Source organism: Streptomyces sp. NC-S4 (assembly GCF_054353315.1).
Window position 1 is genome coordinate 2,265,001 of sequence record NZ_CM135937.1, and the last position, 54,959, is coordinate 2,319,959.

Annotated in this window: 59 protein-coding genes (2 of these 59 only partly in view); 24 read left to right on the top strand and 35 right to left on the bottom strand. The window is 71.8% G+C overall.

Annotation, left to right across the window (positions count from 1 at the left end):
* Positions 1-460, top strand: partial view of a YbhB/YbcL family Raf kinase inhibitor-like protein gene (locus ACXNSR_RS09715; RefSeq protein WP_458641695.1) — the 3' portion only. It extends 77 nt beyond the left edge of the window; the window shows 460 of its 537 coding nt (coding positions 78-537); its start codon lies beyond the left edge, outside the window; the stop codon is at positions 458-460.
* 149 nt (positions 461-609) lie between these two features.
* Positions 610-1,113: an HNH endonuclease gene (locus tag ACXNSR_RS09720; RefSeq protein ID WP_458641696.1), complete on the top strand. Its 504-nt coding sequence runs from the start codon at positions 610-612 to the stop codon at positions 1,111-1,113.
* A gap of 61 nt (positions 1,114-1,174) precedes the next feature.
* Here the strand turns inward: ACXNSR_RS09720 and ACXNSR_RS09725 are convergent, their stop codons facing one another.
* The 4 genes from ACXNSR_RS09725 to ACXNSR_RS09740 form a co-directional block, all read right to left on the bottom strand.
* Positions 1,175-1,945, bottom strand: a complete 771-nt coding sequence (locus ACXNSR_RS09725) for a sulfite exporter TauE/SafE family protein (RefSeq protein ID WP_266598102.1) — start codon at positions 1,943-1,945, stop codon at positions 1,175-1,177.
* Positions 1,946-2,034: 89 nt separating this feature from the next.
* A complete protein-coding gene (locus ACXNSR_RS09730; RefSeq protein ID WP_458641697.1) occupies positions 2,035-3,021 on the bottom strand; it encodes an SPFH domain-containing protein in 987 nt (328 codons plus the stop codon).
* 85 nt (positions 3,022-3,106) lie between these two features.
* Positions 3,107-3,535: an NfeD family protein gene (locus tag ACXNSR_RS09735; protein ID WP_458641698.1), complete on the bottom strand. Its 429-nt coding sequence runs from the start codon at positions 3,533-3,535 to the stop codon at positions 3,107-3,109.
* Between the two features lie 63 nt (positions 3,536-3,598).
* Positions 3,599-4,393, bottom strand: a complete 795-nt coding sequence (locus tag ACXNSR_RS09740) for an ABC transporter ATP-binding protein (protein ID WP_030010491.1) — start codon at positions 4,391-4,393, stop codon at positions 3,599-3,601.
* A 133-nt stretch (positions 4,394-4,526) separates the two neighbouring features.
* On the opposite strand from ACXNSR_RS09740, the gene ACXNSR_RS09745 reads away from it, so the two are divergent.
* Positions 4,527-5,309 carry a hypothetical protein gene (locus tag ACXNSR_RS09745; protein ID WP_458641699.1) on the top strand — a complete coding sequence of 261 codons (783 nt, stop codon included), beginning with the start codon at positions 4,527-4,529 and terminating at the stop codon, positions 5,307-5,309.
* 151 nt (positions 5,310-5,460) lie between these two features.
* On the opposite strand, the gene ACXNSR_RS09750 is transcribed toward ACXNSR_RS09745, so the two are convergent.
* The 4 genes from ACXNSR_RS09750 to ACXNSR_RS09765 all read right to left on the bottom strand — a co-directional run bounded on the left by ACXNSR_RS09750 (position 5,461) and on the right by ACXNSR_RS09765 (position 8,801).
* Entirely contained in the window at positions 5,461-6,474 is a 1,014-nt protein-coding gene (locus ACXNSR_RS09750; protein ID WP_458641700.1) for a YVTN family beta-propeller repeat protein, read from the bottom strand.
* Between the two features lie 128 nt (positions 6,475-6,602).
* On the bottom strand, positions 6,603-6,848 hold the full coding sequence (locus ACXNSR_RS09755) for a chaplin (protein ID WP_329108064.1): 246 nt from the start codon (positions 6,846-6,848) through the stop codon (positions 6,603-6,605).
* A gap of 149 nt (positions 6,849-6,997) precedes the next feature.
* Positions 6,998-7,660: a response regulator gene (locus ACXNSR_RS09760; RefSeq protein ID WP_458641701.1), complete on the bottom strand. Its 663-nt coding sequence runs from the start codon at positions 7,658-7,660 to the stop codon at positions 6,998-7,000.
* Complete coding sequence (locus tag ACXNSR_RS09765; RefSeq protein ID WP_458641702.1) at positions 7,653-8,801, bottom strand: GAF domain-containing sensor histidine kinase; 1,149 nt, start codon at positions 8,799-8,801, stop codon at positions 7,653-7,655. Before ACXNSR_RS09765 ends, ACXNSR_RS09760 begins: the two co-directional genes overlap by 8 nt.
* A gap of 157 nt (positions 8,802-8,958) precedes the next feature.
* Between ACXNSR_RS09765 and ACXNSR_RS09770 the strand changes: the two genes are divergently transcribed.
* From ACXNSR_RS09770 to ACXNSR_RS09780, 3 genes are all read left to right on the top strand, one after another.
* Positions 8,959-9,765 carry an SDR family NAD(P)-dependent oxidoreductase gene (locus tag ACXNSR_RS09770; RefSeq protein ID WP_458641703.1) on the top strand — a complete coding sequence of 269 codons (807 nt, stop codon included), beginning with the start codon at positions 8,959-8,961 and terminating at the stop codon, positions 9,763-9,765.
* A 59-nt stretch (positions 9,766-9,824) separates the two neighbouring features.
* Entirely contained in the window at positions 9,825-10,886 is a 1,062-nt protein-coding gene (locus ACXNSR_RS09775; RefSeq protein ID WP_458641704.1) for an S-adenosylmethionine:tRNA ribosyltransferase-isomerase, read from the top strand.
* 282 nt (positions 10,887-11,168) lie between these two features.
* Positions 11,169-11,849, top strand: coding sequence for a transglycosylase SLT domain-containing protein (locus ACXNSR_RS09780; RefSeq protein WP_458641705.1), 681 nt, complete (start codon positions 11,169-11,171; stop codon positions 11,847-11,849).
* Between the two features lie 93 nt (positions 11,850-11,942).
* On the opposite strand, the gene ACXNSR_RS09785 is transcribed toward ACXNSR_RS09780, so the two are convergent.
* Entirely contained in the window at positions 11,943-14,477 is a 2,535-nt protein-coding gene (locus tag ACXNSR_RS09785) for an ABC transporter ATP-binding protein/permease (protein WP_458641706.1), read from the bottom strand.
* 232 nt (positions 14,478-14,709) lie between these two features.
* On the opposite strand from ACXNSR_RS09785, the gene ACXNSR_RS09790 reads away from it, so the two are divergent.
* Positions 14,710-16,269 carry a streptophobe family protein gene (locus ACXNSR_RS09790; protein ID WP_458641707.1) on the top strand — a complete coding sequence of 520 codons (1,560 nt, stop codon included), beginning with the start codon at positions 14,710-14,712 and terminating at the stop codon, positions 16,267-16,269.
* A 105-nt stretch (positions 16,270-16,374) separates the two neighbouring features.
* Entirely contained in the window at positions 16,375-17,574 is a 1,200-nt protein-coding gene (gene serB, locus ACXNSR_RS09795; protein ID WP_458641708.1) for a phosphoserine phosphatase SerB, read from the top strand.
* A 96-nt stretch (positions 17,575-17,670) separates the two neighbouring features.
* On the opposite strand, the gene ACXNSR_RS09800 is transcribed toward serB, so the two are convergent.
* The 4 genes from ACXNSR_RS09800 to ACXNSR_RS09815 all read right to left on the bottom strand — a co-directional run bounded on the left by ACXNSR_RS09800 (position 17,671) and on the right by ACXNSR_RS09815 (position 20,081).
* Positions 17,671-18,192: a SixA phosphatase family protein gene (locus ACXNSR_RS09800; protein ID WP_030720119.1), complete on the bottom strand. Its 522-nt coding sequence runs from the start codon at positions 18,190-18,192 to the stop codon at positions 17,671-17,673.
* An 80-nt stretch (positions 18,193-18,272) separates the two neighbouring features.
* A complete protein-coding gene (locus ACXNSR_RS09805) occupies positions 18,273-18,506 on the bottom strand; it encodes a hypothetical protein (protein WP_458641709.1) in 234 nt (77 codons plus the stop codon).
* 157 nt (positions 18,507-18,663) lie between these two features.
* A complete protein-coding gene (locus ACXNSR_RS09810; RefSeq protein ID WP_266598082.1) occupies positions 18,664-18,783 on the bottom strand; it encodes an SGM_5486 family transporter-associated protein in 120 nt (39 codons plus the stop codon).
* A gap of 5 nt (positions 18,784-18,788) precedes the next feature.
* The gene (locus ACXNSR_RS09815) at positions 18,789-20,081 is read right to left on the bottom strand and encodes a CynX/NimT family MFS transporter (RefSeq protein WP_458641710.1); all 1,293 of its coding nucleotides are present in this window, start codon (positions 20,079-20,081) and stop codon (positions 18,789-18,791) included.
* Between the two features lie 73 nt (positions 20,082-20,154).
* Between ACXNSR_RS09815 and ACXNSR_RS09820 the strand changes: the two genes are divergently transcribed.
* Complete coding sequence (locus tag ACXNSR_RS09820) at positions 20,155-20,859, top strand: FadR/GntR family transcriptional regulator (protein WP_458641711.1); 705 nt, start codon at positions 20,155-20,157, stop codon at positions 20,857-20,859.
* On the opposite strand, the gene ACXNSR_RS09825 is transcribed toward ACXNSR_RS09820, so the two are convergent.
* The 3 genes from ACXNSR_RS09825 to fabG form a co-directional block, all read right to left on the bottom strand.
* Positions 20,840-21,241, bottom strand: coding sequence for a hypothetical protein (locus ACXNSR_RS09825; protein WP_458641712.1), 402 nt, complete (start codon positions 21,239-21,241; stop codon positions 20,840-20,842). The genes ACXNSR_RS09820 and ACXNSR_RS09825 overlap by 20 nt on opposite strands.
* Positions 21,242-21,477: 236 nt before the next feature.
* Complete coding sequence (gene fabI, locus ACXNSR_RS09830) at positions 21,478-22,248, bottom strand: enoyl-ACP reductase FabI (RefSeq protein ID WP_458641713.1); 771 nt, start codon at positions 22,246-22,248, stop codon at positions 21,478-21,480.
* Positions 22,249-22,253: 5 nt separating this feature from the next.
* Entirely contained in the window at positions 22,254-22,973 is a 720-nt protein-coding gene (gene fabG, locus ACXNSR_RS09835; protein WP_458641714.1) for a 3-oxoacyl-[acyl-carrier-protein] reductase, read from the bottom strand.
* 145 nt (positions 22,974-23,118) lie between these two features.
* On the opposite strand from fabG, the gene ACXNSR_RS09840 reads away from it, so the two are divergent.
* The 3 genes from ACXNSR_RS09840 to tyrS all read left to right on the top strand — a co-directional run bounded on the left by ACXNSR_RS09840 (position 23,119) and on the right by tyrS (position 27,419).
* Positions 23,119-24,681: a TldD/PmbA family protein gene (locus ACXNSR_RS09840; protein WP_458641715.1), complete on the top strand. Its 1,563-nt coding sequence runs from the start codon at positions 23,119-23,121 to the stop codon at positions 24,679-24,681.
* Positions 24,678-26,078 carry a metallopeptidase TldD-related protein gene (locus tag ACXNSR_RS09845; RefSeq protein ID WP_458641716.1) on the top strand — a complete coding sequence of 467 codons (1,401 nt, stop codon included), beginning with the start codon at positions 24,678-24,680 and terminating at the stop codon, positions 26,076-26,078. Before ACXNSR_RS09840 ends, ACXNSR_RS09845 begins: the two co-directional genes overlap by 4 nt.
* 72 nt (positions 26,079-26,150) lie before the next feature.
* Positions 26,151-27,419 carry a tyrosine--tRNA ligase gene (gene tyrS, locus ACXNSR_RS09850; protein WP_458641717.1) on the top strand — a complete coding sequence of 423 codons (1,269 nt, stop codon included), beginning with the start codon at positions 26,151-26,153 and terminating at the stop codon, positions 27,417-27,419.
* 107 nt (positions 27,420-27,526) lie between these two features.
* On the opposite strand, the gene ACXNSR_RS09855 is transcribed toward tyrS, so the two are convergent.
* Entirely contained in the window at positions 27,527-27,802 is a 276-nt protein-coding gene (locus ACXNSR_RS09855; protein ID WP_329103439.1) for a GlsB/YeaQ/YmgE family stress response membrane protein, read from the bottom strand.
* 238 nt (positions 27,803-28,040) lie between these two features.
* On the opposite strand from ACXNSR_RS09855, the gene ACXNSR_RS09860 reads away from it, so the two are divergent.
* Positions 28,041-28,319: a DUF3099 domain-containing protein gene (locus tag ACXNSR_RS09860; RefSeq protein ID WP_458643251.1), complete on the top strand. Its 279-nt coding sequence runs from the start codon at positions 28,041-28,043 to the stop codon at positions 28,317-28,319.
* Between the two features lie 136 nt (positions 28,320-28,455).
* Positions 28,456-28,707 (top strand): hypothetical protein, encoded by a 252-nt coding sequence (locus ACXNSR_RS09865; protein ID WP_458641718.1) that lies wholly within the window; start codon positions 28,456-28,458, stop codon positions 28,705-28,707.
* Between the two features lie 18 nt (positions 28,708-28,725).
* Here the strand turns inward: ACXNSR_RS09865 and moaA are convergent, their stop codons facing one another.
* The 3 genes from moaA to ACXNSR_RS09880 form a co-directional block, all read right to left on the bottom strand.
* Positions 28,726-29,715 carry a GTP 3',8-cyclase MoaA gene (gene moaA, locus ACXNSR_RS09870; RefSeq protein WP_458641719.1) on the bottom strand — a complete coding sequence of 330 codons (990 nt, stop codon included), beginning with the start codon at positions 29,713-29,715 and terminating at the stop codon, positions 28,726-28,728.
* A 178-nt stretch (positions 29,716-29,893) separates the two neighbouring features.
* Entirely contained in the window at positions 29,894-31,522 is a 1,629-nt protein-coding gene (locus tag ACXNSR_RS09875) for a solute symporter family protein (protein ID WP_458641720.1), read from the bottom strand.
* Entirely contained in the window at positions 31,519-31,884 is a 366-nt protein-coding gene (locus tag ACXNSR_RS09880) for a DUF485 domain-containing protein (RefSeq protein ID WP_458641721.1), read from the bottom strand. The genes ACXNSR_RS09875 and ACXNSR_RS09880 overlap by 4 nt, the downstream gene beginning before the upstream one ends.
* 258 nt (positions 31,885-32,142) lie before the next feature.
* Here ACXNSR_RS09880 and ACXNSR_RS09885 point away from each other — a divergent pair, with 258 nt between their 5' ends.
* On the top strand, positions 32,143-33,699 hold the full coding sequence (locus ACXNSR_RS09885; protein ID WP_458641722.1) for a S8 family serine peptidase: 1,557 nt from the start codon (positions 32,143-32,145) through the stop codon (positions 33,697-33,699).
* Between the two features lie 75 nt (positions 33,700-33,774).
* Here the strand turns inward: ACXNSR_RS09885 and ACXNSR_RS09890 are convergent, their stop codons facing one another.
* Genes ACXNSR_RS09890 through ACXNSR_RS09900 form a run of 3 tightly spaced genes read right to left on the bottom strand, consistent with a single transcriptional unit; the run spans position 33,775 to position 36,481 of the window.
* Entirely contained in the window at positions 33,775-34,818 is a 1,044-nt protein-coding gene (locus ACXNSR_RS09890) for a zinc-dependent alcohol dehydrogenase family protein (protein WP_458641723.1), read from the bottom strand.
* A 56-nt stretch (positions 34,819-34,874) separates the two neighbouring features.
* On the bottom strand, positions 34,875-35,561 hold the full coding sequence (locus ACXNSR_RS09895; RefSeq protein WP_458641724.1) for a lysoplasmalogenase: 687 nt from the start codon (positions 35,559-35,561) through the stop codon (positions 34,875-34,877).
* Positions 35,558-36,481 carry a sterol desaturase family protein gene (locus ACXNSR_RS09900; RefSeq protein WP_458641725.1) on the bottom strand — a complete coding sequence of 308 codons (924 nt, stop codon included), beginning with the start codon at positions 36,479-36,481 and terminating at the stop codon, positions 35,558-35,560. Before ACXNSR_RS09900 ends, ACXNSR_RS09895 begins: the two co-directional genes overlap by 4 nt.
* Positions 36,482-36,596: 115 nt before the next feature.
* Here ACXNSR_RS09900 and ACXNSR_RS09905 point away from each other — a divergent pair, with 115 nt between their 5' ends.
* On the top strand, positions 36,597-39,665 hold the full coding sequence (locus ACXNSR_RS09905) for an NACHT domain-containing protein (RefSeq protein ID WP_458641726.1): 3,069 nt from the start codon (positions 36,597-36,599) through the stop codon (positions 39,663-39,665).
* A gap of 22 nt (positions 39,666-39,687) precedes the next feature.
* Here ACXNSR_RS09905 and ACXNSR_RS09910 read toward each other — a convergent pair whose 3' ends face one another.
* The 4 genes from ACXNSR_RS09910 to ACXNSR_RS09925 are packed head-to-tail and all read right to left on the bottom strand — an operon-like array spanning position 39,688 to position 43,935.
* The gene (locus tag ACXNSR_RS09910) at positions 39,688-40,908 is read right to left on the bottom strand and encodes an amidohydrolase family protein (protein WP_458641727.1); all 1,221 of its coding nucleotides are present in this window, start codon (positions 40,906-40,908) and stop codon (positions 39,688-39,690) included.
* Positions 40,905-42,200, bottom strand: coding sequence for an amidohydrolase family protein (locus ACXNSR_RS09915; protein ID WP_458643252.1), 1,296 nt, complete (start codon positions 42,198-42,200; stop codon positions 40,905-40,907). The genes ACXNSR_RS09910 and ACXNSR_RS09915 overlap by 4 nt, the downstream gene beginning before the upstream one ends.
* A 51-nt stretch (positions 42,201-42,251) precedes the next feature.
* On the bottom strand, positions 42,252-43,136 hold the full coding sequence (locus ACXNSR_RS09920) for an SDR family NAD(P)-dependent oxidoreductase (RefSeq protein ID WP_458641728.1): 885 nt from the start codon (positions 43,134-43,136) through the stop codon (positions 42,252-42,254).
* Position 43,137: 1 nt separating this feature from the next.
* Entirely contained in the window at positions 43,138-43,935 is a 798-nt protein-coding gene (locus tag ACXNSR_RS09925) for an acetoacetate decarboxylase family protein (protein WP_458641729.1), read from the bottom strand.
* Between the two features lie 124 nt (positions 43,936-44,059).
* On the opposite strand from ACXNSR_RS09925, the gene ACXNSR_RS09930 reads away from it, so the two are divergent.
* From ACXNSR_RS09930 to ACXNSR_RS09955, 6 genes are all read left to right on the top strand, one after another.
* The gene (locus ACXNSR_RS09930; RefSeq protein ID WP_458641730.1) at positions 44,060-44,716 is read left to right on the top strand and encodes a TetR/AcrR family transcriptional regulator; all 657 of its coding nucleotides are present in this window, start codon (positions 44,060-44,062) and stop codon (positions 44,714-44,716) included.
* A gap of 5 nt (positions 44,717-44,721) precedes the next feature.
* Positions 44,722-45,138, top strand: coding sequence for a hypothetical protein (locus ACXNSR_RS09935; protein WP_458641731.1), 417 nt, complete (start codon positions 44,722-44,724; stop codon positions 45,136-45,138).
* Between the two features lie 53 nt (positions 45,139-45,191).
* Positions 45,192-46,169: a DEDDh family exonuclease gene (locus ACXNSR_RS09940; protein ID WP_458641732.1), complete on the top strand. Its 978-nt coding sequence runs from the start codon at positions 45,192-45,194 to the stop codon at positions 46,167-46,169.
* A gap of 96 nt (positions 46,170-46,265) precedes the next feature.
* Complete coding sequence (locus ACXNSR_RS09945) at positions 46,266-46,499, top strand: hypothetical protein (RefSeq protein WP_030009585.1); 234 nt, start codon at positions 46,266-46,268, stop codon at positions 46,497-46,499.
* Between the two features lie 106 nt (positions 46,500-46,605).
* On the top strand, positions 46,606-47,397 hold the full coding sequence (locus ACXNSR_RS09950) for an SURF1 family cytochrome oxidase biogenesis protein (protein ID WP_458641733.1): 792 nt from the start codon (positions 46,606-46,608) through the stop codon (positions 47,395-47,397).
* 9 nt (positions 47,398-47,406) lie between these two features.
* Entirely contained in the window at positions 47,407-48,162 is a 756-nt protein-coding gene (locus ACXNSR_RS09955) for an SDR family oxidoreductase (protein ID WP_458641734.1), read from the top strand.
* 43 nt (positions 48,163-48,205) lie between these two features.
* On the opposite strand, the gene amaP is transcribed toward ACXNSR_RS09955, so the two are convergent.
* The 8 genes from amaP to ACXNSR_RS09995 form a co-directional block, all read right to left on the bottom strand.
* Complete coding sequence (amaP, locus tag ACXNSR_RS09960; protein WP_458641735.1) at positions 48,206-48,763, bottom strand: alkaline shock response membrane anchor protein AmaP; 558 nt, start codon at positions 48,761-48,763, stop codon at positions 48,206-48,208.
* Positions 48,764-48,767: 4 nt separating this feature from the next.
* Positions 48,768-49,424, bottom strand: coding sequence for a DUF6286 domain-containing protein (locus ACXNSR_RS09965; RefSeq protein WP_458641736.1), 657 nt, complete (start codon positions 49,422-49,424; stop codon positions 48,768-48,770).
* Positions 49,325-49,690, bottom strand: coding sequence for an Asp23/Gls24 family envelope stress response protein (locus ACXNSR_RS09970; RefSeq protein WP_458641737.1), 366 nt, complete (start codon positions 49,688-49,690; stop codon positions 49,325-49,327). Before ACXNSR_RS09970 ends, ACXNSR_RS09965 begins: the two co-directional genes overlap by 100 nt.
* Positions 49,691-49,697: 7 nt before the next feature.
* Entirely contained in the window at positions 49,698-49,883 is a 186-nt protein-coding gene (locus ACXNSR_RS09975) for a hypothetical protein (RefSeq protein ID WP_458641738.1), read from the bottom strand.
* A 15-nt stretch (positions 49,884-49,898) separates the two neighbouring features.
* The gene (locus ACXNSR_RS09980) at positions 49,899-50,330 is read right to left on the bottom strand and encodes an Asp23/Gls24 family envelope stress response protein (RefSeq protein WP_458641739.1); all 432 of its coding nucleotides are present in this window, start codon (positions 50,328-50,330) and stop codon (positions 49,899-49,901) included.
* Between the two features lie 126 nt (positions 50,331-50,456).
* Positions 50,457-51,236, bottom strand: coding sequence for an enoyl-CoA hydratase/isomerase family protein (locus ACXNSR_RS09985; protein ID WP_458641740.1), 780 nt, complete (start codon positions 51,234-51,236; stop codon positions 50,457-50,459).
* A 159-nt stretch (positions 51,237-51,395) separates the two neighbouring features.
* Positions 51,396-51,617 carry a helix-turn-helix domain-containing protein gene (locus tag ACXNSR_RS09990; protein WP_458641741.1) on the bottom strand — a complete coding sequence of 74 codons (222 nt, stop codon included), beginning with the start codon at positions 51,615-51,617 and terminating at the stop codon, positions 51,396-51,398.
* Between the two features lie 364 nt (positions 51,618-51,981).
* Positions 51,982-53,580, bottom strand: coding sequence for an ABC-F family ATP-binding cassette domain-containing protein (locus ACXNSR_RS09995; protein ID WP_458641742.1), 1,599 nt, complete (start codon positions 53,578-53,580; stop codon positions 51,982-51,984).
* A gap of 290 nt (positions 53,581-53,870) precedes the next feature.
* Here ACXNSR_RS09995 and ypfJ point away from each other — a divergent pair, with 290 nt between their 5' ends.
* Both ypfJ and ACXNSR_RS10005 read left to right on the top strand, forming a co-directional pair.
* Positions 53,871-54,764: a KPN_02809 family neutral zinc metallopeptidase gene (gene ypfJ / locus ACXNSR_RS10000; protein ID WP_458641743.1), complete on the top strand. Its 894-nt coding sequence runs from the start codon at positions 53,871-53,873 to the stop codon at positions 54,762-54,764.
* Between the two features lie 63 nt (positions 54,765-54,827).
* Positions 54,828-54,959, top strand: partial view of a VOC family protein gene (locus tag ACXNSR_RS10005; protein WP_189735839.1) — the 5' portion only. Its footprint extends 264 nt past the window's final position; the window shows 132 of its 396 coding nt (coding positions 1-132); its start codon is at positions 54,828-54,830; the stop codon falls past the right edge of the window.

A 54,959-nucleotide genomic window follows, 5' to 3' on the forward strand; every position in this document is an offset into this window, starting at 1 on the left:
CGTCGCCCACGGAGCCGATCTGCACGCGGCCCAGGTCCTGACGGGGAAGAACCTCTCGCCGCAGCTGCGCTGGGAGGGGTTCCCCGAGGGGACGAAGAGCTTCGCCGTCACCTGCTTCGACCCTGACGCGCCCACGGGCAGCGGGTTCTGGCACTGGGTCCTCTTCGACCTGCCCGCTTCGGTGACGGAGCTGTCGGCCGGAGCGGGCACCGGGGACTTCACCGGACTGCCGGAGGGGGCCGTGCACGCACGGAACGACTACGGCACGCGGGACTTCGGCGGCGCGGCCCCGCCGCGCGGGGAGCGGCACCGCTACGTGTTCACCGTGTACGCGGTGGACCGGGAGCAGCTCGGCCCCGACGAGGACTCGTCGCCGGCCGTCGTCGGCTTCCATCTGCGGTTCCACGCCCTCGGGCGTGCGCAGCTCGTTGCGGAGTACGAGGCGCCGCTCGCGCGCTGATCGTTTCCCGAGCGTTCGCCCGGTCCTGGTCTAAAGAAGGCCAGGACCGGGCATTTTTATTGCGTTGTCCCGCGTGGCGCGCGCGGCCAGAGTGGTTGCGGGCCCTGCCGCCAGGGTGGTCGCGGGCCTGCACACGGGAGGTGGGCGAGATGCGGGACACGCTGGTGCTGAATGCGAGCTTCGAGCCGCTGTCGACAGTGACGTTGAACCGGGCCGTGGTTCTGGTGCTCCAGGACAAGGCCGTCGTCGAACAGTCGCACCCCGAGCTGCGTGTGCGCGGGGCCACCATGGATCTTCCGATGCCCCGGGTGATCAGGCTCTGCAGGTATGTCCGGGTGCCCTTCCGAAGACATGCTCCCTGGTCGCGGAGGGGGGTGCTGGTCCGGGACCAGCACCGTTGCGCGTACTGCGGGAAGCGCGCGACGACCGTGGACCACGTACTGCCGCGTGCCCAGGGGGGTGGGGACACCTGGCTGAACACGGTGGCGTCCTGCGCCGAGGACAACCACCGCAAGGCGGCCCGGACTCCGGAGGAGGCGGGGATGCCGCTCCTCCGGAAGCCCTACGTGCCGTCGCCGGCGGACGCGATGCTGCTGGCCCTGGGGGTGGCCGGGCGGGAGTCGCTCCCGGAGTGGCTGGAGCGTTCCGCCTGAGCGGATCTCGCGCTTTCGGTGGAGGCAGGTCTCGCTGAGCGGCGTAGTTCTTCTACGTCGCTCAGCTGACGAGCAGTTGGACGATGGCGAGGATGCCGACCGTCACGATGACCGCGCGCAGGACGGTCGGTGAGAGGCGGCGGCCGACCTTGGCGCCGATCTGGCCGCCGATCGTGGACCCCACGGCGATGAGGACGACGGCCGTCCAGTCGAACTCGGCGACGAAGAGGAAGACGACGGCCGCGATGCCGTTCACCAGAGCGGCGATGACGTTCTTGACGGCGTTGATGCGTTGCAGGTCCTCGCGGAGCAGCAGGCCCATCAGGCCGAGGTAGAGCACGCCCTGGGCGGCACCGAAGTAGCCTCCGTACGCGCTGGAGAGCAGCATGCCGCCGAGCAGGGCCGGTCCGCCGTCGGGGTGGCCGGTGTCGCCTCCGGCGGCTTCCTGGCGTCGGCGCAGCGCGGCGGCGAGCCGGGGCTGGAGGACGACGAGGACCAGGGCCAGCGCGATCAGGACGGGCACGATCGTGTCGAAGGACTCGGACGGCAGGGTGAGGAGCAGGAGCGCGCCCGCGAGTCCGCCGATGAGGGACACGGAGCCGAGGCGCAGGATGCGGGCGCGCTGGCCCTGGAGCTCCTTGCGGTAGCCGATGGCTCCGCTGATCGAACCGGGCACCAGGCCGAGCGTGTTGGACACGTTGGCGGTGACCGGGGGCAGTCCGGTGGCGAGCAGCACCGGGAAGGTGATCAGGGTGCCGGAGCCGACGATGGTGTTGATCGTGCCCGCGCCGATGCCGGCGGCGAAGACAGCGAGTGATTCCCAGATGGACATGGACGGTGCCATCCCCTTTGCATGAGTGAGTCGCCTCCCCGCCATGAAGGTCGAGGGGCCTCACTGATCATGCAGGAAGCGACGGCGGGTCAGTCGATGGGGGGCTGCTCCCGGCGTTCCGCGCCGTCCTTGTCCCGCGCGGCCGGGATGCCGCCGCCGTCCTTGCCGGTGCCGCTCGGGTTGAAGCCCGTACCGCCGCCCATGGGGCCGAAGTTGCCCATGGCGCCGGAGAGGCCCTTGAGGGCGTCGCCGATCTCGCTCGGCACGATCCAGAGCTTGTTGGCGTCGCCTTCGGCGATCTTCGGGAGCATCTGGAGGTACTGGTAGGCGAGGAGCTTCTGGTCGGCGTCGCCGGCGTGGATGGACTCGAAGACCGTACGGATGGCCTGGGCCTCACCCTCGGCGCGCAGCGCGGCGGCCTTGGCGTCACCTTCGGCGCGCAGGATGGAGGACTGCTTCTCACCCTCGGCGCGCAGGATCTCGGACTGCCGGACACCTTCGGCCTGGAGGATCGCGGCGCGCTTGTCGCGGTCGGCGCGCATCTGCTTCTCCATCGAGTCCTGGATGGAGGTCGGCGGCTCGATGGCCTTGAGTTCGACGCGGTTGACGCGGATGCCCCACTTGCCGGTGGCCTCGTCGAGGACTCCGCGCAGGGCCGCGTTGATCTCCTCGCGGGAGGTGAGGGTCCGCTCCAGGTCCATGCCGCCGATGATGTTGCGGAGCGTGGTGACGGTGAGCTGCTCGATGGCCTGGATGTAGCTGGCGACCTCGTAGGTCGCGGCCCGTGCGTCGGTCACCTGGTAGTAGATGACGGTGTCGATGTTGACGACCAGGTTGTCCTGGGTGATGACGGGCTGCGGCGGGAACGGAACGACCTGTTCGCGGAGGTCGATCCGGTTGCGGATCGAGTCGATGAACGGGACGACGATGTTGAGGCCCGCGTTGAGGGTGCGGGTGTAGCGGCCGAACCGCTCGACGATGGCGGCGCTGGCCTGCGGGATCACCTGGATCGTCTTGACCAGTGCGATGAAGACCAGAACCACCAGAATGATCAGGACGATGATGATCGGTTGCATGCGGTTCCCCGTGCCCTTCCGGCTGTCTGTGCTGCCCCGTTGATCGGAGTCTCGCAGACCTGGGGGCCGCGAGCAGGCTGCTTCTTCACATCACGACGGCGGTCGCCCCGTCGATCTCCACCACGTCGACGGACTGGCCGGGTTCGAAGCTGGTGTCCGCGTCGAGGGTGCGCGCGGACCAGACCTCGCCGGCGAGCTTGATGCGGCCGCCGCTGCCGTCGACCCGTTCCAGGACGACGGCGGATCTGCCCTTCAACGCGTCGATGCCGCTGCGGTGTTGGGGGCGCTGGGTGCGGTGCCGGTTGGCGATGGGGCGGACGACGGCGATGAGCGCGACCGACACGGTCACGAAGACCAGGACCTGCGCCACCACTCCCCCGCCGACGGCGGCCGTGACGGCGGCCGCGACCGCGCCGACCGCGAACATGCCGAACTCCGGCATGGCGGTCAGGACGAGGGGGATGCCCAGTCCGACCGCGCCGATGAGCCACCACACCCACGCGTCGATGTCCACATGGTCATGGTAGGTCGGGTGGGCGCGGTCGGGACAGGGTGCGGGGACCCGTAAGAGGCGTCCCTAGCCGAGCGGAAGGCCCTGGGCGGTCCAGCGGTCGGTCCCGTTGCGCTCGACGACCAGCGGCAGGCCGAAGCAGAGGGAGAGGTTGCGGGAAGTCAGTTCGAGGTCGATCGGGCCCGCGGTGACGACCTTGCCCTGACGGATCATCAGGACGTGGGTGAAGCCGGGGGCGATCTCCTCGACGTGGTGCGTGACCATGACCATCGACGGTGCGAGCGGGTCGCGGGCCAGGCGACCGAGGCGGCGCACGAGGTCCTCGCGGCCTCCGAGGTCCAGACCGGCGGCGGGCTCGTCGAGGAGCAGCAGCTCGGGGTCGGTCATCAGGGCGCGGGCGATCAGCGTGCGCTTGCGCTCGCCCTCGGAGAGGGTGCCGAACTTGCGGTCGAGGTACTCGGTCATGCCGAGGCGGTCGAGGAAGGCGCGGGCGCGCTGCTCGTCGACGTCCTCGTACTCCTCCTGCCAGGTCGCCGTCATGCCGTAGGCGGCGGTGAGGACGGTCTGCAGGACGGTCTGCCGCTTGGGCAGCTTGTCGGCCATCGCGATGCCGGCGACACCGATGCGGGGGCGCAGCTCGAAGACGTCCACCTTGCCGAGGGTGCTGCCGAGGATGGTGGCAGTGCCCTTGGTGGGGAAGAGGTAGCTGGAGGCGAGGTTCAGCAGTGTGGTCTTGCCGGCGCCGTTGGGGCCGAGGATCACCCAGCGCTCGCCCTCCTTCACCGACCAGGAGACCTGGTCCACCAGAGCCCGGCCCTCGCGGACCACGGATACGTCCACCAGCTCCAGAACATCGCTCATGAGCGTGTTGTCACCCCTTGCAGTCACGGTTCTCTGTGCGCCGGTAGACGCAGCCCCAGAGGAAAACCTACGCCACTCGGAGAGCGGTCCGGGGCCGGGGCCCGGTGCCGGGGCCGATCCGTAAAGTGGGGGGATGCTTTTCGAACCACGTTCAGGGCGCTTGGCCGCCTGGGGGAACGCACTGCTGGCCGGTCTGGTCTCGCCCGACGAGGCCGTGTTGTCGATCGTGGGCGAGGACGCCGTGCACCGGGTGGAGGGGCTGCCGGGTGAGACGGGCCCCGTCGGGCTCACCCTGGCGCTCGGCCGGCTGCGGGCCCTGGGGGTGACCGGGCTGCGGGTGGCGCTGCCCGCGCCGGGGCATCCGCTGGGGCTGAGCGGGCCGCCGGAGTTCAATGCGCGGGCGCTGGAGGCGGAGGAAGCGGTCGTCGCGGTGGGGGCGGCACTGGGTCTGGTGCCGGAGGTGTCCGAGGCCGGGCCGGCCGGGGACGTCCACGTCTCGGTGACCTGGCACGTGCTGCCGGTACGGGAGGCCCCGCCGGCGGACGTGCCCTCGCTGGGCGAGGCGGAACGGGAGCTGGCGGAGGCACTGCGCGAGGCGACCGAGGTGCTCACCCGGCTGGACGTGGCGGGGTCCGGGCCGGTCGCGGAGGCCGCGCTGTCGGCGTACCGGGCACGGGCGGACGCCGGGCGGGACGCGCTGGCGCCGGGATATCCGCCGCGGGCTGTGCGGGTGCTGGCGCTGGCGCAGCGGGTGGACCTGATGGTGTCGCTGGCGTACGAGAACGGGCACGGGGGTGCGGTGGCCGCCTCGGAGATGGCGGCGCGGGCAGAGGCGCTGCGGCCGGTCGAGCGGGTCGCTCGGCGGGCGCTGGTGGCGGCGTACAACGCGGCCGTCGAGGCGCGCGAGCGGGGGTGATCCCCCGGGCGGGTGGATCGGGGGCGGCGCCGCTGCGCGGGCGGCCCCGGCTGCGCCGGGCTTCGTGGGGCTCCGCCCCGCACCCCGTGCCCCGAACGCCCCCGGCCGCCGGTGTGAGGTGCCTTCCTGGCGGGGCTGGGACGGGGGCGGATCAGTGCGGGGGCGTTTGCGTCGTCACGCCGGTCGGGCCGTCGCCGACCGGGACGGTGGACGTCCTGCCCGTTCTGGTGTCGATCACCGACAGGGTGTCCGAGTCGAAGTTGCTGACGTGGACGCTGCAGCCGTCCGGGCCGACGGCGAGGCCGTTGGGGCCGTCGCCCACGGCCACGGTTGCCGTCACGGTGAGGCTGCGGGTGCTGATCACCGACACGTCGTCCGACCCGAGGTCGGCGACGTAGACGCGGCTGCCGTCCGGCAGGATTCCGATGCCCGTGGGCTGGTCCCCGACCGGGACGCGGTCGGTCTCCGTTCGGGCCCGGGTGTCGACCACCGACACGTCGTCCGAGCTCAGGTTGGAGACGTAGAGGTGACGGCCGTCGGGGGCGAGGGCGAGGGCGGTGGGTCCGCCGCCGACGGGGATCGCGGCGGTGACCGCGCCGCTGTCGGTGCGGATCACCGAGACGCTGTCGGAGCCGGCGTTGGCGACGTACAGCGTGCGGGCGTCCGGTGTCACCGCCAGGCCCAGGGGTGCGTCGCCCACGGCGATGGTGTCCGTGACGGTGAGGGTGCGGGGGCTGATCACCGACACGGTGCCCGCGCCGACGTTGGCCACGTAGACGTTCCTGTTGTCCGGGGAGACCGTCACCCGGCTCGGTTCGTGCCCGACCGCGACGGTTTCGACGACCGTCCTGGTGCCGGTGTCGACCACGGACACGGTGTCCGCCGCGGAGTCGGTGACGTAGAGGCGGGAGCCGTCGGGGCTGAGAGCGACGCTGTCGGGCCCGTCCCCCACGGCAATGGTGTCCACGACGGTGCCGGAGCGGGTCTCGACGACCGAGACCGTGTCGGAGTGGAGGTTCGCCACATAGACGTGGCCGGCGGCGTGATCGGGCCTCGCCGGAGGCGTCGCCGCCCGCACCCCGGTCGGGTGCGGCAGTCCCGTCAGGCCCAGTGCCGCGGCGAGCACGACGGCGGCGTATCGGCAGATGTCCCGGTTCCTCGTCATGCGGGCAAAGCTAGGACCGCCGACGGTGCTGCGGGGTGAGGCTCGCGCGCGGGTGCACCGGAACGGCGCCGCTTCCTGGGGAGAGGGGAGGAAGCGGCGCCGCGTGCGGGGTCAGGCCGTGCGGGGGGTCAGGCGTTCACGCCGGTGTTGCCGAAGGCGGGGTTGAGCAGACCGATCACGTTGACCGAGTTGCCGACCACGTTCACGGGGACGTGGACGGGGACCTGGAGCAGGTTCCCGGAGGCCACGCCCGGCGAGTTCAGGGCCTCGCCCTCCGCCGACGCACCGCCGTGCGCCGAGGAGACACCGGCGCCGGCGGCGAGGAGGCCGCCCGCGATCATGGTGACGGCTGCGGCCTTCTTGAAGTTCTTCACGTTCTCGTCCTCCAGTACGTCTGCCGCGACCAGCCGTCGCGGCACGTCCTGGAGAACGGCCGGCCCCCGATCGGGATACGCCATGTGGGCTACATACACCCGACCGTATGAATCTCAGTCCGGAGCGAGACGATCTGATTTTCCTCCGATCAGTCGGCGATTCCGTGCCTGACCGCCCACAATGCGGCCTGGGTCCGATCGGAAAGGTCCAACTTCATCAGGATGTTCGAGACGTGCGTCTTGACCGTCTTCTCGGACAGGACCAGGGCGCGGGCGATCTCGCGGTTGGAGCGGCCGTCGGCGATCAGACCCAGGACCTCGCGTTCGCGGTCGGTCAGCGAGCCGGGCCGGCCCGCCGGGGAGCCCTGCTCTTCCTGGGACAGCAGGGCGAGCGCCACCTCCGGCTGGAGGAGCACGTGGCCCGCGTGGACGGAGCGGATGGCTCCGGCCAGCGCGTCCGGGTCGATGTCCTTGTAGACGTATCCGGCCGCGCCGGCCCGCAGGGCGGGGACCACGGTCCGCTGCTCGGTGAAGCTGGTGACGATCAGCACCCGGGCCGGGTTCGCCAGCTCGCGCAGCCTGCGCAGCGCCTCGATGCCATCGGTGCCCGGCATCTTGATGTCCATCAGGATCACATCGGGCCCCAGCTCCTCGGCGCGGGCGATGCCCTCCTCGCCGTCGGACGCCTCGCCGACCACCTCGATGTCCTCCTGGACCTCCAGGAAGGTGCGCAGGCCCCGCCGGACCACCTGGTGGTCGTCGACCAGCAGTACTCGAATGCCGCTGCCGCTGCGGCCGGTGCTGTCAGCCACCGGGCACCTCCATCTCGATCGTGGTGCCCCGACCGGGCTCCGAGTGCACGGTGAGCCGGCCGCCGACGCCGCTCGCGCGGTCCCGCATGGAGACCAGGCCCAGGTGCCGGCCCGCCCGGCGGACGGTCCGGGGGTCGAAGCCCTTGCCGGTGTCGAGGACCTCGAGGACCGCGCCCCCGGAGGGCGTCCGGGCCAGGGTGACGTCGACGCGGTCGGCTTCGGAGTGGCGCAGGGCGTTGTGCAGGGCCTCCTGGGCGACGCGGAGCAGCGCTTCCTCCTGGGTCGCCGGCAGGGCCCGTACGCCGTCGCAGGTGAAGGTGACGTGCGCGGTGTGGGCGCGGTCGAGTACGTGGACGTGCGTACGGAGGGTGGCGACCAGTCCGTCCTCGTCCAGGGCGGCCGGGCGCAGCTCGGTCACGGCGGCGCGCAGTTCGTCGGCGGCCTCGGCCGCCAGGGCGGCGACCTGCTGGAGCTCGTCCTTGGCCCGGGCGGGGTCGCGGTCGACGAGGGCGGCGGCGGCCTGGGCGGTGAGGCGGAGCGAGAAGAGCTTCTGGCTGACGGCGTCGTGCAGCTCGTGGGCGAGCCGGGAGCGCTCCTCGGCGATGGTGAGCTCGCGGCTTCGTTCGTAGAGATGGGCGTTGGTGAGGGCGATCGCCGCGTGCTGGGCGAGGAGGGACAGGAGTTCCTGGTCCGCGTCGGTGAACCCGTGCGGGCCGCGTTTGTTCGCCAGGAAGAGGGCGCCGAGGGTCTCCTCGCCGTCGCGTACGGGCATGCCGAGGAAGTCGGACATCTCCGGATGGGCGGCCGGCCAGCCCTCGAAGCGCGGGTCCTTGCGTACGTCGGCCAGGCGCTCGGGGCCTCCTTCGTGGAGCATCGCGGCGAGGATGCCGTGCTGGCGGGGCAGCGGGCCGATGAGGCGCCACTGCTCCGCGCTGATGCCGTCCACGACGAACTGGGCGAAGCCGCCGTGGTCGTCCGGGACGCCCAGGGCCGCGTACTCGGCGTCCAGGAGTTCGCGGGCGGACACGACGATCGTGCGCAGGACGTCGCGGACCTCGAGGCGGCGGCTCATGGCGAGCAGTGCGGTGCTCACGGCGGCCAGGCCGCTGGGGGGCCCGCCGTGCGGGGGGCTGGCGGTCATGGGCTCACCGTACCCGCGGCCGTGACCTGCGGGATCGGGCCGTGGACGTAGGTCGAAGGGACCCGTGGGGGTGGGGCCGGTGGCCGACGCGGTGGGGGGTGGGCCGTTCCTAGGTTGGGGGCATCTGCTGATCGGGACGGAAGGCGAGGGTGTTGTCATGTCGGTGGCGATCGTGACGGGGGCGTCCAGGGGACTGGGCCGGGCGCTGGCCGGGGAGCTGGCGGCGCGGGGCTGGGACCTGGTGCTGAGCGCGCGGGGTGCGGCGGCGCTGGCGGAGGCCGCGGCGGGGACGGCGCGGGCGGCGGCCGGGGCGAGGGTGGTGGCGGTGGCCGGGGACGTGTCCTCGGCGGCGCACCGGGCGGCGCTGGTGGCGGCGGCGCGGGAGCTGGGCGGGCTGGATCTGCTGGTGAACAACGCGGGGGTGCTCGGGGCCGAGCCATTGGTGCCGCTGGCGGAGCACGCGCTGGACGGGCTGCGGGAGGCCTTCGAGGTCAACGTGGTGGCCCCGCTGGGGCTGGTCCAGGAGGGGCTGCCGCTGTTGCGGGCGGCGCCGGCCGGGGCGGTGCTGAACATCAGCTCGGACGCGGCGGTGGTGGCGTACGCGACGTGGGGGGCGTACGGGGCGACCAAGGCGGCGGGGGACCTGGTGTCGGCCGTGCTGGCGGTGGAGGAGCCGGAGCTGCGGGTGTGGTGGGCGGATCCGGGGTCGATGCGGACGCGGATGATGGCGGCGGCCGAGCCGGGCGAGGACCTGGCCGGGCTGCCGACGCCGGAGGAGGTGGCTCCGGCGCTGCTGCGGCTGGTGGAGCGGGCGCTGCCGAGCGGGCGGTACACGGCGGGTGAGCTGGGGTTGGATGCGGGCCCGGACACGGCCGAAGGAGCGGGCCCGGAAGCGGCCTCAGGGGCGGGCGCGGACACGGCCTCAGGGGCGGGCGCGGAGGCGGGCGCCGGGGGCGGGCGGTGAGCGGGCATCGGGCCCTGCGGGAGGAGGGTCTATATATAACGGACATACCGCCGCAATTCTTGGCCCGGATTCCGGCCGAGCAACGGGGGCCGGGGCTGGGGCGGGACGCCGTGCGGCTGCTGGTGTCCCAGGGCAGCGATCGGGTGTCGCTGCACGCCTTCCGGGAGCTGCCGGGGCTGCTGCGGGCCGGGGACGTACTGGTGGTGAACACCTCGGCCACGCTGGCGGCCGCCGTGGACGCCCGGCTGGGCAGCGAGGACCTGGTGGTGCACTTCTCGACCCGCGGCGACGACAGCCGCTGGGCGGTGGAGCTGCGCGCCCCGGCCGGAGGTGGGACGACCCGGCCGCGCGCTGGGGGGCCGGCCGGGGCGGTACTGGAACTGCCGGGCGGGTACCGCCTGGCCCTGGAGGAGCCCCTGGCGGCGGGCGCGGACCGGCTGTGGTGGGCGCGCGCCTCCCCCGCGCCGGACGGGGTGCCGGCGCTGCTGCGGACGTACGGGCGGCCGATCCGGTACGCGTACACGGAGCGGGACCAGCCGCTCTCGGCCTACCAGACGGTGTTCGCGGTGCCGGCCGCCGACGGGACGGGCTCGGCGGAGATGCCGAGCGCGGGCCGGCCCTTCACGGCGGAGCTGGTGGCGCGGCTGGTGAGCCGGGGGGTGCAGTTCGCCCCGCTGGTCCTGCACACGGGGGTGGCCTCGCAGGAGGTGCACGAGCCCCCGTACCCGGAGCGGTTCGCGGTGTCCGCCACGACGGCGGGTCTGGTGAACGCCGCCAGGGCCGCCGGAGGGCGGGTCATCGCGGTGGGGACCACGGCGGTACGGGCCTTGGAGTCGGCCGCGGACGCGCGGGGGCGGGTGCGTCCGGCCGCCGGGTGGACCGATCTGGTGGTGACTCCGGAGCGCGGGGTGCGGGTGGTGGACGGACTGCTGACCGGCCTGCACGAGCCGGAGGCGTCCCATCTGCTGATGCTGGAGGCGGTCGCGGGGCGGGCCGCCGTACGGCTCGGGTATGCCGAGGCACTGGCCCGGCACTGCCTCTGGCACGAGTTCGGGGACGTCCATCTGCTACTCAAGGATGAGAGACGTGACCATATGCATTGCGACAGCAACGCACGGTGAAATCGCCACATGTCCGATGTGACCCCGCACATAGGACCCACATCACTTACGAAGCTCCGTAGTGGATGGATAAAGACCCTGTCAGTGCTGTCCCACCTAGCGCCGAGGCCCGAAATCGGGCCTCGGCGCCCGCGCGTGATCCACTAAGCGGGATCGTACGTCACACCTTTGCCACAGGATTTTGCCGCCGCTAAGAATTGCTCCCGTCGCACAGCACCGCGGATCCCCGGATCCACAAAGCGCCTTCCTGCGACTCCCGCTATTCGAAGAGGTTGCCCCGCCATGTCTGCTTCCCGCACTCCCGGTCACAGTCGTCTGACGAAGGCACACAAGCTGTCCATCGCCGGTGTCGCCACGCTGAGCGCCGCCGCCGTCGCCTTCTCCCTCGTCCCGGCCGACGCCGCCGAGGCCCAGACGGTCGCCGCCGCCCCCGTCGCCTGGACCCAGGCCGTCAACGGCGCGCAGACGAAGACGCTGCAGGGCCACCTCTCCGCACAGCAGGTCATCTCCCAGGCGAACGCCAAGGCCGCGGCCAAGATCAAGGCCGACGCCGACGCCAAGGCCAAGGCCGAGGCCGCCGCGAAGAAGGCCCGCGAGACCAAGGCTGCCGCGAGCCGCTCCGCCGCCCGCACCCCGGTCTTCGCGAACAACCTCGACGGCTGGATCAAGGAAGCCCTCTTCATCATGAAGCGGGAGGGCATTCCGGGCACCTACGCCGGAATCCACAAGAACATCATGCGCGAGTCCAGCGGTAACCCGATGGCGATCAACAACTGGGACATCAACGCCCAGAACGGCATCCCCAGCAAGGGTCTGCTCCAGGTCATCTACCCGACCTTCAAGGCGTACCACGTCAAGGGCACCAAGTTCGACCAGTACGACCCGGTCGCCAACATCGTCGCCGCCTGCAACTACGCGGCCGACCGCTACGGCTCCATGGACAACGTCAACAGCGCCTACTAGGCCTCGGCGGATCCACGCTCCCATGCGCCTCAGGGCGGCACCCGGACTTCCGGATGCCGCCCTGAGGCGTTTTGCCGTACCCCTGCGTCCTGCTTACTTGCCCGCGCGCATGACCTCGGGCTCGTGGCGGCGCAGCAGGCGCTGCACCGCGAAGCCGCAGGCGACGCCGAGGAGCACCAGGATGGTGATGTTCAGGCTCCACTGGCCGATCGTGGCGTCCCAGAGCGGGTCGGTGTTGGTCGGGTTCTCCGCGTCCCACGGCGGCATGAGCTTGCCGAGGTTCAGCGTGGTGCCGGCGGCGGCGATGGCCCAGCGGGACGGCATCAGCCAGGCGAACTGCTCCAGGCCCGGGGAGTCGTAGACCTGGAAGAGGATGCCGGTGAAGACGACCTGGACGATCGCGAACATGACCAGCAGCGGCATGGTCTTCTCGGCCGTCTTCACCAGCGAGGAGATCACCAGGCCGAACATCATCGAGGTGAAGCCGAGCGCGATGACCGACAGGCAGATCTCGACGGCCGGCGGCATGATCAGGCCCTCGGCGGGCAGGTCGCGCGGGAAGAAGCCGATCGCGCAGATGATCACGCCCTGGATGGCCGTGATGACGCCGAGGACGATCACCTTCGACATGAGGTACGCGGACCGGTACAGGCCGGTCGCGCGTTCCCGCTCGTAGATGACCCGTTCCTTGATCAGCTCACGGACCGAGTTGGCGGCGCCCGAGAAGCACATGCCGACCGCGAGGATCAGCATGATCGTGCCGGCGTCGCCGTTGAAGCGGGACGGCGCGACGGGCGGCGCGAGGCCGAACTTCGCGGGGATCACCGTGGAGACCACGCCCAGGACCGCGGGCAGGAGCACCATCAGGGCCAGGAAGCCCATGTCGGAGGCGATCACCGAGACGTAGCGGCGGATCAGCGTCCACAGCTGCGAGCCCCAGCCCTGCGGCTTGGTCGGGTGCAGCTGCTGGACCGGGGGCATCGCGACGGACTGCGGGGCGACCGCGTCGATGTCGGCGGCGTACAGCTGGTAGTGCTGGGAGCCCTTCCAGCGGCCGGCCCAGTCGTAGTCCCGGTAGTTCTCGAAGGCCGAGAACACGTCCGCCCACGTGGTGTAGCCGAAGAAGTTCAGCGCCTCGTCCGGCGGGCCGAAGTACGCGACCGAACCGCCCGGGGCCATGACCAGCAGCTTGTCGCAGATGGCCAGCTCGGCGACCGAGTGGGTGACGACCAGGACCGTGCGGCCGTCGTCGGCGAGGCCGCGCAGCAGCTGCATGACGTCGCGGTCCATGCCCGGGTCGAGGCCCGAGGTCGGCTCGTCGAGGAAGATCAGCGAGGGCTTGGTGAGCAGCTCCAGGGCCACGGACACGCGCTTGCGCTGACCACCCGAGAGCGCGGTGATCTTCTTGTCCTTGTGGATGTCGAGCTTGAGCTCGCGCAGCACCTCGTCGATGCGGGCGGCACGCTCGGACTCGGCGGTGTCGCCGGGGAAGCGGAGCTTGGCCGCGTACTTGAGGGCCGTGCTGACCTTCAGCTCCTTGTGCAGGATGTCGTCCTGCGGGACCAGGCCGATGCGCTGGCGGAGCTCCGCGAACTGCTTGTACAGGTTGCGGTTGTCGTAGAGGACGTCGCCCTGGTCGGCGGGCCGGTAGCCGGTCAGCGCCTTGAGCAGGGTGGACTTGCCGGAGCCCGAGGGTCCGATGACGCCGATCAGCGACTTCTCCGGGACGCCGAAGGTGACGTCCTTGAGGATCTGCTTGCCGCCGTCGACGGTGACCGTGAGGTGGCGGGCCGAGAAGGAGACCTCGCCGGTGTCGACGAACTCCTCGAGGCGGTCGCCGACGATCCGGAACGTCGAGTGGCCGACGCCGACGATGTCGTTGGGACCGAGCATCGCGCTGCCGGACTTCGGCAGCGGCTGGCCGTTGACGTAGGTGCCGTTGTGGCTGCCGAGGTCGTGGATCTCGAAGCGGCCACCGGGCATCGAGCGGAACTCGGCGTGGTGGCGGGAGACCTGGAGGTCGGAGACGACCAGCTCGTTCTCCAGCGCACGGCCGATCCGCATGACGTGGCCCAGCGAGAGCTGGTGGAACGTCGTCGGGCTGCGGTCTCCGTAGGCCGGGGCCCCGCCCTGCGCCGGGCGGGGAGCGGCGGCGCCCTGCTGGTGCGGGAGGTGGACCTGCGGCTGCTGCTGCTGCGCGTGCTGCTGCTGTTCCCAGGCCTGGTGCTGGGGCTGCTGCTGCGGGGCCTGATAGGCCGGGGCCTGCGGCTGGGCGTACGCCTGCGCCGGCGCCTGCTGTGCCTGCTGCGCCACGGCCGGCTGCGGCGCGGCCGCGCCGACGGCGCTCAGATTCAGCCGCGGGCCGTCCGTCGCGTTGCCCAGGTGGACCGGCGTGCCGGGCACGAGCTCGGTCTGCTGGACCCTGGCCCCGTGCACATAGGTGCCGTTGGTGCTGCCGTGGTCCTCGATGCCCCAACCCCGGCCGTTCCAGGTGATGGTGGCGTGCCGCCACGACACCCGGGCATCATCGATCACCACGTCTCCCTGGGGGTCGCGCCCCAGCGAGTACGACCTGGACGGATCGAGCGTCCAGGTCCTTCCATTCAATTCCAGTACGAGTTCCGGCACTCCAGCCCCACTTAAGTCCCCCGAGAATCCCCCATGACGTCAGGGAGTCTAGGGATGGCGAACATCCGGGGGAACTATTTCAGGCCTACAGCCGTATGTGGAATCCGGGCCTTGCCGGGGCGTCTACGCCTGCCCGTTGACGGGGGCGAAAGTCACCCGGAGAGTGAGATACGGGACTTCTCGCCCGGTGGTCCCGTCGCGTACCGCTCGGTAGGCATCGGGGGTTCAGCGTATGCGCCGCATCCGTTGGGGGGACGTGCTGCTGTCCGCCGTCGCCACCGTGGGCTGGTCCCTGATCGTGATGGCGGGGGTGGCCGGACTCGGGCTGCACCTGCTGGGCGCCGACGCCCCCGGCGCCGCGGAGGGCTCCCTCGGGCCGATGACGGCCGCCACGGTGGTCCTCGCGGTCGGTGGAACCGTGACCCCCTCGGGCGACGTCTCGGTCCTCGGAGCCACCGGCGCGGGCGCCGAAAGCTCCCTGGACGTCATGCCCTTGGGGGTGTCGCTGGCCGGGGCGCTGGTCCTGGCGTCGTTGTTCCTGCGTACCCTCCGGGCCGGGGCGGGGCACGGGGAGACGGCGGCCAGGGTGACGGTCCTCGGGACGCTGTTCGTCGCGACGGCGGGCGCGCTGGCGTGGGCCGGGCACGACGTGGTCACCCTCGACGGGACGCTGCCGCTGCCGAAGACTCCCGCGAAGGTCGAGATCCCGGGGATCGGGGACATCGGCGGGCTGCTCCCGGACCGCATCGGGGACCTGATCGGGACCCGGACGCGGGTGGGGTTCTCGGTGGAGCCAGCGCCGACCCTGCTGGGCGCGGGGGTGTGGGTGCTCGCGGTACTGGCGCTGGCGCTGCTGGTCTCGCGGCGCGGGCCGGCCGGGGCGGCCCGGCTGCGCCCGGCGGCCTCGGCGGTGGTGGCGATGGCGCTGGTCGCGGTGGCGGCCGGGTGGGCCGCGGCCGGATGGGCGGCGCTGGGCGACGAACAGCCGCGGCGGGTGCTGGGCGGAGCGCTGCTGGGGGCGCCGAACGGGAGCTGGCTGGGGGTGCTGCTGGGACTGTTCGTGCCGGTGCGCGGCCGGGTCACTGGGGCTCCGGCCCGGCTGCTGCCCGATCCGCTGGACGACCTGCTGGCGGTGTCCGCGCGGGAGCCGGTGACGGTGGCCCGCCTCGGGGAGTACGACGAGCGGGTCTGGCTGCTGGTCGCGGGGGCCGCCCTGCTGCTGCTCTACGCGGGCGTGCTGGCGGCCGTACGGACACCGGGGCGCGGGATCCTGGGGTGCGCGGCACGGCTGTCGGCGTGCACCGGGGTGGCCCTGGCGGTACTGGTGTGGCTGACGGGTTTCTCGGCGGACGCCTCGCTCGCGGTGCTGGGTGTGGACGCGGTGGACGCGGGGGTGGAGCTGCGGGGGGACGCCGGGTACGCGCTGCTGCTGGGCGCGCTCTGGGGGGCGGTGGCCGGAGCGGCGGGTGCGCTGCTGACCCGTCGGCGCCGGGCTGCCCTGCCGGGTCACCCCGGCGCGCCGGGGCCCGTGCCGGGGTGGCCCGACCCCCGGGCGCCGACGGCGGCGTACCCCGGGGCCGTGCCGTACGGCGGGCCCGTGCGCGGCCCGCGGCCCGGAGCGGGCGGGGAGGTGGACGGCTCCTGGGACGTGACCGTGACCGGCGTACCGCCCTGGGCGCCCGGGCCACCGAGAGCGCCCCGCCGGGAGCCCTTCACTCCCCCTCCCCCGCCGGGAGCCCCGCCCCCGCCGAAGCCGCCGAGGCCGCCGGCGCCACCGGCGCCTCCGCGGTGAGGCCCCGCGACCGCCGCGCCGGGGAGGCCGCCGGGTCGGCGCGACCGTTCAAGAGGTGGGACGGGGGTCCTGGGGTCCGGGTCGGGAAGATACGGTGAGGGCACCATGAGCGCATCGCAGACCTCCGACGTCCCCACCCTCCTCGTCAAGATCTTCGGCAAGGACCGTCCCGGGATCACCGCCGGGCTGTTCGACACCCTCGCCGCCTACTCCGTCGACGTCGTCGACATCGAGCAGGTCGTCACCCGTGGCCGCATCGTCCTGTGCGCCCTCGTCACCAAGCCCGCCGGCGGAGCCGAGGGCGACCTGCGGGCCACCGTCCACAGCTGGGCCGAATCCCTCAGGATGCAGGCCGAGATCCTCTCCGGTACCGGTGACAACCGGCCGCGCGGCAGCGGCCGCTCGCACGTCACCGTGCTCGGGCACCCGCTCACCGCCGAGTCCACCGCCGCGATCGCCGCGGAGATCACCGGGGCCGGCGCCAACATCGACCGTATCTTCCGACTCGCCAAGTACCCGGTGACGGCGGTGGAGTTCGCCGTCTCCGGGGTCGAGACGGAGCCGCTGCGCACCGCACTGGCCACCGCCTCCTCGCACATCGGCGTGGACGTGGCCGTGGTCTCGGCCGGACTGCACCGCCGGGCCCAGCGCCTGGTCGTCATGGACGTGGACTCGACCCTCATCCAGGACGAGGTCATCGAGCTGTTCGCGGCGCACGCGGGCTGCGAGGCCGAGGTCGCCGAGGTCACCGAGCGGGCCATGCGCGGCGAGCTGGACTTCGAGCAGTCGCTGCACGCCCGGGTGGCGCTGCTCGCGGGCCTGGACGCGTCCGTCGTGGACAAGGTCCGCGCGGAGGTGCAGCTGACCCCGGGCGCGCGGACGCTGATCCGCACGCTCAAGCGGCTCGGCTACCAGGTGGGTGTGGTCTCCGGCGGCTTCACCCAGGTGACGGACGATCTGCGGGAGCGGCTGGGGCTGGACTTCGCCTCCGCCAACACCCTGGAGATCGTCGACGGGAAGCTGACGGGCAAGGTCACCGGGGAGATCGTGGACCGGGCGGGCAAGGCCCGGCTGCTGCGACGCTTCGCCGCGGAGGCCGACGTACCGCTGTCCCAGACGGTGGCCATCGGCGACGGTGCCAACGACCTGGACATGCTGAACGCCGCCGGGCTGGGTGTGGCCTTCAACGCCAAGCCGGTGGTCCGCGAGGCCGCGCACACCGCGGTGAACGTGCCCTTCCTCGACGCGGTGCTGTATCTGCTCGGCATCACCCGCGAGGAGATCGAGGCCGCCGACCTGGCCTGACTCCCGGCCCCGACGGAAGCGAACGGGCCCCGGCAGCCGATGCGGCTGCCGGGGCCCTTCGGTTGCCGGGGCCGTTCGGTGTCCTGGGACCGCGGGTCAGAGGCCCTTGGGGGTCCAGTAGTCGAGCAGGGTGCCCACGCCGTGTTCCACGGACTTCCACGATCCGGTGAAGGAGACCACGGCGAGCGCAGCGGTCGGGAAACCCGTACGGGTCATGCGCGTGAGGGTGTCGCCCTCCGCGCGCCCCGAGAGGGCGTCGGCGAGGGCGTGCATGCCGGGGTTGTGCCCGATGACGAGGAGGTCGGAGACCTCGTCGGAGGTCTCGTTGAGCAGGGCGATGAGCTCGCCCAGGGAGGCGTCGTAGAGCCTCTCCTCGTAGTGGGTCTTCGGCCGGTGCGGCATTTCCTGGACGGCGAGCTTCCAGGTCTCGCGGGTCCGGGCGGCGGTGGAGCACAGGGCCAGGTCGAAGACGATGCCGGTTTCGGCGAGCTTCAGACCGACGGCCGGCGCGTCCTTGCGGCCTCGTTCCGCGAGCGGACGATCGTGGTCGGACACCTCGGGCCAGTCGGCCTTGGCGTGCCGGAGGAGGGCGATCCTGCGGGGTGTGTCGGCGCTCATGACTCCCAGCTTCGCATGAAACGAGGCACGGGGCGCAGGGCGTTGAGGGGCTCACCCCGGGGGAAGGGGCGCGCGGGAGGTCAGCCGACGGCGCGCAGGAGCTGCTCGGCGACCTGGACGAGGCCCGAGACCTCCCCGGTGGCCGCGTGGGCCTCACCGGAGCCCGCGAGGAGCAGCAGCAGGAGCCCGAAGGCGAGGGCGGGCAGGGCCAGTGCCCACCAGTGCAGCCGGGTGCTCGGCGCGGTGGCGCGGGGGCGGGGACGGGGACGGGAGGGGCCCGGCGGAAGGGGGCCGATGTGCGTGGGGGCCGACATGGCCGCCTCCGTGGGTGTGGACCGGACTGACTCGCTGCCTACGAATCTATGGATCCGGGGCGGTGGTTCCCATCCGGGGCACACCCCACTTCACCCTGAGGCCGACCCCCTAGGGGGTGGTGGGGCCAGCCCTACCTTGCGCCCCGGAGGGCCGGGCTCACGGGGAGGCGATCGTGGCGATGACGGAGATGATCACGGTGACGGCGAGGAACGCGCCGAGCACGAGGCCGAGCTTCTTGCGGCCGTTCTGCGGGTTCGGTTCAAGTACGGGCGTCATGCCGGTCAGTCTCCCATGCCGCATTCGTCCTCGATCGTGCGGTCCCGTCCGGCGAGGACGCCCAGCGCGATCTGCGGTACGAGCAGTCCGGCCATCAGGGCGAGCGGCAGGTCCCAGCCGCCGCTGTGCTGGTAGAGGGTGCCGATGAGGAGGGGGCCGGGGATGGAGATGAGGTAGCCGGTGCTCTGGGCGAAGGCGGAGAGCCTGACCACGCCGGCCGGGGACTTGGCGCGCAGCCCGATGAGGGTGATGACGAGGGGGAAGGCGCAGTTGGAGATGCCGAGCAGGAGTGCCCAGGCCCAGGCTCCGGCGGCGGGGGCGAAGTAGAGGCCGAGGTAGCCGGTGAGGCCGAAGACGCCGAGGGTGACGGCGATGGCGCCCTGGTTCTTCATCCGGGCGGCGAGGCCGGGTATGACGAAGGCGAGCGGGACGCCCATGACCATGGTGACGGCGAGGAGCAGGCCGGCCGTGGAGGCGGAGACCCCGGCGTCGCGGAAGATCTGCGGGAGCCAGCCCATGGTGATGTACGCGCCGGTGGCCTGGAGGCCGAAGTAGCAGGCGAGGGCCCAGGCGGTACGGCTGCGCACGACGCGGGGGCCGGCCGCGGAGGCGACGGGGCCGGTGGCGGCACCGGCCCGCTCGGCGCGCCGGGAGGCGCGGGCGACGGGCAGCCAGGGCAGTACGGCGAGCAGGGCGAGCACGGCCCAGATCAGCAGGCCGGTGCGCCAGCTGCCGCCGAGGGCGCCGGTCAGGGGGACGGTCGCGGCGGCGGCGAGCGAGGTGCCGGCGGCCAGGGACATGGAGTACAGGCCGGTCATGGTGCCGACCCGGTCCGGGAAGTAGCGCTTGACGATCACCGGGAGCAGCACGTTGGTGAGGGCTATGCCGGCGAGCGACAGGGCGCTGGCGGCGAGGAAGCCGGCGGCGCCGGTCGCGAAGGGGCGTATCAGCAGGCCGGTGGCGACCGCGGCCATGCCGGCGCAGACGACGGCGGCCGGGCCGAAGCGGCGGGAGAGCCGGGGTGCGGTGACGCCGAAGACGGCGAAGCAGAGGGCGGGGACGGAGGTGATCAGTCCGGCGACGGTGCCGCTCATGCCGAGGCCCGTCCGGGTCTCCTCGAAGAGGGCCCCGAGGCTGGTGATGGCGGGCCGCAGGTTGAGGGCGGCCAGCACGATTCCGACGATGAGCACCGGGCCGAGCCAGGTCGGGGCGGCCTGGTCGGGAGCGGGAAGGTGCTGGTCAGGGGCGGTGCGCACGACCGGCGGGCGGTTCATGGTCCGGATTTCTTCGTCGGGCATTCAACCATCATAGAATCATGGGATGATTGGTTGTCCAATCGCTCGCTCTTGAATTCGCCCCCGAGAGGAACCCATGCCGCTGACCTCGCCCCGGCGCTCCGCGCTCGTCGATCAGGTGATCGCCCAGCTGCGGAACCAGATCACCTCCGGCGAGTGGCCGGTCGGGGCCCGCATCCCGACCGAGCCGGAGCTCGTCGAGCTGCTCGGCGTCGCCCGCAACACGGTGCGCGAGGCGGTACGGGCGCTGGCGCACAACGGGCTCCTCGACATCCGGCAGGGGTCGGGGACGTACGTCATCGCCACCAGCGAGCTGGCCGGCGTGATGCACCGCCGCTTCGCCGGGGCCGAGCCGCGGCACATCGCCGAGCTGCGTTCGACGCTGGAGTCCTCGGCGGCCCGGCTGGCGGCGGAGCGGCGGACCGACCGGGACCTCGTACAGCTGGACGCCCTGCTGGCGCGCCGCGAGGAGGCCTGGGCGGGCGGGGACGCGGAGGTCTTCGTGGCGGCGGACGTGAGTCTGCACATGGCGGTGGTGACCGCCTCGCACAACGACGTGCTGATCGAGCTGTACGCGGACCTCGGCGACCTGGTGGCCGACTGGCTGCGGGCGGACGTGGGGACCGAGCTGCACCCTTCCGCCCATCTGGACCACGCCCGGCTGATCGAGGCGATCCGGCGGGGCGACGGGGACGCGGCGGCCTCGGAGGCCGCGGGCTACCCCTTCGCCTGCCTCGGCAGGAACGCGCAGGAGGCCCCGCTCACGGGCGCCGGTGGCTGACCCAGGCCGAGCGGACCTCTTTCCAGCAGCGGCCGACCAGCTCGGTCCGGCCGGCCGGGCCGAGCGGCACGGCGACGCCGTCGCCGTCCACGTCCCACCAGCGGTCGCACTCGACGTGCAGCTGTACGAGGTCGGTCTGCGGGTAGGAGTTGTGGCAGTGCGCCGACACCTGCGAGCCGTGGATCACGGTGTCGCAGTCGGCCCCGAAGAGCTCGCCCCCGGCGGGCCGTGCGGGCTGCGCCGGAGGTTCGGCGGGGATGTCGGCGAGCTCCACCGCGGCAGGGGCCACCGCCTCGGGGCCGGGTGCGGGCTCTTCCCCCACGGGCTGCGAGGCGGCTCCGGGGACCAGGAGTCCGGTCAGGATCACGGTCGTGACCAGCACTGATACGACTCGGCTCGGCCTCGCGCGCACTCCTACCTCCTCCCCGCAGGAGCCGAGAAGATCCCGGCCAGGTCAGTTTGCAGGCATCTGTCCCGGTTTTCGAGTCGGGAAGATCCGGTCGGCCGGTGAACATGCGATCGAGCGCGCCGCCCCGGAACACGGAAACGGCGGCGGCCGCACCTCCCGGAAGGGAAGCGCGGCCGCCGCCGTACGGACGCAGGGGATCCGATCGGGGATCAGGCACCCATCGCGTGCAGGCCGCCGTCCACGTGGACGATCTCGCCGGTGGTCTTCGGGAACCAGTCCGACAGCAGGGCGACGACGCCGCGGCCGGTGGGCTCCGGGTCGCTCATGTCCCACGAAAGCATGGAGCGGTGGTTCCAGGTGTCCGCGAGGTCCGAGAAGCCCGGGATGGACTTCGCGGCCATCGAGCCGAGCGGACCGGCCGAGACCAGGTTGCAGCGGATGTTCTCCTTGCCCAGGTCGCGGGCGAGGTAACGGCTGGTGGCCTCCAGGGCAGCCTTGGCCGGGCCCATCCAGTCGTACTGCGGCCAGGCGAACTGCGCGTCGAAGGTGAGGCCGACGACGGCCGCGCCCTCCGCCGGGAACAGCGGCTTGCAGGCCATGGTCAGCGACTTCAGCGAGAACGCCGAGACGTGCATGGCGGTGGCCACCGACTCGAACGGGGTGTTCAGGAAGTTGCCGCCGAGGGCGTCCTGCGGGGCGAAGCCGATGGAGTGGACGACGCCGTCGAGGCCGCCGAGCTCGTCACGGACGAGGCCCTCCAGTCGGGCCAGGTGCTCGTCGTTGGTGACGTCGAGCTCGATCACCTTGACCGGCTTCGGCAGCTTCTTCGCGATGCGCTCGGTCAGCGAAGGACGCGGCCACGCCGTGAGGATGACCTCGGCGCCCTGCTCCTGGGCCAGCCGGGCCGTGTGGAAGGCGATGGACGACTCCATCAGCACACCCGTGATGAGGATGCGCTTGCCCTCGAGAATTCCGCTCATGGTGATCAGTGACCCATGCCCAATCCGCCGTCAACGGGAATGACGGCTCCGGTGATGTACGCGGCGTCGTCGGACGCCAGGAAGCGGACGGCTGCCGCGATCTCCTCGGGCTGCGCGTAACGGCCGAGCGGCACCTGGCCCACGATGCCCGCGCGCTGCTCGTCGGTGAGCACCTTCGTCATGTCGGTGTCCACGAAACCGGGGGCGACGACGTTGAAGGTGATGTTGCGGGAACCCAGCTCGCGGGCGAGGGAGCGGGCGAAGCCCACCAGCGCGGCCTTGGAGGCAGCGTAGTTGGCCTGGCCGGCCGAGCCCAGGAGCCCGACGACCGAGGAGATCAGGACGACGCGGCCCTTCTTGGCCCGGAGCATGCCCCGGTTCGCGCGCTTGACCACCCGGAACGTGCCCGTGAGGTTGGTGTCGAGGACCGACGTGAAGTCCTCCTCGGACATGCGCATCAGCAGCGTGTCCTTGGTGATGCCGGCGTTGGCCACGAGGACCTCGACCGCGCCGTGCGCGCCCTCGATCTCCTTGTAGGCCTGCTCCACCTGCTCGGAGTCGGTGATGTCGCACCGCACCGCCAGGACACCGAGCGAAGTGAGCGCCTCCGGCGGCTCACCCGACCGGTACGTGATCGCGACCTTGTCGCCGGCCTCCGCGAAGGCTTGGGCGATGGCGAGGCCGATGCCCCGGTTTCCTCCGGTGACGAGAACCGAGCGGCTCAACGGATCACCCTTTCGCTAGCGGTCTGAATACCAAAAACCTATAGGTCGCGTCGCTCGTACGGAGAATCGACCCCCGACAGGGCCTTGCGACCGGCTCTGTCGAATCCCTACAGAAAGATGTAGGCACAAGGGCCCCGATCGCGACATGATCGGGGCGACCGGCCCCGACCACGGGAGGACTTCCGTGCCCCATTCCATCGACGCGGCCTTCACCGCGCTGCCCCTGCGGGCGCTCGCCGACGCGGCGCTCGCCCGGGCCCGCGCGCTGGGCGCCGAGCATGCCGACTTCCGGCTGGAGCGGATCCGCAGCGCCTCCTGGCGCCTGCGGGACGCCAAGCCGTCCGGTGGGTCCGACACCACCGATCTCGGGTACGCGGTCCGGGTCGTGCACGGGGGCAGCTGGGGATTCGCCTCCGGTGTGGACCTGACCATGGACGCCGCCGCCAAGGTGGCCTCGCAGGCCGTGGCCATGGCCAAGCTGTCCGCCCAGGTGATCAAGGCCGCCGGTTCGGACGAACGGGTGGAGCTCGCCGACGAGCCGGTGCACGCCGACCGGACGTGGATCTCCGCGTACGACGTCAACCCCTTCGAGGTGCCGGACGCCGAAAAGGCGGCGCTGCTCGCCGACTGGAGCTCGCGCCTGCTGGCGGCCGACGGGGTGGCCCACGTGGACGCCTCGCTGCTCGCCGTCCACGAGAACAAGTTCTACGCCGACACCGCGGGCACCTCGACCACGCAGCAGCGGGTCCGGATCCACCCGCAGCTCACCGCGGTCGCCGTGAACGGCTCGACCGGCGAGTTCGACTCGATGCGCACCATCGCCCCGCCGGCGGGGCGCGGCTGGGAGTACCTGACCGGCACCGGCTGGGACTGGAACTCCGAGCTGGAGGAGATCCCCGGCCTGCTCGCCGAGAAGATGCGGGCGCCGAGCGTCGAGGCCGGCCGCTACGACCTGGTGGTGGACCCGTCCAACCTGTGGCTCACCATCCACGAGTCCATCGGCCACGCCACCGAGCTGGACCGGGCGCTGGGCTACGAGGCGGCGTACGCGGGGACCTCCTTCGCCACCTTCGACCAGCTGGGCAAGCTCCGGTACGGCTCCCCGATCATGAACGTGACGGGTGACCGCACGGCCGAGCACGGGCTGGCCACCGTCGGCTTCGACGACGAGGGCGTCCAGGCGCAGAGCTGGGACCTGGTCAAGGACGGCACCCTGGTCGGCTACCAGCTGGACCGGCGGATCGCGAAGCTGACCGGCCTCGGGCGCTCCAACGGCTGCGCCTTCGCCGACTCCCCCGGGCACGTGCCGGTCCAGCGGATGGCGAACGTCTCCCTCCAGCCGGATCCGGGCGGGCTCTCGACGGAGGACCTGATCGGCGGGGTGGAGCGCGGGATCTACGTGGTCGGCGACCGCTCCTGGTCGATCGACATGCAGCGCTACAACTTCCAGTTCACCGGGCAGCGGTTCTTCCGGATCGAGAACGGCAGGCTGGCCGGGCAGCTGCGCGACGTCGCGTACCAGGCCACCACCACCGACTTCTGGGGCTCGATGGAGAAGGTCGGCGGTCCGCAGACCTACGTCCTGGGCGGTGCCTTCAACTGCGGCAAGGCCCAGCCGGGCCAGGTGGCGGCGGTCTCGCACGGCTGCCCGTCCGCGCTGTTCCGCGACGTGAACATCCTGAACACCACGCAGGAGGCCGGGCGATGAGCTCGTCGATTCGCATCACCAAGCCCCACGAGATCGTCGAGCGGGCCCTGGAGCTGTCCACCGCCGACGGCTGCGTCGTCATCGCCGACGAGGGATCGAGCGCCAATCTGCGCTGGGCGGGCAACGCCCTGACGACGAACGGCGTGACCCGCGGCCGGACCCTGACGGTCATCGCCACGGTCGACGGCAAGGAGGGCACGGCCTCGGGGGTCGTCTCGCGCTCCGCCGTGACCGCGGACGACCTGGAGCCGCTGGTCCGGGCCGCCGAGGCGGCCGCCCGCGGGGCGGGCCCGGCCGAGGACGCCCAGCCACTGGTCACCGGGACCCCGGTGTCGCCGGACTTCACCGACGCCCCGGCCGAGACCACCTCCGCCGTCTTCGCGGACTTCGCGCCGGCCCTCGGCGAGGCCTTCGCCCGGGCCCGCGAGGGCGGCCGGGAGCTGTACGGCTTCGCCAACCACGAGCTGGTGTCCACGTACGTCGGCACCTCGACGGGCCTGCGGCTGCGCCACGACCAGCCGAACGGCACCCTGGAGCTGAACGCGAAGTCCCCCGACCGGCAGCGCTCCGCCTGGGCGGGCCGCTCCACCCGGGACTTCAAGGACGTGGACCCGACCGTGCTGGACGCGGAGCTCGCCGTGCGCCTCGGCTGGGCGGAGCGGAAGATCGACCTGCCCGCGGGCCGGTACGAGACCCTGCTGCCGCCGACCGCCGTGGCCGACCTGCTGATCTACCAGATGTGGTCGGCGGCGGCCCGGGACGCGGTGGAAGGCCGTACGGTCTTCTCCAAGCCCGGCGGCGGCACCCGGCTGGGCGAGAAGCTGTCCGGACTGCCGCTCTCCCTGCGCAGCGACCCGAACGCGCCGGGCCTGGAGTCCGCGCCGTTCGTGATCGCGCACAGCTCCGGCGACGACGCCTCGGTGTTCGACAACGGCCTGCCGGTCCCGGCGACCGAGTGGATCTCGGACGGTCACCTGAACCGGCTGAGCACGACCCGGCACACGGCGGGCCTGACCGGAATGGAGCTCTCCCCCGGCTTCGGGAACCTGATCCTGGACGCGGGCGGCGAGAAGTCGCTGGAGGAGATGGTCGCGGCCACCGAGCGGGGGCTGCTGCTGACCTGCCTCTGGTACATCCGCGAGGTGGACCCGGCGACGCTGCTGCTCACGGGCCTGACCCGGGACGGCGTCTACCTGGTGGAGAACGGGCAGGTGGTCGGCGAGGTCAACAACTTCCGGTTCAACGAGTCCCCCGTGGACCTGCTGTCGCGGGCCTCGGAGGCCGGCCGGACCGAGAAGACCCTGCCGCGCGAGTGGAGCGACTGGTTCACGCGTGCCGCGATGCCGGCCCTGCGTATCCCGGACTTCAACATGAGCTCGGTGAGCAAGGGCGTCTGACCACCTAGGATGTGCGGGTAGACCCCTCATCCACGCCCCTACTCACTCCATCTCTCAAGGAGAGTCACGACCGTGACTGACATCGTCGACGAACTGAAGTGGCGCGGGCTCTTCGCCCAGTCCACCGACGAAGAAGCGCTGCGCAAGGCCTTCGCGGACGGTCCGGTCACCTTCTATTGCGGTTTCGACCCGACCGCGGCCTCGCTGCACGTCGGGCACCTGGTCCAGGTGCTCACCGTGCGCCGGCTCCAGCAGGCCGGTAACCGGCCGCTGGCGCTGGTCGGCGGGGCCACGGGGCAGATCGGCGACCCGCGACCGACGGCCGAGCGGACCCTGAACGACCCGGAGACCGTCGCGAACTGGGTGACCCGGCTGCGCACCCAGATCGAACCGTTCCTGTCCTTCGAGGGCGAGAACGCGGCGCTCATGGTGAACAACCTGGACTGGACGGCGGGCATGTCCGCCATCGAGTTCCTGCGGGACATCGGCAAGCACTTCCGCGTCAACAAGATGCTGACGAAGGACTCGGTCGCCAAGCGGCTCGACTCCGACCAGGGCATCAGCTACACCGAGTTCAGCTACCAGCTGCTCCAGGGCATGGACTTCCTGGAGCTGTACCGGCGCTACGGCTGCGTGCTCCAGCAGGGCGGCTCCGACCAGTGGGGCAACCTGACGGCCGGGCTCGACCTGATCCACCGGGTCGAGCCGGGCGCGGTCGTGCACGCGCTGGCGACGCCGCTGATGGTCAAGGCGGACGGCACCAAGTTCGGCAAGTCCGAGAGCGGCGCCGTGTGGCTCGACCCGGAGATGACCACGCCGTACGCGTTCTACCAGTTCTGGCTGAACGTGGACGACCGGGACATCTCCACCTACATGCGGATCCTGTCCTTCAAGTCCCGTGAGGAGCTGGAGGAGCTGGAGGCGCAGACCGCCGAGCGGCCGCAGGCGCGCGCCGCCCAGCGGGCGCTGGCCGAGGAGCTGACCGCGCTCGTGCACGGCGCCGACCAGTGCGCCGCCGTGATCGCCGCGTCGAAGGCCCTGTTCGGTCAGGGCGACCTGGCGGAGCTGGACGAGGCCACGCTGGCCGCGGCCCTGTCCGAGCTGCCGCACGTCCGGGTGGCGGAGCCCGGCCTCGTGGTGGACCTGCTCGCGGAGACCGGCCTGGTCGCGAGCAAGTCGGCCGGCCGCCGGACCGTGAAGGAGGGCGGCGCCTACGTGAACAACGCGAAGGTCACCGCCGAGGACGCGGTCCCGGCCAAGGAGGACCTGCTCCACGGACGCTGGCTGGTGCTGCGCCGGGGCAAGAAGAACCTGGCCGCGGTGGAGGTCACGGGCGCCTGACGCGCCCGGCGTGCCGCAGGGCGCGAGTGAGCACGGCGGAGGGGCCGGTTTCGGATCCCCAGGTACTCCTGGGTCCGGCCGGCCCCTTCGTCATGCCCCGCACCGCGTCACGTCGTCTGCCGCTTGCCCTTGATCGCTCCGTACGCCATCTCGCCGAGCGCGACCACGAGGACGGCTCCCGCGATCTGCAGCAGGTGCCGGGTCCAGTCGATGCCCGCGGTCTCACCGACACCGATCCAGGTGGCCACCGCGTTGCCGATGACGGCACCGACGATGCCGAAGAGGGTGGTCAGCCACAGTGGCTGGTGCTGCTTGCCCGGCAGGATGGCCTTGGCTATCAGCCCCAGCACGAAACCGACGATGATCGCCCACAACCAACCCATGTCGAGCCTCCTCCCGGCGCGTTGTGCGCACGTGCGCCCAGTGTCGACCCATCCGGCGTACGGCGCATTTCGGACAGTGCCGTAAGGGGTCCCCCCTCTCCCCCCGGCCCGGGGGCGGGCGTACCGTGGGAGGGACCGGGCCGGGAGCGTCCGGAGGGCGATCGGGTGGTGGAGCGTGGAGCGGACGAAGCGGCAGAAGCGGAACGGGGCCGAGGTCTTCCGGATCACGGGCGCGCGGATGGGTCTCGCCGAGGACGTGCGGGGCCGCCAGCGCCGGTACGTGATCTCGATGACGATCAGGACCCTGTCGGTCATCGCGACCGTGCTGCTGTGGAACGTGCAGCGCCCGGTGGCCATCGTGACGCTCGTCGCCGGAGCCCTGCTCCCCTACGTGGCCGTGGTCATCGCCAACGCCGGGCGCGAGTCGACACCCTCGCTGCCCTCGCACTTCGTCCCGGCCCCGGTGCGGCCGGCGCTCGACGCGGGAAACCTCAATAAAAGCTCAGATCAATCATGAAGTTCCGGTGCACTCCACCGGGTCCTGCGTGACATACTGCTCACGCGCTCCGCATCCCCCGTCGGAGCGACGGACCGACGCCGGGCAGCTCCCCCCGTGGCTGCTCGGCGTCGCCATTCCGTTCTAATGTGGGCCTGTGACTTCCTCCAACACCACCGGCTCCGACGAGACCCCCACCTGCTCCGCCAAGGGCTGCCGCGACGCGGCCGTGTGGGTCCTGGCGTGGAACAACCCGACGCTGCACACGCCGGAGCGGCGCAAGACCTGGCTGGCGTGCGAGGAGCACCGCGAACACCTCTCCCAGTTCCTGGGGGTCCGCGGTTTCCTCAAGGACGTCGTGAAGCTGGACGAGTGGGTGCAGCCGGAGGGCTCGGAACGCCCCCGCTGACCGCACCCGCGTCCCGGGTCAGCCGCCGATGGCGGACATCGGGCGGTCGGGCTGCAGGAAGGACGGGTCGTCGAGACCGGACCCGGCCTTCTTGCCCCACATCGCGACCTTCCACAGCCGGGCGATCTCCTCGTCCGGGGCGCCCGAGCGCAGGGCCGCGCGCAGATCCGACTCCTCCGTCGCGAACAGGCACGTGCGCACCTGGCCGTCGGCCGTGAGCCGGGTCCGGTCGCAGGCGCCGCAGAACGGGCGGGTGACGGAGGCGATGACGCCGACGGTGGCCGGGCCCCCGTCGACCAGCCAGCGCTCGGCCGGGGCGGAGCCGCGCTCGACGGCGCCTTCCTCGGTGAGCGCGAAGCGGGTGCGCAGGGACTCCAGGATGTCCCCCGCGGTGATCATGCCGTCGCGCTTCCAGCCGTGCTGGGCGTCGAGCGGCATCTGCTCGATGAAGCGGAGCTCGTACTCGTTCTCCACGGCCCAGGCCAGCAGGTCGGGGGCCTCGTCGTCGTTGAGGCCGGGCATGAGCACGGCATTGACCTTGACGGGGGTGAGGCCGGCCTCGCGGGCCGCGGCCATGCCCTCGATGACGTCCTTGTGCCGGTCGCGGCGGGTGAGGGTCTTGAAGACCTCGGGCCGCAGGGTGTCCAGGGAGACGTTCACCCGGTCCAGGCCGGCGGCCTTCAGGGCCTGCGCGGTGCGCTTGAGACCGATGCCGTTGGTGGTCAGGGACATCTTGGGGCGGGGCTCCAGGGCCGCGCACCGCTCGACGATGCCGACCAGGCCGGGCCGCAGCAGCGGTTCGCCGCCGGTGAACCGGACCTCGGTGATCCCCAGCTGCGTGACCGCGATGCGGATCAGCCGGACGATCTCGTCATCGCTGAGCAGGTCCGACTTGCCGAGCCACTGCAGCCCTTCCTCGGGCATGCAGTAGGTGCAGCGCAGATTGCACCGGTCGGTCAGTGAGACGCGCAGGTCAGTGGCCACGCGGCCGTAGGTATCGAGAAGCACTGTGGGCCCCCTCCCCTGTCCGGAAGTAGAGGTACGCGCGGGCATTCGATCTACTTCACGCGTTCTATTTCGAGACTACGTGACGCCTGTGTCATCCAGAGGTGCCCAAATGAACGAGACGTGACGTGGCCGCGTCGTAGGGATCTACGACACGGCCACGCCCGGTGTTCGGACGATCTCAGTGCGCCCCGGTTCCGGTGAGGGAGCGCACCTCCAGCTCGGCGAACTTCTGCGGGTCGGCCTCCTCCTTGGAGAGGACCGTTCCCAGCCAGCCCAGCAGGAAGCCGAGGGGGATCGAGATGATCCCCGGGTTCTCCAGCGGGAACCAGAAGAAGTCCGCGTCCTTGAACATCGAGGTGGGCTTTCCGGACACGACCGGGGAGAACAGCACCAGGCCGACCGCCGCGATCAGCCCGCCGTAGATGGACCACAGTGCGCCCTGGGTGGTGAAGCGCTTCCAGAAGAGGCTGTAGAGGATCGTCGGCAGGTTCGCCGAGGCGGCGACCGCGAAGGCCAGCGCGACCAGGCCGGCCACGTTGAGGTCGCGGGCCAGCGCGCCGAGACCGATGGCGACGGCTCCGATGACGACGGTGGACCAGCGGGCCGCGCGCATCTCCTCCTTCTCGGTGGCCTTGCCCTTGCGGATCACGTTCACGTACAGGTCGTGCGCGAAGGACGAGGAGGAGGCGAGGGTGAGGCCGGCGACGACGGCCAGGATGGTGGCGAAGGCGACCGCGGAGATCACGGCGAGCAGGATGGCGCCGCCGGTGGAGTCGGGGCCTCCGCCGACGGCCTGGGCGAGCAGCGGAGCCGCGGTGTTGCCGGCCTTGTTGGACTTGATGATCTCGTCGCGGTCGAGCAGCGCCGCGGCGCCGAAGCCGAGGGCGATCGTCATCAGGTAGAAACCGCCGATGATGCCGATGGCCCAGAGGACCGACTTTCGGGCGGCCTGCGCGGTGGGCACCGTGTAGAAGCGGATCAGGATGTGCGGCAGACCGGCGGTGCCGAGGACGAGGGCGAGGCCGAGCGAGAGGAAGTCCAGCTTCGAGGTCGGGTCCTTGCCGTACTTGAGGCCGGGTTCGAGGAACTTCACCCCCTGGCCGCTGTTCTCGGCCGCCTTGCCCAGCAGGTCGGAGATGTTGAAGTCGAACTTCACCAGCACCAGGAGGGTGATCAGCAGGGCGCCCGCGATCAGCAGCACCGCCTTGATCATCTGGACCCAGGTGGTGCCCTTCATACCGCCGATGGTCACGTAGACGATCATCAGTACGCCGACCAGCGCGACGACGGCCACCTTGCCGCCGTCACTGGTGATGCCCAGGAGCAGCGAGACGAGCACGCCGGCCCCGGCCATCTGGGCGAGCAGGTAGAAGATCGAGACCACGATGGTGGAGGTGCCGGCGGCGGTGCGTACGGGCCGCTGGCGCATCCGGTACGCGAGGACGTCGCCCATCGTGTAGCGGCCGGAGTTGCGCAGCGGCTCGGCGACGAGCAGCAGGGCGACCAGCCAGGCGACGAGGAAGCCGATCGAGTAGAGGAAGCCGTCGTAGCCGAAGAGGGCGATGGCTCCGGCGATGCCGAGGAAGGACGCGGCGGACATGTAGTCGCCGGAGATGGCGAGGCCGTTCTGGAAGCCGGTGAACTGGCGGCCGCCCGCGTAGAAGTCGGATGCGTCCTTGGTCTGGCGGCCGGCCCAGACGGTGATGATCAGGGTGGCGACGACGAACAGCCCGAACAGGGTGATGATCAGCGGGCGGTGTTCGGAGGCTCCGGCGGCGAGCGTCGTCAGGCGGTGCGCCCCGCTCATTCGGCGGCCTCCATCCGCGCCTTGATGGCCTCGGCCTTGGGGTCGAGCTTCGCGGCCGCGTGCCGCGCGTAGAGCCAGGCGATCAGGAAGGTCGTCGCGAACTGGGCGAGGCCGAGCACGAGGGCGACGTTGATGTTGCCGAAGAGCTTGGTCCCCATGAAGCCGCCCGCGTAGTTGGACAGCAGGACGTAGAGCAGGTACCAGGCGATGAACGCCACGGTGAGCGGGAAGGCGAAGGAGCGGTAGGAGCCGCGCAGTTCGGTGAACTCGGCGCTCTGCTGGACGCTCGTGTAGTCGTCTGCCGTGGGGGCCGCCGGTGGCGTTCCCGCGCTGCCCGGCGGCGGCGCTGCTTCGGTGGTCACGGGGGGATCTCCTTGTGACGCGGGTGCGGTGGGGACGACGGACAAAACAACCTCCGTGTGGGGGGACGGTGGTGCCGATCCCCCCTTGTCAACGGCACGGACGGCGCGTCGGGACGGTTCAACACCGATTGATTCTTGGGGAACTGATTTCTCGAACTGATGGCGCACAGGGGAACGGCGACGCTAGGTTCACTTGTCATGAACCCGCCCGACGCGACCGCGTCCGGGCGGCTTTTTCGAGGATGACCTGGAGAACCCATGGATCAGCTGGGGTCGCGTGCGCCCAAGAAGCGCAGCCGTGCTCTCGCCGTACCCGTCGGCCTGGCGCTCACCGCCTCGCTCGCCTTCCTGCCCGCGATCTCGGCCTCGGCCGCCCCGCTGGGCGCTGCGGCCGACACGGCGACGGTCTCGAAGGCCGACGCCTCCGGCCCCAAGCTGTCGTACGTGGCCAACCTGAACGCGTACGCCACGGTGAAGGCGGCGAAGAAGGCGATCGAGCGGGCCGGCGGAACGGTGGTGACGGCCTACGAGCAGATCGGGGTCGTGGTCGCACACTCCCAGAACCCGGACTTCGCCAAGCAGCTGCGCGCCCAGCGCGGTCTGTTCGTGTCGGTCGGCGCCACCCGGACGGCCCCGATGTCGGCGGCGCGGACCACCGACGAGGGGGCGACCCAGCAGCTGAGCGCGGCGGACGCCGCCAAGGCGGCGGCAGCGGCCCAGGAGGGTCAGGAGCCGCTGGAGCCCAACCAGTGGGACCTGCGGACGATCAAGGCCGACAAGGCTCACAAGATCAACGATGGCAGCCGGAACGTCACGGTGGGCATCATCGACACGGGTGTCGACGACACCCACCCCGACCTCGCCCCCAACTTCTCCAAGGGCCAGTCGGCCAACTGCGTGGGCGGCGTCGCCGACACCACCGAGGGCGCCTGGCGTCCGTACCCCGACGGCAGCGACCACGGCACGCACGTGGCCGGCACCATCGGGGCGGCGCGCAACGGCATCGGCGTCAGCGGTGTCGCGCCGGGCGTGAAGATAGCCGCGATCAAGGTGAGCGAGCCCGGGACCAGCCTCTTCTACACCGAGGCGGTCGTCTGCGGCTTCATGTTCGCCGCCGAGAAGGGGATCGAGGTGACCAACAACAGCTACTACGTCGACCCGTGGCTCTTCAACTGCAAGTCCGACGACGACCAGAAGGCGCTGGTGGAGGCCATCGCGCGGGCCACCAAGTACGCCGAGCGCAAGGGCACGCTCCACATCGCCTCGGCCGGCAACTCCAACCAGGACCTGGCCTCGCCCTCCCTGGAGGACACGACCAGCCCGAACGACACCACCCCGGTGCCGCGCACCATCGACCCGAAGGTCTGCCTGGACCTGCCCACGCAGCTGCCGGGTGTGGTCACCGTCTCCGCGACCGGCGACAAGGGCCTGCGCTCGTACTACTCCAGCTACGGCCTCGGGGTCGTGGACGTCGCCGCCCCCGGTGGCGACAAGTGGCAGGTCCCGGACACCCCGGACGCCAACGGGCGCGTGCTCTCGACGGTCCCGGGCGGGGGCTACGGCTACAAGCAGGGCACCTCGATGGCCGCCCCGCACGTCGCGGGCGTCGCGGCGCTCCTCAAGAGCGCCCATCCGTCGGCCACGCCCTCGCAGCTCCAGGCGATGCTGAAGGCGCAGTCCACGAAGGCGGCCTGCCCGACGCAGATATACGACGCCACGGGCGCGCTGATCGATGCCACCACCTGCCAGGCCAAGTGGGGGCAGACCGGCTACTACGGCTACGGCGTGATCGACGCGCTCAAGGCCGTGAAGTAGTCCGGCGCGGCGAACGGACGGACGAACGGGCGGGCCGGGCGGGGATCACCCCGCCCGGCCCTTTCGTTCCGCGGGTCAGGGCTTGATCATCACCTTGAGCGCGCTGCGGTCGTCCATCGCCCGGTAGCCGTCCGGGACCTCGTCCAGGGACACGGCCCGGTCGAAGACGGGCGCCGGGTCGATCGCGCCGCTGAGCACGTCCTCCAGCAGCTCCGGGATGTACGCGCGGACCGGGGCCACACCGCCGCGCAGGGTGATGTTGCGGTCGAACATGACGCCCAGGTCGAGGCCGGTGCCGCTGCCGTGCGGGACGCCGACGTAGCCGATGGCCCCGCCGTCGCGGGTGATGTTCACGGCGGTGCGCATCGACTGCTCGGTGCCGACCGCCTCGATGACCGCGTGCGCGCCCCGGCCGCCGAGCAGCTCGCGGACGGCCGCCTCTGCGGCCTCGCCGCGCTCGGCGACGACGTCGGTGGCTCCGAAGAGCTTGGCGATGTCCGTACGTACGGTGTGGCGGCCCAGGGCGATGATCCGCTCGGCGCCCAGGCGCTTGGCGGCGAGGACGCCGCACAGGCCGACCGCGCCGTCGCCGACGACGGCGACCGTCGAGCCCTCGCGCACGCCGGCGCCCAGCGCGGCGTGGTGGCCGGTGCCCATGACGTCGGACAGCGCGAGCAGCCCGGTCAGCAGGTGGTCGTCGGTGGCGGCCTCGGCGGGCAGCTTCACCAGGGTGCCGTCGGCGTGCGGGACGCGGACGGCCTCGCCCTGGCCCCCGTCGTGCCCGACCGAGCCCCAGAAGCCGCCGTGCTCGCAGGAGGTGAAGAGGCCCTCGGAGCAGTACTCGCAGGTGCCGTCCGACCACATGAAGGGCGCGACGACGAGGTCGCCCGCCCGCAGGCCGGACACGGCGGAGCCGGTCTCCTCGACGATGCCCAGGAACTCGTGGCCGATGCGCTGGCCGGGCTGGCGCGCGGCCTCGCCGCGGTAGGCCCACAGGTCGCTGCCGCAGATACAGGCACGCAGGACGCGGACGACGGCGTCCTCGGGTCGCTGGATCACAGCGTCGGGCACCTCCTCCACGCGTATGTCGTGCGGGGCGTGGATAACGGTGGCGCGCATGGTGGTGCAGTCCTCCGGTTCGAAATCGTTCAGTCTTGTACGACTGTGGAACCGTCCTACCGTACGCCTGCTTCCCGGGAGGTCGCGCCAGTGGCCAGCAGGTACTGGGCGGCCAGGTACGTGGCCATGATCCAGAAGTCCGGGCGTGGCAGCTGGGGCCATTCGGCGACGCCGGTGGCGATGAGGGTGTCGGAGAGCAGGAACAGCCCGCCGCCGATCCCGGCCCGCAGGCCCAGGGCGCTGGAACGCAGCGCCATCGCGGTGAGCAGCAGGCTGTAGCCGGCCACGGGGATCCGCAGGTCGGGCGGCAGATCGGACCACAGCAGGGCGACGGTGCCGAGGAGCGCGAGCGCGTACGCACCCCCGAGCAGCGGGTTCGCGGGCCGCTTGCCGAAGAGGACGAGGTAGCAGACGTGGCCGACGGCGAAGGAGCCCATGCCCACGAGGAAGGCGGGCTCGGCGTCGAAGAGCAGGGCCAGGTCGCCGCCCCAGCCGAACAGCAGGGCGGCGAGCAGCAGCCGGGGCGCGCCGCGGGTGGCCATGTGGGTCACGAGCAGCGGCATCAGCAGCGGTTTGGCGATGACGTGCCCGAGGTGCCAGCCGGCCAGCAGCGAGCCGAGGTCGACGGCGGCGGCCACGGCGAAGGCGACGAGGGCGATGCGGCCGAGGCGGTCCCGGCCGGGCACCGCCCGGTCGGCGGCCCAGGAGGGGCCGGGGCGGCCGGTGGACTCTGCGGTGCTCACGCGGTGGTCTCCTGCACGGCCGGGGCGGCGGGGTCGGCTGCGGCGCCGGTGGCCGGAGCGGGTGCGGCCGCGGCTGCGGCTGCGGGTACGGGCGCGGGCTGCCAGCCGGGGCCGCGGAAGACGTGTCCGGCCCGGGCGCGCCAGCTCCCGGCGGCGCGCACGTCCCGGGCGATGGCCGCGTACTCGTGGGTGGCCACGCGCAGCGGGTTGTGGGTGGCGATGTTCTTGGTGAGCCCGTAGACGGGCTTGTCCGTCTCCCCCACCCAGGAGCCGAACATCCGGTCCCAGACGATCAGGATGCCGCCGAAGTTGCGGTCCAGGTAGCCGCCCTGCGAGGCGTGGTGGACCCGGTGGTGGGAGGGGGTGTTGAAGACGTACTCGTAGGGCCGCGGCAGCTTCCCGATGCGCTCGGTGTGGACCCAGAACTGGTAGAGCAGATTGATCCCGTAGCAGAAGGGGATCGCCGCCGGGTGCACGCCGAGGGCCACCATCGGCAGGTAGAACCACCAGGTGGTCGCGCTGGTCCAGGGCTGGCGCAGGGCGGTGGTGAGGTTGAACCGCCGGCTGCTGTGGTGGACCACGTGGCAGGCCCACAGGATGCGGATGACGTGGTGGAGACGGTGCTGCCAGTAGTAGAGGAAGTCCTGGGCGAGCAGCATCAGCAGGGCGGTCCACCACAGGAACGGCACGCGCAGCGGGGTCAGTTCGTAGACCGCGGTGAAGACGGCGACGACCGGGATCTTCCAGAGCAGGTCGAAACCGATGCTGCCGAGCCCCATGGTGATGCTCGTGGCGGCGTCCTTGGTGTCGTAGCCGGCGGCGTCCTCGTCGGGATGGAGCCGGTAGCTCACCACCTCGATGACGGTGAGCAGCACGAAGGCAGGTATGGACCACAGCACGACATCGGGCAGGTTCGGCATGTCCCGCACCATAGAGGCGCTCTCGGGGGTGCCGCTAGGGGTTGTTACCGATCGGTATCCATCGGTGTTACCGGCGGTTCACGAGATGATGTACGGGCCAAGGGGAGGGCGGGGTATGACGGGCTTCGAGACGGTTCTCTTACGGGTGGCGGGGACTGCGGCGGGGGCACTGGTGAAGTCCCTCCTGGCCCGGACCCCGGGGGCGGGCCTGGCCGCCGACCCGGCCCGGCCGGTGCAGCGCTGGCGCAGGCCCCCGGCGGAACTCGGCGACGGCGAGATGCGGCGCCTGGCCGAAGCCCTGGCCGCGCGCCTCGGCCCGGAGTGCGCGGCGCTGCCGGAGCACGAGCGCCTGGCGGCGCTGGACGCGGCCGGCGACGCCTTCGCGGCGCTGGGCCCCCTCGACGCCCGGTCCCTCTTCGCGGCGGACCTCGACCCGGCGGCCCTGGCCGCGGCCCTCCCCGGACCGCCGGCGGGTCTGAGCCCGGCGGCCGGGGCCCTGTACGGACGGCTGGTCCGGCTGTGCTGCGCGCACGCGGTGGAGTACGTGACGACCCTGCCGGGCTTCGGGGCGCGGGCGGACGTGGAACTGGTCCGGCGGACGGGCGAGCTGGCCCGTTCCCTGGACCGGCTGGGCGCCACGGGGGACGGGACGGCGTACGCCTTCGAGGAGCGGTACGCAGAGTACGTCGCCCGCACCCACGGCCGCCTGCAGCTCTTCGGCCTGACGCTGAGCCACTCCCGCCAGGAATGGCCGCTGGACGTGGCCTACATCAGCCTGTCGGTGAGCGGCGACGCGCCGCTGCTGCCCGGCGAGCCGGAGCTCCACCGGACCCAGGTCCGGGCCGAGCAGGCCCTCGCCTCCGCCGACCGGGTCCTGCTGCGCGGCCCGGCGGGCTCGGGAAAGTCCACCCTGGTCCAGTGGCTGGCCCTCAACGCGGCCCGGCGGAGCGAGGGCCCGTGGAGCACGTGCGTCCCGTTCGTGCTGCGGCTGCGCTCCTTCAGCGCGTCCGGCGACCTGCCGCTGCCCCTGCCGGAGGACTTCCTGCGCGCGTGCGGCGTACCGCTGTCCGCCCCGCCGGGCTGGGTGGAGGACCTCATGCTGAGCGGCCGGGCGCTGGTCCTGGTCGACGGCGTGGACGAGGTCCCGCAACGGCTGCGCGCCCGTACGTCGACCTGGCTGCGCTCGCTCGTCGCCGCCTTCCCGAAGGCCCGTTACGTGGTGACGACCCGCCCCTCTGCCGTCCCGGAGGACTGGCTCGCGGGCCTCGGGTTCGCCGCGCACTCGATGCTGCCGATGGAGCAGCGGGACATCCGGGCCTTCGTGGAGCACTGGCACGCGGCCGCGCGGGCCCAGGGGCAGGAGGTGGACGCGTACGAGGCTTCGCTGCTGGAAGCGGTCTCCTCCCGGCGGGACCTGGCCCGGCTGGCGACCAATCCGCTGATGTGCGCCCTGCTCTGTGCCCTGAACCAGGACCGGCGCATGCAGCTCCCCCGGGCGCGGAAGGAGCTGTACGATGCGGCGCTGGACATGCTGCTGGTCCGGCGGGACACGGAACGGGAGATCAGCGGGGTCGAGGGGGTCCACCTCACCCGCGAGGAGCAGATCGCGCTGCTCCAGCGGCTCGCGTACTGGCTGATCCGCAACGGGCAGTTGGAGGCGGCCCGGGACGAGGCCGTCGAGATGGTGGGCGAGTGGCTGGAGTCGATGCCGCAGGTGCGGAAGCAGGGCGGGGCCGAGCAGGTCTTCGCCCACCTGCTGATCCGCAGCGGGCTGCTCCTGGAGCCGACCCCGGGGTCGGTGGTCTTCGTCCACCGCACCTTCCAGGACTACCTGGGCGCCAAGGCGGCGGTGGAGTCACGGGACTTCGGGGTCCTGGTGAAGAACGCGCAGGACGACTCCTGGGACGACGTGGTCCGCATGGCGGTGGGCCACGCGCGCCCCGACGAGCGCGCCCGCCTCCTGCGCGGCCTGCTCCGCCGGGCCGACAAGGTCAAGGGCGCCCGCAACCGCCTCGTCCTCCTGGCGGCGGCCTGCCTGGAACACGCCCCTGAACTGGACCCGGCTGTACGCGCCGACGTGCAGGAGCGCACGGCGCAACTGCTACCGCCCCGGTCCCGCCAGCAGGCGGAGGAACTGGCGAAGGTCGGCGAACTCGTCCTAGAACTCCTGCCCCTGGACGGCGATCTCGACGAGAACGAAGCGGAGGCAGTCGTCCGCACGGCGGGGTGGATCGGCGGACCTCGCGCGCTGAAGGTCGTCGCCCGCTTCCGCCAGGACACCCGACTGAACGTGGCCTTCGCGCTATCGGACGCATGGGCCCACTTCCCCACCGAGGAGTATGCAGAGGAGGTGCTGTCGACTGCCGCCATGCCAGGAGCGAACCTATTGGTAAGCACTGAAGAGCAAGCGGCCCAGGTCGGGCGGCTTACCCATCTGAAGCGGATCAACCTGCATTGGGCTCCCGGCCTGGCAACCCTGGTCGCACAACGCCCCGACCTTGATCACCTCTTCGTATACCGGAACGATGAGCTGGCAGATCTGTCCCTGCTGGAGCCTCTGGACCGCCTGACGTTCCTGGGCCTCTCAATGTGCCCGAACGTACGAGACCTCGCGCCGCTGGCAGGGCTGCCACTGCGCGAACTAAGCCTGAACGGGCTTCCAAATGGCCTCCCGCTGGAACCGGTGCGCGGACTCTCTCTCGTAACACTCAACCTGGGCTACCGGCCCCCCGCTGACCGGGTCGGCGACCTGCCGCTCCCCGAAGGGCTACAGGGACTCTGTCTGCTCAGGGCAGCGGGCGGCCTGTCACTGGAAGGCCTGGACCGCCTTCCCGGTCTGAAGAACCTGATGATCACCGGCGACGAGCAGTTCGACGAGCTCACCAAGACGTGTGTGCCCACACTCACGAGCCTGTCCCTCGCCGACTCAGCACCGGACCTCACCCGACTGCTCCGACACGAGCGGTTGACCGCCCTGTCGTTGAACCAGTGCTCCGTCGGTGATCTCGCACCGCTGCGATCCCTGCCCGAACTCAGGTCCCTCCTGCTGAACCAGCGCGACGGAAGTCACGATCTCACCCCGCTGGCCGACCTGGACCACGTCGTAATCACCGTGTTCGGCGGCGCGGCCGTCACCGGTGCCGAGAACATCCCGCCGGGGCGGCTCAGAATCCGGACCTTCTGAGCCGCCCCGGCGGGAGCCGGTGTCACCAGACGCGGACCGAGGCGCCTCGGGCGAAGGCCGGGCTGGTGGCTCCCGGCGGGGTCTCCGTCAGCGGCTGCGCGATCTCCGAGACCAGGGGGCCGTGCTTGGCGGCGAGCGCGTCCAGCAGGGCGAGGTCGAAGCCGTACACGCGGGCCGCGTTGCCGCCGACCATCGCGGCGACCTCCTCGCGCGGCAGGCCCGCGTAGGCGATGCGGAGGCCTTCGCGGGAGAAGGGGGTGGTCCCCTCGTCGTGGGGGTAGTCGCTGCCCCACATGATCTTGTCGAGGCCGATCCGCTCCCGCAGCGGGACCTCGTGGGGGCGCATGAAGCTCGCTCCCACGAAGCAGTTGTCCCGCCAGACCTCGCTCGGGCCCCGGCCCATCGACTCCGCGAGGCCCGCCCCGAACTTGGACTCGGCCGTGGCCGACGCCGCGACCAGGCGGCCGTGGTAGTAGTCCAGCATCTCCAGCACGCCGGGGATCCACCCGGAGCCCTGCTCCGTCAGGACCAGCTTGAGGCCCGGGTGGCGGCGGAAGGCCCCGCCGAAGACGAGGTGCCACAGGGCGCGGTGCGAGAACCAGGTCGTCTCCACCATGAAGACGGCCCGGGCCGCCGGTTCGTCTCCGAGCGGGGGTGAGGCCGAGCCGCCGTGGTGATTGACCGGGACGTCCAGCTCGTCGCACACCGCCCAGATGGGGTCGTACACCGCCGAGTACAGCTCGGGGACGGTGGATCCGGGCGGCACGCCGGGGAGCAGGATGCCGCCCGTCAGGCCGGCCGCCCGCACCCGGCGGATCTCGCCGACCGCCGCGTCCACGTCGTTCAGCAGGATCTGCGCGACCCCCGCCCGGCGCCCCGGCGCGTCCGCGCAGAAGTCCGCCAGCCAGCGGTTGTGGGCCTGCAGCCCCGCCCAGCGCAGCTCGTACTCGGCGGCCGTCGGGGGCTGGGCCATCAGGGAGGCCTTGGGGAAGAACGGCGGGATGGTGTTCGGGAAGAGGACTTCCGCGACGATGCCGTCCGCTTCGAGTTCGGCGAGGCGGCGCGCCGAGTTCCAGTTGCGGTCGGCGGTGTCGGCGAGGAGGTCCTCGTACGGGTTGACGTAGGTGGCGGCCCAGGCGTCGAAGTCCTCGTGGTGGCGCTTGGCCAGGTACGGCTTGTAGTCCAGCAGGTCGGCGCCGGCGTGGCAGTCCGCCGAGATCACCGTGTAGCGGTCCTCCGTCATGACGACACCCCCAGTACGGGGAAGTCGTGGTCGGTGAGCCAGTGGCGGCCCACCTCGCGGGAGCGGGCCCAGGAGGCCTCCACCGCCGCCTGGTCCGGGGACTGGCCCAGTTCCGCCGGGGTGGGGCCGATCCGGCGGGCGATCGGGGCCAGTTTCGCGGTGTCGAAGCCGAAGACCTCGGCCGCCGCGAGACCGAGCATCCGGCGGGTCTCGGCGACCGGGATGTCGTGGAAGGTGTTCTTCAGCCAGGTGCGGGTGTTCGGCCAGGTGCCCTCGGGGTGCGGGAAGTCCGAGCCCCACAGGATGTTGTCCACGCCGATCTCGTACCGCTGCGCGAGCTCCCGCCGTTTGGTGTTCGTCGCGCAGATGAACACCTGGCGGTCCAGGTACTCGCTGGGCGGCCGCTTCAGCTCCTCGAACGGCGAGAGCTTCTTGCCGCCGTGCGCGCCGAGGTAGAGCCGGTCCATGAACCACAGCTGGTTGGGCAGCCACCAGCAGCCCGCCTCGGCGACGCCGAACTTCAGGCCGGGGTGGCGTTCGAAGACCCCCGACCAGAGCAGGAACCACAGCGGGCGGGCCGGCCACCAGGTGACCTCGGAGACGAAGATGCCCAGGTGGTCGCCGTACTCGTGGCGCGGCGAGGACCCGGAGTGGGTGACGATCGGCATCCGTGTCTCGGCGGCCGCCGCCCAGACGGGGTCGTAGCGGCGGTCGTGGTAGGGCGCCTTGTCCACCCACATCGCGGGGATCATCAGCGCGCCCAGTCCGGACTCCTTGGCCCGGTGGATCTCGGCGACGACCTTCTTCGGCTCGCCCGTGATGGGGAGCAGGGCGACTCCGCAGTGCCGCTCCGGGTTCTGCCCGACGAACTCCGCGAGCCAGCGGTTGTGCGCCTGCGCGCCCGCCATGCCGAGCTCGGGGTCCTGGTCGCCGGAGAGGCCGAGGCCGACGCCGAAGGGGGCGGCGGTCTGGCTGTCGACGGCGTCCGCGTCGGGGAAGACGACCTCGGCGGCCACGCCGTCGCCGTCGAGCTCCTTCAGCCGCTGCCCGGTGTCCCAGCCACCCTTGAGGCCTTCCTCGTGGTCGTGGAACCACTTCTCGGCGAAGGCCTCGTTGCGGACGCCGAGGCGGGTGGCCTCCGCCCGGCGGGCGTCGCGTTCGCCGAGGAACTCGTCGAACTGGGGGTGGAAGCGGGAGTCCAGGTAGGGCCGGTACCGCTCGGTGGGCAGGCCGGCGTGGCAGTCGGAGGAGATGATCAGGTACGGGTCTTCGGTCCGGTCTCCGGTACCGATTCCGGTCCCGTTTCCGGTCCGGTCGTCGTTCGTACTCACCACAGACGCCCCTCAGTCGAGGATGAAGCTTTCCAGGTAGCCGGGGTTGGTCCGGTCGAGCATCGACTGCGACCGGGCGCGGATCTGCCGGTCGCTGTGCTCGCCGGCCGGGAGCATCCAGAAGCGGTCGGCGCGGATGCCGTCGACGACGTGCTCGGCGACCTCTTCGACCGGCGTGAACCGCACCTCGTGACCGGCCTGGCGCATCGCCGCCTCGTACTGGTCGAGGCTGCGGTACGGGGCCTTGCGCGGGCGCTCCTTCGCGTACCGCTCGGGCCGGTTGCGGTGCGACTCCCACAGTCCGGTGCGCAGCATGTGCGGTCCGGGGAAGAGGACGGAGGCCCCGACGGGGGCGCCCTCCGCCTTGAGGTGGGCGTAGAGGGATTCGGTCATGGTGACCACGGCCGCCTTGGTGACGGCATACACGGACGCGGTGGGCAGCGGGGCGATGCCGCCGTCGCCCGAAGAGGTGTTGACGACGTGGCCGGGGCCGCCGGCGGCGATCATGCGGGGGACGAAGGCCTGGATGCCGTGGAAGACCCCCCACACGTTGACGGAGAAGGCCCATTTCCAGTCGTTGGGCTCGTGCTCCCACATCCGGCCCTCGGCGCCGGAGCCGACGCCCGCGTTGTTGCAGAGCACGTGCACGGCGCCGAAGGTCTCGTAGGCGGCGTCGGCCAGCGCGGTCACGGAGTCCCGGTCGCTGACGTCGGTCACCCTGGCGAGCACCCGGGCCCCGTCCGCGACGAGTTCGTCGGCGGCCTTGCGCAGGGCGGCCTCCTCGACGTCGGCGAGGACCACCTTCAGTCCCTCGGCGGCGAAGCGGCGGGCCATGGCGAGGCCGATGCCGCCGGCCGCGCCGGTGACGACGGCCACCTGTCCCGGTTCGAGCCGCATCTCACAGGCTCCCTTCCGGAGGGCCGTCGAGGATCTGCATGGGGTCGTCGTAGCGCTGGTGGATGTACGGGAGCAGGGCCTGGGCGCTGACCCGCTCGACGACGCGGCCCTTCTGGTCGGTGGTCTTCTCGCCGATGGTGATCTCCACGATCCGGCGGACGGGAAGGTCGGCGACCGGATCGAACATCGATTCGCGCAGGACGACGTCCCCGGTGATGTGCTCCAGCTTGCGGACCTTCTCGTTGCGCGTGCAGTGGACGAGCACCGGGTCCACGTCGAAGCCCGAACCGTCCACGGCGGGCAGGAACTTGAAGTAGAAGTCGGTCTTCTGCGTGGGCTCGGGCAGTGGCAGCGCGCGGTCCACCGCCCCGCGCACCTCGACGAAGGCGATCCCGTGCCGGGCGAGGGCGGCCCGTACGACGAGTCCGTCGCGCTCCACGGTGACCTCGCCGAGCTTCTTCGGCTCGCCGAAGACCTCGCGGCCGCCGGTCAGGGCGCGCTCCAGGGTCATCGGCATGACCAGGGGGTACCAGCCCTCGACCCCGCCGTGCTGGGCGGCGACGGCCACCGAGCCGGCGCCGAGCGGGTAGCCGGGCAGGTCGACCTTGCTGATGTTGGCCCGCACCAGGGGCCGGTCGGCCGGTTTGAGCGGCGGCGGCAGGACCGCCGCGACCACGTCGGGGTCGCTCTCCCAGACGGCCACGACGCCCGTGGACCAGATGTCGGGGAGCTTGGAACTCTTCTCGCGCGACGCCGCGATCTCGGCCTCGGTCCGCGCTCCGTACCGTACGCGTGCCATGTCTCGCACCATCCCTCGGCTCGGGGGGAGTCGGTTCTGTAACACAGTTACACCGATGCCGATGAAGGGTAAAGACCCCTGCATTCACCAGAATTGACGATCCGACAGATTGGTGGTGGACGCCGTGGCCAGAACCACGCTCACCCGCGACGAGGTCCTGGACGCCGCCGCGTCCCTCGTCATGCAGCACGGTCCGGCCGCGCTCACCATGCGGGGGCTCGCCGCCGAGCTGGGCACCGCCGTGACCTCCATCTACTGGCACGTCGGCAACCGTGAATCGCTGATCGACGCCCTCGTCCAGCGGACCGTGGAGGAGGTGGGCGCGATCCGGCCCACCGGCCGCACCCCCGCCGACCGGATCCTGGCGGTGGCCCGGATCCTGCGCCGCGAGCTGCGGAGCCGTCCGCACCTGATCGCGATGGTCCACGAGCGCGGGCTCACCGAGCGGATGTTCCTGCCCGCCCAGCAGGCACTCGTCCACGAGGTGCACGCCGCCGGGCTGCGCGGCGCCCGGGCGGCCGACGCGGTCCGGGCGGTGCAGTTCCAGGTCGTCGGCTACCTGCTCGTCGAGCGCAACCGCGAACGCTCCCCCGCGCAGTCCCCGGCCGAGAGCGAGCTCTGGGACCCGGCCGCGGCCCCCCACGACCCGGCCCTCGCCCGCGCCCTGGCCCGCCCGGCGGACCCGGACCGGCTGTTCCTGCTGTCCGTACGGGCCCTGGTGCACGCCCTGCTCGCACCGGACGCGGCGGGCGGCGCGGGCGGCGCGGCCCCGCCGCGGTAAACCGGTTGCCCGGTGAGCTCGTCCGCCGCCTGGACCATCTGCTGCGGCTGTACGCGGCCGACACGCTGCCGCCACGGGTCGCCGGGGTACTGGCGCGGCGGCTGGCCGTGCGGCGCCGGACGCCCCGGCCGAGCGACCCCGACGAGCTGTGGACCCACCGCCGGGGCTCCGGCGAGGACACCGCGGCCTTCGCCGCCCGGCTCGTCGGTCCGCGCGATCCGGATGCCGTGCCGGCCTCCGGGGAGGTCGACGCCCTCGCGGGCACCGCCGCTCCGGACCGGCCGGTGTTCCTCGCACTGGTGGACGGCGAGGTCGCGCCCGCCGGCGCGAGCGGCTCCGTATACCGGCTGCTGCCGGGGCCGGTTGACGGCTGCGGCCTCGAACAGCTCGCGGCGGGCGACCTGGTCGCCGCCCTGGGCTGACGGCCGGGAAGCGCCGGGGCGGCCACGGGTGTCAGTCGGGGCCGATATCCTCTGTGACCATGCTCGACGACCGTACGACCGCAGACACGATGTGGCCGACCGCGTACCCACAGGGGTACGCGGTCGTCGACGTGGAGACCACCGGGCTCGCTCGCGACGACCGGATAGTCTCCGCCGCCGTCTACCGGCTGGACGCCCAGGGCAACGTGGAGGACCACTGGTACACGCTGGTCAATCCGCGGCGGGACCCGGGACCGGTGTGGATCCACGGGCTGACGAGCGCGATGCTCGCCGACGCCCCGCTCTTCGAGGACATCGCCGAGGAGTTCGCCGACCGGCTCGCGGACCGGGTACTGGTCGCGCACAACGCCATCTTCGACTGGCAGATGATCGCCCGGGAGTACGCGCGGGCCGCCGCGACCGCACCGGTCCGTCAGCGGCTGTGCACCATCGCCCTGTCGAAGGAACTGAACCTGCCGCTGCCCAACCACAAGCTGGAGTCGCTCGCCGCGCACTTCGGCGTGGTCCAGCAGCGCGCACACCACGCGCTCGACGACGCCCGGGTGCTCGCGGAGGCGTTCCGTCCCTCGCTGCACGCGGCAGCGCAGGGCGGCGTACGGCTGCCGCTGCTGGAATGCCGGCCGCTGACGGAGTGGTCGGATTCCGCCGCCACCCCGCGGGTCGGGTACCAGGCCTCGTACCGGGGCAGCAGCTGGCGGCCGTCGCGCAAGCGGCCGCCGTGCCCGCACCCCAATCCGGGGCGCTTCGAGGACGGCAAGCCGCTGAAGCAGGGCATGCGGATCGCCTTCTCCGGTGACACCTCGGTGGAGCGGGAGCTGTTGGAGGACCGGGCGGTCGAGGCGGGCCTGCACATCGCCACGAGTGTGTCGCGGCTCACCAGCCTGCTGGTGACCAACGACCCCGATTCGGCGACCTCCAAGACGGTCAAGGCGAAGAGCTTCGGCACGCCCGTCGTCGACGAGGCGGCCTTCACCCAGCTGCTGCGGGACGTGGCCCCGGCCGAGTCCTGAACCGGACGGCCGGCCGTTGCGCCGGCCGGGTGCAGGCGCGGCGACTCACCCCGCTGGATCTTGTTCCGGTCCTTCCGCGTGCGCAGCATTCGGCCCATGGCACGTTGTGAGGTCTGCGGAAACGATTACGGCATGTCCTTCGAGGTTCATGCACAAGGTGCGGTGCACGTCTTCGACTGCTTCTCCTGCGCCATCCACCGCATGGCGCCCGTCTGCGAGCACTGCCGGGTCTCGATCATCGGCCAGGGCGTCGAGGTCGCGGGCCAGTGGTTCTGCGGGGCGCACTGCGCCCGGGCGGAGGGGAAGGTGGGCATCGTCGACCGCGTCTGACTCCCCCGGCCCCGCGGCCCCGTCCCGACACCCCCTTCCGTACGCCATGACCCCGGACGGCCACCCGGCCGCCGGGGTCCTTCGCGCTGCGGGTACCGTCGTGGGCGTGTACCGCTTTGTGCTGACCCGGCAGTGGGTGTTCCTCACCCTGATGGCCCTCGCCCTCATCCCCGCGATGATCAAGCTGGGGTTCTGGCAGTACCACCGCCATGAGCACCGGGTCGCGCAGAACCAGCTGATCGAGGCGAACCTGCGGGCGAAGCCCGCCCCCATGACCGAGCTCACCTCCCCGGGACACCGGGTCCCCCGCGCCGACTACTGGCGCGCGGTCACCGCGACCGGCACGTACGACTCCGCGCACGAGGTCATCGTCCGGATGCGCACCGACCGCGACGACAAGGTCGGCTTCCACGTCCTGACCCCGCTGGTCCTCTCCGACGGCCGGGTGGTCCTGGTCAACCGGGGCTGGGTGCCGGGCGGCGACGACCCGCGCGCCTACCCGCCGGTGCCGGCCGCGCCCACGGGCGAGGTCACGGTCACCGGCCGGCTGAAGGCCGACGAGACCAGCGGCGGCAGCGGCATCAAGGACCGCAAGGGCCTACCGGACCGCCAGGTGATGCTGATCAACAGCGAGCAGCAGGCGCAGTACCTGGGCCGGACGGTCCTCGGCGGGTACCTGGAGCTCACCGCTCCGGCCCCGGCGGACGGTGGCCCGGAGACCATCGCCGACCCCGACCACGACTCGATCGGCCCCCACATGGCGTACGCCATCCAGTGGTGGCTGTTCGCCGGCGCGGTTCCGGTGGGCTGGGTGGTCCTCGTACGGCGGGAGAAGCGCGAGCGCGAGGAGGAGGCCGCCCGGGCCGAGGCCTCCCGGCAGGAGCCGGCGACGGCGTAGCGTGTCGGCATGGATCTTGGACTGAAAGACCGTGTCTACATCGTCACCGGGGCCACGCGGGGTCTCGGCCTCGCCTCCGCGCGGGAGCTGACCGCCGACGGCGCGAAGGTGCTCCTGACGGGCCGGGACGAGAAGCGGGCGGCCGACGCCGCCGCCGGGCTCGGCCCGAACGCGGCCGGTGTGGCGGCCGACAATTCCGACCCGGAGGCGGCCGCGCGGCTCGTCGCCACCGCGCGGGAGCGCTTCGGCCGCCTCGACGGCATCCTCATCAGCGTGGGCGGCCCGGCGCCGGGCTTCGCGGCGGACAACACCGACGCGCAGTGGTCGGCGGCCTTCGAGTCGGTCTTCCTGGGCGCCGTCCGCCTCGCCCGGGCGGCGGCCGCCGAGCTGGGCGAGGGCGGTGTCATCGGCTTCGTCCTGTCGGGCTCGGTCCACGAGCCGATCCCCGGCCTGACCATCTCCAACGGCCTGCGCCCGGGTCTCGCCGGCTTCGCGAAGTCCCTCTCGCTGGAGCTCGGCCCGCGCGGGATCCGGGTCATCGGTCTGCTCCCGGCCCGTATCGACACCGACCGGGTGCGCGAGCTCGACGCACTGTCGGGTGACGCGGAGGCCGCGCGGGCGGGGCACGAGTCCCGCATCCCGCTGCGCCGGTACGGCGCCCCGGAGGAGTTCGGCCGCACGGCGGCCTTCCTGCTCTCCCCGGCGGCGTCGTACCTGACGGGTGTCATGCTCCCGGTCGACGGCGGCTCCCGGCACGGCTTCTGACCCACCGTCGCGCCGGTCCCGGTCACGGTCCCGGTCCCGGTGACTACGTCACGCGCTGGGCCCGGTGGGACGTCACCTTGAGGCGGGCCTCCGCGGGCAGTTCCGGGAGGCCCGCCGAGGTCCGGGCGTGGGTCAGGACCGGGCCGGCCACGGCGGCCAGGGCATCGGCGGGGACCGCGTGGGGTTCCAGTTCCAGCGCGACCCGAAGCGCCGGCGACCCGCGCCGCCCGCGCAGGGCGACCCGGCATCCGGCGACCCCCTCCTGGGCGCCGGCCTCCGCGGCCACCGCCGCCTCCAGCGCGCGCCCGCGCAGCACGGCGAACGCCCCGTCGCCGGTGTCCACCACCACCGCCTGCAGCCGCGGGCGCCTGAGCTGGGACAGCAGCCACCACAGCGCCAGCAGTACACCCGCCGTGAGAGCGGCGAGCACCGCCCACCACCACCAGCCCTCGGCGTGCCAGTACTGGTTCCTGGTCCGCTCGCTCAGCAGCGGCGCGTCGCGCCCGTGCAGCGGCCACCGGCCCGTCAGCACCACGAGGCCGGTCGCCACCAGGACCGCTCCGGCCACCGCCAGCAGGATCCGGTTCACCGTTGCGAGCATTGCCTCACCTCCTGACCCGTACTCGCGGCTGCGGCGGGCGCGCGAGGCCCAGTTCCTGGATGCCGACGGCGAGCACCGCGTCGAGGTCGGCCCGTACGTCGTCGAGCTCGCGGAAGTGCGAGGTGGCCCGCACCCCGACGCGGGACCGGCCCATCCTGACCCGGACGGACCGGACTCCGGACACCTCCATGGCCCGGTCCCGCAGGATCTGCGCGGCGGCCTTGCGGCTCAGCCCGGCCCGGACACCCGCCCACTCGTCCGGGGTCCGCATCGGCAGGATCCCGCGCAGCCCGGGGGCCAGTGCCAGCAGCAGGAGCAGCAGCCCGACCAGGACCAGGCCCCCTGCGATCAGCTGCACCGCCAGGTCCGCGGGGGTGTGCGTGGCGAGCCGGTCGGCCAGGTCGCTGCGCCAGCTCATCCCCGGCCGGCCGGACCGTTCGGCGGCCAGGTCGTACAGGAACAGGCCCGCCACCCCGAGCACGACCAGGGCGGTGAGCGCGGCGGGCACCCGCCGGGCGGAGCGGAACCGGTGGGCCCGGCCGGGACGGGAGCCGGAGGCCGTCACCGAAGCCGCCGGTCCCGCCCGGAGCCGGTCCGGGAGTGGCCGGAGTGCAGGTGCTCGATGTCGATGTCCACCTCGGGCACCGACATCGACGCGCACTCCTCGACCCGGAGGGCCACCTGACGGCGTACGGCCGCGCACTGGGCGGCCAGGTCGGAGGGGTAGTCCAGCTCCAGGCTGACCCGCACCCGGGCGATGTCGTGGTGCACGGTGACGGTGGCGTGCGGGGGTGTGCCGGGGACCGTGGTGAGCGCCTCCCGGGCGGCCTGGGCCGCGATCTTCGCGACGACCCGGTCGGCGATGCGCGTGGCACCGCGCTCGGCGGCGGCCACCCGGGGTGGTGCGGAGCGCGGTGGGCTGCTCATCGGCGCCTCACCCGCGCCGGTCGTCACGGCGGCGGAACAGGTCACCCGGCGCCAGGTCCCCGTCGAGGAACCGGCCGGCGACGAAGCCGATGGCGCCGAGGGCGGCCACCAGCAGGAAGGCCCCGAAACCGCCGAAGTAGCCGGCGAACGCCAGGGCCATCCCGGCGAACAGTCCGGCGATCGCCATGCTCATGCGGGCTCCTCTCGGCTACTGGAGACGGGATTCCGGTTCCTCGTCGGGCTCGTCGGGCAGCTTGACGTCGCTCACCGCGATGTTGACCTCGACGACTTCCAGGCCGGTCATCCGCTCGACCGCCGAGATGACGTTCTCCCGGACCGCCCGCGCCACGTCGCGGATCGAGACGCCGTAGTCCACGACGATCTCCAGGTCGAGGGCCGTCTGGGTCTCGCCGACCTCCGCCTTGACCCCGCGGCTGACCGCCGCCTTGCCGCCGCCGGGCACCCGGTCGCGGACGGCGCCGAAGGTACGGGAGAGGCCGCTGCCGCTGCCCATGGCGTGTACGCCGACCACCTCGCGGGCGGCCAGGCCCGCGATCTTCTCGACCACCCCGTCGGCGATGCTCGTGCGTCCCCGGTCGCCGGGCTCCTTGCCGAAGCCCCCTGATGCGGATTCGGTCATCGCGTGTCCCTTCCGTGCGTGGTGGACTCACTCCGCACCACGTTAGGCGCCCGGACGCGCGGGCGCCCCGGGACTACGCCGGTCGGCTGGCCGACTTCCCGGGGCGCTCCTGCATGGCGGCGGTCCTCAGTCGGAGAGACCGGCCAGGTCCCGCAGGCGGCGGGCCTGGGCCGCGCGCTCGGCGGCGCGCTGGTCGTCGTAGGGGCGGGCCTGGGCGGAGCGCAGCAGTGTCTTGGTCTCGATCACGGCGTCCCGCGGCGGGGCCAGCAGGGCGGTGGTGAGGTCCTGGACGGCGGCGTCGAGCTCGTCCGCGGGGACGACGAGGTTGGCGAGGCCGATGCGCTCCGCTTCCTCGGCGTGCACGAAGCGGCCCGTCGCGCAGATCTCCAGCGCGCGGGCGTAGCCGACCAGGGAGGTCAGGGGCTGGGTACCGGCCAGGTCGGGGACCAGGCCCAGGCTGGTCTCGCGCATGGCGAACTGCACGTCGTCCGCGACCACACGCAGGTCGCACGCGAGCGCGAGCTGGAAGCCGGCGCCGATCGCGTGCCCCTGCACGGCGGCGACGGAGATGATGTCGTTGCGCCTCCACCAGGTGAATGCCTCCTGGTACTCGGCGATCGTGGAGTCGAGCAGTTCGTCCGAACCGCGTGCCAGATCGAGGAAGGACGGCTCGCCCTCGAAACCTTCGGGGGTGAACGCCTGCCGGTCGAGCCCTGCGGAGAAGGACTTGCCCTCACCGCGCAGCACGACGATCCGGACGGTGCCCGGCAACAACCTCCCGGCCTCGGCCAAAGCCCGCCAGAGCGCGGGGGACTGGGCATTTCGCTTGGCCGGATTGGTCAGTGTCACCGTGGCGACCGTGTCGTCGACGGTGAGTCGTACGCCGTCCTTGTCGAGCAGAGCCATCTTTCATGCCTCCGGTGTGCAGTCGGCCGCAAGCTCGGCCTAAGTGACTGCACAGTAACCACCCGGTCGACCGGAAGGCCGGCCGGGGGTCACCGAAGGAACCGTCGGATCATGATGAGCCTTGAAGCCGTTGGAGCGTTGGAACCGATGGGACCGGGATCAGGGCGTAACGGCCTTCTTGCCGCGCGTCGCGCCTCCGCGACCACGCAGCGAAACCCCGGACTCACTGAGCATCCGATGGACGAATCCGTAGGACCGGCCGGTCTCTTCGGCCAGCGCCCGGATACTCGCACCGGAGTCGTACTTCTTCTTCAGGTCTGCCGCGAGCTTGTCGCGCGCGGCGCCGGTTACCCGGCTGCCCTTCTTCAGAGTCTCGGCCACCCGTGCCTCCTCGTGGGAAGTGCGCTCTGGACTTCTCATGATCACCCCTCCCACGCTTCCTGGCCACCCATTCAGCAAGGTCGGTACGACGGCATTTCCCGACCGGTGGACGCCCGAGCAGAACGGAATCTCCCCTTCCGCTGCATGACTTCCGTCACACTCCGCTGCCCTCGGCGGGAATCTCCAGGTCAGGGGCGCGGAACCGGAAAGCGAACGGCCCCGGGCGCACACCGTGACGGGTGCGACCGGGGCCGTGGGACGACGCGCAACGGTACGAGACCGTCTCACTCAGATGATGGATCACCCGTGAGCCGAATGATCCATAAGGAACTGGATCAGAACCGGAACGGGAACCGGAACCCGGTCAGGCGAGGGCCACCAGGTCCCGGTAGTCCGGTCCCCACAGGTCCTCGACGCCGTCCGGGAGCAGGATGATCCGCTCCGGCTCCAGCGCCTCGACGGCCCCCTCGTCGTGCGTGACGAGGATGACCGCGCCCTTGTACGTGCGCAGCGCGCCCAGGATCTCCTCGCGGCTGGCCGGGTCGAGGTTGTTCGTGGGCTCGTCGAGGAGCAGGACGTTCGCCGAGGAGACGACCAGCGTGGCCAGGGCCAGACGGGTCTTCTCGCCACCGGAGAGCACCCCGGCGGGCTTGTCCACGTCGTCCCCGGAGAAGAGGAAGGAGCCGAGCGTCTTGCGGACGGCGACCAGGTCCAGGTCGGGGGCCGAGGAGCGCATGTTCTCCAGGACCGTGCGCTCCGGGTCCAGGGTCTCGTGCTCCTGGGCGTAGTAGCCCAGCTTGAGGCCGTGCCCCGGGGTCACCACGCCGGTGTCGGGCTTCTCGGTGCCCGAGAGCAGGCGCAGCAGGGTGGTCTTGCCGGCGCCGTTGAGGCCGAGGATGACGACGCGGGAGCCCTTGTCGATGGCGAGGTCGACGTCGGTGAAGATCTCCAGGGAGCCGTACGACTTCGAGAGGCCCTCGGCGGTCAGCGGGGTCTTGCCGCAGGGCGCCGGGTCCGGGAAGCGGAGCTTGGCGACCTTGTCGTTGACGCGGACGGCCTCCAGGCCGGCGAGCAGGCGGTCGGCGCGCTTGGCCATGTTCTGCGCGGCGACGGTCTTGGTGGCCTTGGCGCGCATCTTGTCGGCTTGCGAGTTCAGCGCCGCGGCCTTCTTCTCGGCGTTCTGGCGCTCGCGCTTGCGGCGCTTCTCGTCGGCCTCGCGCTGCTGCTGGTAGAGCTTCCAGCCCATGTTGTAGACGTCGATCTGGGAGCGGTTGGCGTCCAGGTAGAAGACCTTGTTGACGACGGTCTCGACGAGGTCGACGTCGTGGGAGATGACGATGAAGCCACCGCGGTAGTTCTTCAGGTAGTCGCGCAGCCAGACGATGGAGTCGGCGTCGAGGTGGTTGGTGGGCTCGTCGAGGAGCAGGGTGTCGGCGTCGGAGAAGAGGATCCGGGCCAGCTCGACACGGCGGCGCTGACCACCGGAGAGGGTGTGCAGCGGCTGGCCGAGCACCCGGTCGGGCAGGCCCAGGGCGGCCGAGATGGTCGCGGCCTCCGCCTCGGCGGCGTAACCGCCCTTGGTCAGGAACTCCGTCTCCTGGCGCTCGTACTGCTTCATCGCCTTGTCGCGGGTGGCGCCGGAGCCGGTGGCGATGCGCTCCTCGTTGGCGCGCATCTTCTTGATCAGCACGTCGAGGCCGCGCGCGGACAGGATCCGGTCGCGGGCCAGTACGTCGAGGTCGCCGGTGCGCGGGTCCTGCGGGAGGTAGCCGACCTCGCCCGAGCGGGCGATGGAGCCGGCGGCGGGCTGGCCCTCGCCCGCGAGGCACTTGGTGAGGGTGGTCTTGCCGGCTCCGTTGCGGCCGACCAGGCCGATGCGGTCGCCCTTGGCGACGCGGAAGGAGGCGGACTCGATAAGGACGCGGGCGCCGGCGCGCAGCTCGATGCCGGTGGCGGTGATCACGGAAATACTCCAGGGCGGGTCGGGACGGCGGAAGGGGGGCAGGACGCGAAGCTTCGACGCCGCTAATCCGCGAGGAGATTTGCCATGGGAGTCATTCTACCGGGGGTGTGCAACTGGTTTCCGGGCGCGGGCCGGGCCGTCCGGCCCGCGGGATCCGCTCCCCCGTGTCACCCGTACGACCCCCTGGCCGCGCGGAGCGGCCGAGGCGCAGATCGGGATGATCGGGTTGATACTCGCCGCATGGGCGGAGACGCGACCGCACCTGTTCGACGTATGGAGGGCGGTGCGGGATGCAGTTCGACGACGACGCCAGACTCGACAGCTCCGAGGTCGAGGACCGGCGCGGCGGCGGCCGCATCCCGGGCGGGAAGGCCACCGTGGGCGGCGGCATCGTCGGTCTCGTCGCGCTGGTCATCGGGCTGCTGTTCGGGGTGGGGCCGGACCAGCTGGGGCTGTCCACCGGTGAGCAGGAGCCGGCGCCGGTCACCTCGTCGCTCACCCAGGTGGAGCAGGCCTGCAAATCGGGGCGGGACGCGAACACGCGGGAGGACTGCCGGCTGCTGGCGGTCACCCGGAGCACCCAGGCCTTCTGGCGGCAGGAGTTCGCCAGGCGCGGCGGCCAGTACAGCCCGGCGACGACCGTGTTCTTCGAGAACCGGACGAGCACGGCGTGCGGGACCGCCAGCTCGGCGGTGGGCCCCTTCTACTGCCCCGCGGACCGGAAGGTCTATCTGGACCTTGGCTTCTTCGACGAACTGCGGACGAAGTTCGGCGCGACCGGCGGCCCCTTCGCCCAGGCGTACGTCATCGCCCACGAGTACGGGCACCACATCCAGAACCTGACCGGGACCCTCCAGCGGGCCCAGGACGGACGGCAGGGCCCGAACAGCAACGCGGTCAAGGTCGAGCTGCAGGCCGACTGCTACGCCGGGGTCTGGGCGCACAACGCGACGAACGTCACGGACGCCACCACCGGGCGACCGCTGATGAAGGTACTGACCGACGCGGACATCAGGGACGGGCTGGACGCGGCGGCCGCGGTCGGCGACGACCGGATCCAGGAGAAGTTCCAGGGCCGGGTGTCCCCGGAGTCCTGGACCCACGGCTCGGCCGAGCAGCGTCAGCAGTGGTTCTACCAGGGCTACCGGACCGGTGACATGGCCCAGTGCAACACCTTCCGCTGACTGTCGGTGACGCCTGCCATGCTGGTGTGACGCGGGTCACCGTCACGAGAGGGAGTGATCGTCATGGCAGGCGTTCCGTCCATCTGTCCCACCCTGGTCTACCGCGACGCGAAGGCGGCCATCAGGCTGCTGACCGAGGCCTTCGGCTTCAGCCAGGTCGCCGTCTACGAGGGTGAGGACGGCTCGGTGACGCAT

Excerpts from the sequence above, each read along its gene's own strand:
- ACXNSR_RS09720 (WP_458641696.1), top strand. The coding sequence starts at position 610 with ATGCGGGACACGCTGGTGCTGAATGCGAGCTTCGAGCCGCTGTCGACA.
- ACXNSR_RS09725 (WP_266598102.1), bottom strand. The coding sequence starts at position 1,945 with ATGTCCATCTGGGAATCACTCGCTGTCTTCGCCGCCGGCATCGGCGCG.
- ACXNSR_RS09730 (WP_458641697.1), bottom strand. The coding sequence starts at position 3,021 with ATGCAACCGATCATCATCGTCCTGATCATTCTGGTGGTTCTGGTCTTC.
- ACXNSR_RS09740 (WP_030010491.1), bottom strand. The coding sequence starts at position 4,393 with ATGAGCGATGTTCTGGAGCTGGTGGACGTATCCGTGGTCCGCGAGGGC.
- ACXNSR_RS09745 (WP_458641699.1), top strand. The coding sequence starts at position 4,527 with ATGCTTTTCGAACCACGTTCAGGGCGCTTGGCCGCCTGGGGGAACGCA.
- ACXNSR_RS09750 (WP_458641700.1), bottom strand. The coding sequence starts at position 6,474 with ATGACGAGGAACCGGGACATCTGCCGATACGCCGCCGTCGTGCTCGCC.
- ACXNSR_RS09765 (WP_458641702.1), bottom strand. The coding sequence starts at position 8,801 with ATGACCGCCAGCCCCCCGCACGGCGGGCCCCCCAGCGGCCTGGCCGCC.
- ACXNSR_RS09770 (WP_458641703.1), top strand. The coding sequence starts at position 8,959 with ATGTCGGTGGCGATCGTGACGGGGGCGTCCAGGGGACTGGGCCGGGCG.
- ACXNSR_RS09780 (WP_458641705.1), top strand. The coding sequence starts at position 11,169 with ATGTCTGCTTCCCGCACTCCCGGTCACAGTCGTCTGACGAAGGCACAC.
- ACXNSR_RS09790 (WP_458641707.1), top strand. The coding sequence starts at position 14,710 with ATGCGCCGCATCCGTTGGGGGGACGTGCTGCTGTCCGCCGTCGCCACC.
- serB (WP_458641708.1), top strand. The coding sequence starts at position 16,375 with ATGAGCGCATCGCAGACCTCCGACGTCCCCACCCTCCTCGTCAAGATC.
- ACXNSR_RS09800 (WP_030720119.1), bottom strand. The coding sequence starts at position 18,192 with ATGAGCGCCGACACACCCCGCAGGATCGCCCTCCTCCGGCACGCCAAG.
- ACXNSR_RS09805 (WP_458641709.1), bottom strand. The coding sequence starts at position 18,506 with ATGTCGGCCCCCACGCACATCGGCCCCCTTCCGCCGGGCCCCTCCCGT.
- ACXNSR_RS09810 (WP_266598082.1), bottom strand. The coding sequence starts at position 18,783 with ATGACGCCCGTACTTGAACCGAACCCGCAGAACGGCCGCAAGAAGCTC.
- ACXNSR_RS09815 (WP_458641710.1), bottom strand. The coding sequence starts at position 20,081 with ATGCCCGACGAAGAAATCCGGACCATGAACCGCCCGCCGGTCGTGCGC.
- ACXNSR_RS09820 (WP_458641711.1), top strand. The coding sequence starts at position 20,155 with ATGCCGCTGACCTCGCCCCGGCGCTCCGCGCTCGTCGATCAGGTGATC.
- fabI (WP_458641713.1), bottom strand. The coding sequence starts at position 22,248 with ATGAGCGGAATTCTCGAGGGCAAGCGCATCCTCATCACGGGTGTGCTG.
- ACXNSR_RS09840 (WP_458641715.1), top strand. The coding sequence starts at position 23,119 with ATGATCGGGGCGACCGGCCCCGACCACGGGAGGACTTCCGTGCCCCAT.
- ACXNSR_RS09845 (WP_458641716.1), top strand. The coding sequence starts at position 24,678 with ATGAGCTCGTCGATTCGCATCACCAAGCCCCACGAGATCGTCGAGCGG.
- ACXNSR_RS09855 (WP_329103439.1), bottom strand. The coding sequence starts at position 27,802 with ATGGGTTGGTTGTGGGCGATCATCGTCGGTTTCGTGCTGGGGCTGATA.
- ACXNSR_RS09860 (WP_458643251.1), top strand. The coding sequence starts at position 28,041 with ATGGGTCTCGCCGAGGACGTGCGGGGCCGCCAGCGCCGGTACGTGATC.
- ACXNSR_RS09875 (WP_458641720.1), bottom strand. The coding sequence starts at position 31,522 with ATGAGCGGGGCGCACCGCCTGACGACGCTCGCCGCCGGAGCCTCCGAA.
- ACXNSR_RS09885 (WP_458641722.1), top strand. The coding sequence starts at position 32,143 with ATGGATCAGCTGGGGTCGCGTGCGCCCAAGAAGCGCAGCCGTGCTCTC.
- ACXNSR_RS09890 (WP_458641723.1), bottom strand. The coding sequence starts at position 34,818 with ATGCGCGCCACCGTTATCCACGCCCCGCACGACATACGCGTGGAGGAG.
- ACXNSR_RS09900 (WP_458641725.1), bottom strand. The coding sequence starts at position 36,481 with ATGCCGAACCTGCCCGATGTCGTGCTGTGGTCCATACCTGCCTTCGTG.
- ACXNSR_RS09905 (WP_458641726.1), top strand. The coding sequence starts at position 36,597 with ATGACGGGCTTCGAGACGGTTCTCTTACGGGTGGCGGGGACTGCGGCG.
- ACXNSR_RS09910 (WP_458641727.1), bottom strand. The coding sequence starts at position 40,908 with ATGACGGAGGACCGCTACACGGTGATCTCGGCGGACTGCCACGCCGGC.
- ACXNSR_RS09920 (WP_458641728.1), bottom strand. The coding sequence starts at position 43,136 with ATGCGGCTCGAACCGGGACAGGTGGCCGTCGTCACCGGCGCGGCCGGC.
- ACXNSR_RS09925 (WP_458641729.1), bottom strand. The coding sequence starts at position 43,935 with ATGGCACGCGTACGGTACGGAGCGCGGACCGAGGCCGAGATCGCGGCG.
- ACXNSR_RS09945 (WP_030009585.1), top strand. The coding sequence starts at position 46,266 with ATGGCACGTTGTGAGGTCTGCGGAAACGATTACGGCATGTCCTTCGAG.
- ACXNSR_RS09955 (WP_458641734.1), top strand. The coding sequence starts at position 47,407 with ATGGATCTTGGACTGAAAGACCGTGTCTACATCGTCACCGGGGCCACG.
- amaP (WP_458641735.1), bottom strand. The coding sequence starts at position 48,763 with ATGCTCGCAACGGTGAACCGGATCCTGCTGGCGGTGGCCGGAGCGGTC.
- ACXNSR_RS09970 (WP_458641737.1), bottom strand. The coding sequence starts at position 49,690 with ATGAGCAGCCCACCGCGCTCCGCACCACCCCGGGTGGCCGCCGCCGAG.
- ACXNSR_RS09975 (WP_458641738.1), bottom strand. The coding sequence starts at position 49,883 with ATGAGCATGGCGATCGCCGGACTGTTCGCCGGGATGGCCCTGGCGTTC.
- ACXNSR_RS09980 (WP_458641739.1), bottom strand. The coding sequence starts at position 50,330 with ATGACCGAATCCGCATCAGGGGGCTTCGGCAAGGAGCCCGGCGACCGG.
- ACXNSR_RS09985 (WP_458641740.1), bottom strand. The coding sequence starts at position 51,236 with ATGGCTCTGCTCGACAAGGACGGCGTACGACTCACCGTCGACGACACG.
- ypfJ (WP_458641743.1), top strand. The coding sequence starts at position 53,871 with ATGCAGTTCGACGACGACGCCAGACTCGACAGCTCCGAGGTCGAGGAC.